We start from the raw sequence: 55,836 nt of genomic DNA, 5'->3' as shown, positions 1-55,836 counted from the left end.
CTTTTTTCTTGGAAAGAGTGGGAGTATCGCTTCAGCGGGCGGTCAAAAGCACCGCCCCACAGAGCCGTTACGGAACGACGGCCGGGACCTAAAGAGAGGACTATCATGCGTATTGCACTGCGTATCGCGCTCGCCGCATCGGCCGCGCTGCTGACGCTCGGCGTAGCCCAGGCCCAGGAAAAGACCCTGCGGATCGGCACCGAAGGCGCCTACCCCCCGTTCAACAATCTCACCTCCGACGGCAAGCTCGTCGGCTTCGACATCGACATCGCCCAGGCGCTTTGCGACCAGATGAAGGTCAAGTGCACCTTCGTCGCCCAGGATTGGGACGGCATCATCCCCGCGCTTCAGGCCGGCAAGTTCGACGCCATCGTCGCGTCGATGTCGATCACCCCGGAGCGCAAGGAAAAGGTCGACTTCACCCACAAATACTACAACACGCCTTCGGCTCTCGCCGTGCCGAAAGACTCGACGCTGAAGGGCGTGACCAAGGAAGATCTCGCCGGCAAGACCATCGGTGTCGCCACCACGACCACGCATTTCAACTATGCCTCGAAAACCTACACCGACAGCACCGTGAAGGGCTATCCGAGCAGCCCCGAGGAGCAGGCGGATCTTGCCAATGGCCGTCTCGACGCGATCGAGGACGATATCGTCGTGCTGCAGCAGTGGCTGGACTCGCCCGATGGCGCCTGTTGCAAGATTCTCGGCCAGCCCTCGCCGCAACCGGTCGAGATCTTCGGACCGGGCGCCGGCATTGCCGTGCGCAAGGGCGAGACCGACCTGGTCAACAAGCTCAATGAGGCCATCGACGCCATCCGCGCCAACGGAAAATACAAGGAAATCAACGACAAGTACTTCAAGTTCGACGTCTACGGCGCCGAGTCCTGATAGACTGGATCAAGACGGCGGGGAATTTCCCCGCCGTCTTTCTATTCGTCCTGGAAATGCCGTGGAGATAAGACCCGTCAATGCCAGCCCAAAGCATATGGACACTTCTCAGTTGGGGACCCGATGGCTGGAGTGACGATATTGCCTATGGCGCGGTAGTAACGGTTCTCTTGGCGCTGGCGACGCTTCCCATTGGTTTGACAATTGGGTTTTTCATTGCGCTGGGCAAGCAATCCGAAGAGCCTTCGCTGCGTCTCGCCGCCAACATCTACACCACGGTCTTTCGCGGCTTGCCGGAGCTGGTGACGCTTTTCCTGTTCTTCTTCGGCATGCCGATCCTGCTGCAGCATCTTGTCAGGTATTTCCGACCAGACGCCACCATCGACGTCAACAGCTTCGTCGCCGGCATGATCGTGCTTGCCCTGATCTTCTCATCCTATGCCAGCGAGGTTTTCCTGTCGGCCTTCCGCGCCATTCCGAAAGGCCAGTATGAGGGTGGCTATGCCATCGGTCTTTCCTACGGACTCACCATGCGCAAGGTGATCGTGCCGCAACTGTTGCGGATCGCGTTTCCCGGACTGGAAAACTGCTGGCTCAGCCTGCTCAAGGACACGTCGCTCGTGTCCGTCGTTGGCCTCGCGGAGACGTTGCGCAATGCCTATACCGCCGCGCGCGTCACCAAGCACGCATTCCTTTTCTATGGTGTGGCGGCACTGGTTTTTCTTGCTCTGGCCGTAGTGTCGTCCTTTGCAAGCAGCGCGATTCTGCGCTCGCTTGGCCGACGCGAGGCGCAGCGATGAGCGCCACGGCCACCATGGTTGAACGGCCCCCGCCGCGGGCACGCGGCTGGCCGCGCAAGCGTGTCGCCGGCTATGCGCTGGTCTGCTTGTGGATTTTGTTCGGCGTCGGCATCGTCAGCTATCTCTTCTTTGCGTGGAATGCCGACTTCTTCGCCAAATATGCGCCAGCCTATTTGAGAGGCCTTGGCGTTACCCTGGCGCTGGTTTCCATATCGATGGTGCTGGGCGCGATGCTGTCGGTGCCTGTCGCCTATGGGCGCATGTCCAGGAACCGGATCCTGTCCGGCCTCGCCTATTGCTACGTCTATTTCTTCCGCGGCACGCCGCTGCTGGTCCAAACCTATCTTGTTTACTACGGATTGGGTTCGTTCCGCGTCGAACTCCAGTCGGTTGGCCTCTGGGATTTTTTCAAGGACGCCTTCAATTGCGGCGTGTTTGCCTTTGCGCTCAACACCGCCGCCTATCAGGCCGAGATTCTGCGCGGCGCAATCGAGAGCGTGCCCAGAGGGCAATGGGAAGGAGCAGCCTCGCTTGGCCTGCACAAACTGCAAACGCTGCGCAAGATCGTCTTGCCGCAGGCCTTGATTGTCGCCTTGCGACCCTATGGCAATGAACTGATCCTGATGGTCAAGGCGTCCGCCATCGTCGCCATCATCACGGTTTATGATCTGATGGGCAATGCAAAGCTCGCCTTCGCCAACAGCTTCGACATTCAAGCCTATATCTGGGTCGCCATCGTCTATCTGGTGATGGTCGAGATCTTGCGCCATGGCGTTGAATGGATCGAGCGTCGGATCACCATTCACCTGAAACGCTGAGCCGTTCTCGGCTTCGGCTGCACCAGTCGATCGTGGTCCGCGCGTCTTGACGAATTGAACGCAGTGTCTAGAACGGTTCATCGTTTCGCGGTAACGGCGGACCGCTCTATCTCTTTGTTTTGACGCAATTCCTGTGGGAAACCGCTTCACATTTTTCCAGGAATTGCTCTAGAGCTTTCGCAGCAAATTCCATTTTCAGTCTGAAGGACAAGCTTATGGCATCCGTGGCATTTCTCGGTCTTGGCGTGATGGGTTATCCGATGGCCGGGCACCTCAGGAACAAGGGTGGCCACGACGTCACTGTCTACAACCGTACCAAGGCCAAGGCCGAGCAATGGGTTGGCCAGCATGGCGGCAGCCTTGCGGTTACGCCGGCGGAGGCAGCCAAGGACAAGGACTTTGTCTTTTCGTGCGTCGGCAATGACGACGATCTGCGCTCGGTTACGACAGGCCCGGATGGTGCCTTCAAATCGATGAAGAAAGGTTCGGTCTTCATCGACAACACCACGGCCTCGGCCGAGGTCGCGCGCGAATTGGCGCAGGCCGCGCAAGCCGGCGGCTTCTCGTTTCTCGACGCGCCGGTCTCCGGTGGCCAGGCCGGCGCCGAGAATGGCGTGCTGACCGTCATGGTGGGCGGCGACCAGGCCGCGTTCGACAGGGCCAGGCCGGTCATCGACGCCTATGCCCGCATGGTCGGGCTGATGGGCTCGGCGGGCGCCGGCCAACTGACCAAGATGATCAACCAGATCTGCATCGCCGGGCTGGTGCAGGGCCTGTCGGAAGGCATCCATTTCGGCAAGAAGGCCGGGCTCGATATCGAGAAGGTGATCGAGGTGATTTCCAAGGGCGCGGCCGGATCCTGGCAGATGGAAAACCGGCACAAGACCATGAATGCGGGAAAATATGATTTCGGTTTTGCCGTCGACTGGATGCGCAAGGATCTCGGCATTTGCCTGGAGGAGGCTGATCGCAACGGCGCCAGGCTGCCGGTGACCGCGCTTGTCGACCAGTTCTACAAGGACGTGCAGGCCATGGGCGGCAAGCGCTGGGACACGTCCTCGCTGCTGGCGCGGCTGGAGAAGTAGGGATTTGCGATGGCCGAGCTTTCGCCCCAGTCCAGTGCCGACGAAATCGTCGCGCATCTGCGCTTGGTCGGCTCGGAGGAAAATCGCCTCGGCATGCTGCGCTACGGTATCAGGATCGAACGCGCGCTTGGAATTCCGCATGGCGTCCAGCGGCAGATTGCTCGGAAGATCAAACGCAACCATGAGCGCGCTTTTGAGCTGTGGGAGTCAGGCATTATGGAGGCGCAGTTCATCGCTTCCGTCACGGCAGACCCGAACCGGTTTTCTGCCGCGAACGCAAGGCAATGGGCGTCGAGTTTCGATTCCTGGGATATCGTCGACGGTGTCTCTGACCTCTTCGTCGACACCGACGCCTGGAGGGAACTGATCGACGAGTTCGCGGCCGATGAACGGGAATTTGTTCGACGCACGGCTTTTGCCATGATGGCCTGGTCTGTCGTCCACCGGAAGAAAGAGCCGGAGGCGACCTTTCTTACCTTCCTGCCGATCATCGAGGCGCATGCCACCGACGACCGCAATTTCGTGAAGAAAGCCGTCAACTGGGCGCTTCGTTCGATCGGCAAGCGATCGATGGCCATGCACGGCGCTGCCCTTGCTGTCGCCGAAAGGCTCGCGTGGTCGACCGACAAGACGGCACGCTGGAACGGCAGGAATGCCGTGAAGGAACTGACCGATGCCAAAACGCTCGCGCGGATCGCCGCCAGAAACGTTTGAACTCGCCAACATCCGCTTCACCGAGGTGACGCGGGCGACCCGTGGCAGCTTCGAGACTTTGTTCGAGCGGCCGGGCGCGCCAAAATACTGCTGGTGCATGGCCTGGCGGCAGTCCGGCCGCGAGCACGTCCAGGGCGACGGGAAGAAGCGGCAGATGATGGCGCTCATCGATGCGAGCACCCCGGTCGGCATCGTCGCCAAGCTCGACGGCAAGACGATCGGCTGGTGCTCGGTCGCGCCACGCGGGACCTATCGCAAGCTTTCAAAGCAGCAGGATGACGGCGAGAGCGGCGTTTGGTCGATCGTCTGCTTCTATGTGCCGAGGGTCTTGCGCGGCGGTGGCTTTGCTTCGGCGTTGCTCGATGCCGCCATTGATCATGCCTTCGCCAAGGGCGCCCGTGTCATTGAGGCCTATCCAGTGGCCGAGGCGTCGCCGAGCTACCGTTTCATGGGTTTTCGCGACATGTTTGCGTCGCGTGGCTTCCGCGAGACCGGCATGGCCAGTTCTCGCCGACATGTCATGCGGCTCGAGCATTGACGTCATTGGGCACGGCGTCTTTACTCGCCCGCAAAGGAAGCGGCATGAGCATCCATTTCAAATCAATCCTGACGCTCGCGGCCGCGCTGTCTCTCTGCGCCGCCGGCGCCTCGGCCGAGACCATTCACATCTTCTGGAAGGATCTGCGCCCGGCGAGCCAGGCGGTTGCCGAAGACGCCGGCCTGCCGATGATCGCGGCAAAATTGCCCGACCATGGCGAGACGCTGTCGCTTGGCCTGCAGGACAAGACGATACAATTAGCCGGCTATGCATTGCCGGTCGATCGCGACGGTGACCTTGTCTATCAGTTCCTGCTGGTGCCGTGGACGGGCGCTTGCAGCCACATGCCGACGCCACCGCCCAACCAGATAGTGCTTGTCACGCCAGCCCACCCCTACACGATGTCGCAAGCCTACCAGGCGGTAGCCGTCACCGGCGCCCTGAGGCCGGACATGGAAAAAAGCCAGCTGTTCATTCTGGATGGCGTCAGCATCATCCAGTCCGGCTATAGCGTGCGCAAGGCGGAGGTTGTCGGCGTGGACACCGTGCCGGACGCCATTGCCCTACCGGTGACCTCGCCCTGGAGTTTCCTCAACAAGAAGAAGAACTAACGGGTTGGCGCTCACGCGGCATTGGCACCCGATTCCTTGTCCAGCACCATGTAGTCGAGCGGGATTTCGGTCGTGTACTTGATCTGCTCCATGGCGAAGGACGACGACACGTCACGGATCTCGATCTTGGCGATCAGCCGCTTGTAGAAGGCGTCGTAGGCGGCGATGTCGGGCACCACGACGCGCAAGAGATAATCGACGTCGCCGCTCATGCGGTAGAACTCGACCACCTCGGGAAATTCCTGGATGACCTCGGAAAACCGCCGCAGCCACTCATGGCTGTGTGAGTTGGTGCGGATCGAGACGAAGACGGTGACCCGCACATTGACCTTTTCATGGTCGAGAATGGCGACGCGCCGTTTGATGACGCCCTCCTCCTCGAGCTTCTGGATCCGGCGCCAGCACGGCGTGGTCGACAGGCCGACTTTCTTGGCGACATCGGCGACCGCGAGCGTCGCGTCCTCCTGCAGGAGGCGTAGAATTTTTCGGTCAAGGCGGTCCATCGGAGGCTCCTGAGGGAATAGTTTATCTATATTCCCTCTTATTCGAGGCTTTCACAAGAAAGAAATTCTGCCAATCGCCAATAAAGCGAGTGATTTCTTGCTGAGTGCCTAGCCAATGCGATAGCGGATTTCCGACCGAAGGAAAGGCAGCAAATCCATTTCAAACCATGGATTCTGCTTCAGCCAGCCGGTGTTGCGCCATGACGGGTGCGGCAGCGGCAGCACTTTCGCACCGACCGAATTCTCCCAGATGGCACGCCAGTCCATCACCGTTTCCGTCAGCGAGGGTCGGCGCGCGGCGCCCATGTGCCAGGACTGCGCATAGATGCCGATCGTCAGCACGAGGTCTATTCGCGGCATCAGCGCCATCAAGGGCGTGCGCCATGCCGGTGCGCATTCGCGCCTTGGCGGCAAGTCGCCGCCCTTGGCATCCTGACCGGGAAAGCAGAAGCCCATCGGCACGATGGCGAATTTCTCGGTGTCGTAGAATTCGTCGCGGGTCACATCAAGCCAGTTGCGCAGGCGGTCGCCGGAGGCATCGGTGAACGGCATGCCTGACAGGTGCACCTTGGTTCCCGGCGCCTGGCTCGCGATCAAGATGCGCGCGCTGGACGACGGCCGCAGGACCGGCCTTGGCTCATGGGGCAGCGGTTTGCCGACGGGATTTTCGACGCAGATACGGCAGGCCCGGACCGTCGCGGCAAAGCTATCCAGTTCCACACTCAAGCGGCGGCACTCGTCCGGCTGGAGATCGCCTGATGCCAGCGCAACACATTGGTGCATTCCTCCGGCACCTTGATGCGGGCCGGCTTCATGAAGTCGATCGCGATCAGGCCGGTTATATCGGCAATCGAATAGCTGTCGCCGGCGGCGAACTCGCGGCTCGCCAACTCGCGGTCGAGTATCTTCAGGAACTCGACCGCCTTCGGCTTGTTGGCCTCGCCCCATTCCGGGATCTGTGGGATTTCCCATTCCTTCATGGCTGGATGGATATGGCGAAAGGCCTGCGCGACGCTGCTCAGCAGATTGAGCTCCATCCGCCTCTGCCACATCTCGACCTGCGCCTTGCCGAGCGCGCCGCGTCCGAACAGGGCCGGCTCGGGCTGCAACTCCTCGAAATAGCGGCAGATTGCGACGGATTCCGTGATGATGGTGCCATCGTCAAGTTCCAGCACCGGCAGGCGTTGTAAAGGGTTGCGCGAACTCACCGTTTGGCTCTTGTGCTCCAGCGCGCCCATGTCGACGGACACGATTGGAACCGCGATCCCCTTCTCGGCAAGGAAAACGCGAACCCGCCGCGGGTTGGGCGCCCGGCCACCGTCGAACAGCTTCATTCGATCCTCCTTCCCTTCCGCCAGATGCGTTTCACCAGAAGCGAAAAATCTCCCGCACGGCATCACCGATCGACGCCAGCGTGCCGTGTTTTCGTTCCACGACTTCGCCGTGATGGCTGTCGCGCCAGTCCTGCGGCCGATCGAACGTGCCCGCCCAGATACCGACCTTTGCCGTGCGAGCAATCGCTTCCTCGCTTTCGAAATCGCCATAGGCAACCGCCCAGCCAGCCTCGACCTGGGCGCGGTTGAGATCCGTGTCACCCGCCTTGCAGTCGCCAAGCAGCCGCCCATAACGATCCCGCTGCCAGCCGCTGCAAGTGACCGGCCTGCCGGCGATCAGGCGCACCAGCGACTGGCGCGCGAGCGTGCCGCAGGCATAGTCGGCGCCGTTCCTGCGGCAGGTCTGGGTGTATTCAGGCGCGTCGATGCCGCGCATGCGGATGCGCTCGGCGCCGAGCGTGATCGAATCGCCGTCATTGATGACGGCCGCGCCTTTTGTCTGGCGCGTCTCGACCCGGTCGAGGCGCGCCGCCAGCAGGATCAGCAACCCCAGAATGATGATGGCCAGCCCGTAGTCCATGAGCTTGCGCCACAGGCTTCTCGGTCGCGGCGCCGCGTACCGCCTGCGCGATCTTGGCGACCAGGAACGGCTCATATGGCAAACGGTTGGTTAATCATTCGAACGTAGCTTAACACCTTGGAACCGCTGCACGCATAAATTGAAGTTTTTGATGCCCTTGCAACGCTCGAACACAGCGGACAAGTTCATTGTGGACCGCAGGAAACCTCATCGCAACAGCGATGTGGCGCGCGCGGTGCGCAAGACGCGCGACCGTCTTTCGCAGCAGGCGGGCAATCCCGATTTCGACCGTGAACTGCTGAATCTCCACGCCCGCGCCATGACAAGCGGTGCCGTGGCCATCCCGCTGCTGGTCCTGGCGATCGCCGCGGCCGGCCGGCTCGCCGGCGTCGGCAACGAGATCGGGCTCTGGGCGCTGTTCACGCTCACCTGCTATACCATCGTCGCCTTCATGGCCCGGCGCATTGAGCGCACGGAAGCTTCCGAGCTCAACCCCTTGCAAACGCGACGCGAATTCCTGGTCGGCCACTTCCTTTGCGGCCTCGGCTGGGCCTGGTTCGTCCTGCTCGGCTGCGCCGCCTGCGAGGTCGACCGGTTCCAGGTGGTCAAGGCGGTGGTGATGCTGCTTGCCATGGCCGGGACGGCTCTCATGGCCTCGTCGCTCAGCGGAGCACTGCTGGCGACCTTTGCCGTGCCTGTCGCGCTCTATGCCTATGTCGGCACCAAATTGTGGATGCCGGTAGAGGTGATCATGACCGGGCTGCTTGTCGTGTCACTGCCTTTCTTCGCCTATGTCGCCCGTCAACTCAACCGCTCCTCCCTGATGCTGTTGTCGTTCCGCTCCGAAAAAGATGCACTGATCGCCGAACTCGAGACGGCCAAATCGATGTCGGACGAGGCGCGGCGGCGGGCCGAGGATGCCAATCTGGCGAAGTCGCGCTTCCTTGCCTCGATGAGCCATGAATTGCGCACGCCGCTCAACGCCATTCTCGGCTTTTCCGAGGTGATGGCGAACGAAGTGCTGGGGCCGATGAGCAACCCCACCTATCGCGACTACGCCCATGACGTGCACGATTCCGGCCAGCATCTGCTCGACCTGATCAACGAGATCCTCGACCTGTCGCGCATCGAGGCCGGCCGCTACCAACTCAACGAAGAGCCGGTGATGTTGCTGAACATCGTCGAGGATTGCTGCCATATGATGGAGTTGAGGGCGCGCAACAAGGACATCCGCGTCATCCAGGATTTCGAACAGACATTGCCGCGTCTGTTCGCCGATGAGCGCGCCGTGCGCCAGATCGCGCTCAACCTCTTGTCCAACGCCATAAAATTCACCGCCACCGGCGGCGAAATCCGCGTCCGCGTCGGCTGGACGGCTGGCGGCGGGCAATACATTTCGATCAAGGACAATGGCCCCGGCATTCCCGAGGATGAGATTCCGATCGTGCTTTCAGCCTTCGGCCAGGGCTCGATCGCCATCAAGAGCGCCGAGCAAGGCACCGGGCTTGGCCTGCCGATCGTGCAAGGGCTGCTTGCCATGCATGGCGGCGAATTCGAGCTCCATTCCAAGCTGCGCGAAGGCACCGAGGCGATTGCCATCTTCCCGCTGAGCCGGGTGATGGAAGAGCTGCCGGCACTGCCGACCGCGGCAGTGGCGGCGCGACGCCGGTAGGAGCCACCTCGTCAACGCCGCGTACGTCTCGCGGCTTAGCCCCGAACAGCTGCCGCCATGCCCGAACTGGTCAGCGCCGCCGCCTTGACCAGGCCCGCTCCAAGCGCTGCTCCTGCCCCTTCGCCGTGGCTTATGCCCAGGTCGAGCAGTGGGCGGAAGCCAAGCAACTCGGCGGCTCTTGCATGCGCGGGCTCGGGCGACAGGCTGGCGAGAAGACAATGCTCTAGCGCTGCGGGGTTCGCGGCATAAAGCACCGCCGCGGCGGCCGTTGCCGCAAATCCGTCGATCAGCACGGGAATCTTCTGCATCCGCGCGGCGAGGATGGCGCCGGCTATCGCCGCGAACTCGCGGCCGCCGACCCGGCGCAACACCTCCAGCGGGTCCTCTAGATGGTCGCTGTGAAACGCCAGCGCCGCATCGACCACCTCCGCCTTGCGCGCCTGCATGGCCGCGTCCGCGCCGGATCCCGGGCCGACCCAATCGACACCCCTGCCCCCGAACAGTGCCGCAAACAACGCCGCGGCGACAGTGGAATTGCCGACGCCAAGATCGCCGAGGCAAAGCAGGTCGGTGCCGCCGGCGATCGCTTCCATGCCGAAGGCCATGGTCGCCGCGCAACCGCGCTCATCAAGCGCGGCATCATCTGTGATGTCGCCTGTGGGGATGTGCAAGGCAAGATCGAACACCTTCAGTCCGAGATCGTTGGCGATGCAGATCTGGTTGATCGCCGCACCACCGGCCGCGCAGAGCTCGACCGCATTGGCTGTCGCCGCCACCGGGCGTGGCGAAATGCCATGTCTGACCACGCCATGATTGCCGGCAAAGACGGCCATCAGCGGCCTTGTCACGGCGGGCGGAGCCCTACCGCTCCAGGCAGCAAGCCTCGCGGCGATCTCCTCGATGCGGCCGAGCGAATGCGCTGGCTTGTCCGCCTTGGCGAACAGCGCGTGCACGCGCGCTTGCGCCTTGAGGTCGGCTGCTGGCAAATTGTCGAGCAGGTTGCGAAAATCGTCAAAAGGTAGCGCGCTGGTCATGTCGTGAGCAATCATTCATTCCTAGAGTTGGTGAGCGGCATAGCCGCGTTGGGTGATCGGCACAACCTCCCCCAAACATCCGCCTTGATTGCCGCAAAGATGGCCTGAGAAGACGCGATCGCGAGGGCTTGCATTGGCTTTGCCGTTGCACCATGTGGAGATGGAAGAGCGGAATCCGAACGGGTCGCTCGTGAGAAAGTCATGACGGCCATCGAATCTCCCTGCATCCTTGTCTGTTCGATCGACATGAAAACCGGCTTCTGCTTCGGTTGCGGCCGCACGCGCGAGGAAATCGGCGCCTGGATGGGGATGACGCCCGAAACGCGCCGCAATGTGATGGCCGAACTGCCGGCCCGGCTGGAAACGGTCGAGCGCCGGCCGCGCCGGGAAACGCGCCGCACCCGCATGGCGCGCGAACGCGACGCACTTTAGCGAGGCACGGATGAGCAGCAGGCTGTTCTGGATTATGATGGCGGTGATTGGCGTGGGCGCGGTCCTGCTCATGCTCAACGATTCCGCTGGCAGCACGCTTGGCGTGGAAAATTACGATTTCGGCCGGCTGATCTGGCTTGGCGCCTTCGGCGCGCTGATCGGCGCCGGCCTGCTGCGGTCAGGTCGCCCGCTGGGCGCGATGGCCCGCAACCTTGGCGCCTGGGCGGCAATCGTGCTCGCCCTGATCACCGGCTACCAGTATCGCTACGAACTGCAGGACGTCGCCAGCCGGGTGACGGCGGGCCTCGTTCCCGGCAGTCCGCTGGCGCTTGGCATCGAAGACGGCCACGCCACCGTGACCCTCGACAAGGCCGACAATGGCCATTTCGAAGCGCGCATCCTGGTCAACGGCAATCCGGTGCGCGCCGTTGTCGACACCGGCGCGACCAGCACGGTGCTGACATCGGAAGACGCGCAAGCCGCCGGCTTCAACCCGGCGGCGCTCAACTACACGATACCGGTTTCGACAGCCAACGGCATGGCGCGCGCCGCGGCGGTCAAAACCGACGCGGTGGCGATCGGCGGCATCGTGCGCAAGGACATGTCGGTGATGGTCGCGGCCCCCGGCATGCTGAGCCAAAGCCTGCTCGGCATGAACTTCATCGGCTCGCTGTCAGGCTTCGACGTGCGCGGCGACCGGATGATCCTCAGGGACTGAGGTTAACCCAACCCGTCAGGCGGCTTCGGCGGCTGCCCCACCAAAACCGACTGCCGCGAAAGCCGTCTTCAGCACGTCAGGCCCGGCGCCGGGCCGGTTTGCGTCGGTCGACAGGATCTGGCGGTAGCGGCGCGCGCCGGGCAGGCCGTGGAACAGCCCGACCATATGCCGGGTGACATGACCGAGCCGCCCGCCCTGTTCGATGTGGCGCGCGGCATAACCGGCCATCGCGTCGATAAGCGCTGCGAAGTCGAACGCCTCGGGCTTTGTGCCGTAGAAGCCGGCGTCGACGCCGGCCAGAATGCCTGGCGTGTGGTAGGCGGCGCGTCCAAGCATGGCGCCGTCAACCTGATCGAGATGCGCCCGCGCCTCTTCAAGCGACTGAATGCCGCCATTAATGCCTATGAACTTGCTCGGTTTTCCAGCCTTCAGCCGATAAACCCTGTCAAAGTCGAGCGGCGGAATGTCGCGGTTTTCCTTGGGGCTCAGCCCTTCCAGCCATGCCTTGCGCGCATGCACCCACAAGGCGTCGGCGCCGGCATCGAAAACCGCGTCGGCCAGCGTATCGAGCGCTGGCTCGGGATCCTGTTCGTCGACGCCGATGCGGCATTTGACGGTGACGGGAATCGTCACCGCCGCTTTCATCGCCGCGACACACTCGGCGACAAGGTTGGGCACCTTCATCAGGCAGGCACCGAACGTCCCCGACTGGACGCGGTCGGATGGGCAGCCGACATTGAGATTGATTTCGTCATAGCCGAAGGCCTCACCAATGCGCGCCGCCTCGGCAAGTTTCGCCGGATCGGAGCCGCCGAGCTGCAAAGCGACCGGATGTTCCACCGCATCGAAGCCAAGCAACCGATCGCGCGCGCCATGGATGACCGCGTCCGCCACCACCATTTCGGTGTAAAGCAGCGCACGCTTCGTTAGCTGGCGGTGGAAGAACCGGCAATGCCGGTCTGTCCAGTCCATCATTGGGGCCACGGCCACTCTATTATTTTGATTTTTCAGCATTTTTCTTTAATATCAAATCGTTAGTATCTGCCGAGTGCACGCGAATTTACGCCAGAATACGACCCTTTTCGCCACGTTTCGATCTCTCAGCGCACACAGAGCGCACACGAAAAAATGGCCACCTTCACACACGAAGCTCTCATCCGGTTCCTGGCGCGTCCAAGTCCGTCGCAAAGTCGCTACGTCAGCGAGACCTTCCTGCGCCGAGACGACGCCTCGCGCTGGGTCACCGAAACCGAGCGCCAAGTCGATCGCGGTGAGACGCCGACCAAGCCCCGTATAGCGCGCCTGAAAACATTCAGCGAACTCATCGACCTCCATATCGACGACATGTGCGATGTAGGCAAGTCCCCTCGCCGCTCCAAGACCGCGGCCCCCGCTATGCTCCAAAGACATCTCGGCAAATGCAGCATCGTGACTCTCGATCGCGAACGGCTCATTCGATTCGGTGTGACCGGGCCGCCTCGGCCTCGTCGAAAGAGATCGCGGCGGGTACTGGACAAGATAAAAGCCCGTTCTCGGCCGAGCGGCTCTGGGCGCGCTGGGCGGAAATAGCACATGACAACGGAAGCATTTTGCAAGGCGCGCGAGAAATTACGAAAGTCGCAATTCGGGCTGGAACGCGACCCAGAAAGTTCGAAAAGCTTCCAGGAACCCCAGTCGATGGCCGACTGTAGAACCGGCTGACGTCCGTTTTGGGGCCTGAAGGGGACTGTCCGTTTTTGGAGTGGCCGGGACTGGAAGCGGACGGATGCCTCCAGCACTCCATCAACATCTTCAAGCCATGGCGATTGCGCAAGCCACGCGGCGGATCGTCAATGGTAGTAGATACCGCCGTCGACGTTGAGCGACTGGCCGGTGACGAAAGCCGACAGGTCCGAGGCGAAGAACAGCACCGGCCCGACGACGTCCTCCGGCGCGCCGAGGCGCTTCAGCGCCGCGACATCTTCCCAATGGTGGATCGCCGCTTCGCTGCCGAGATTGTTCTTGCCCATCTCGGTCAGGATGATGCCGGGGCAGATGGCGTTGACGGTAACGCCGTCCATGCCGACTTCCTGCGCCAGCACGCGGGTCAGCGTGATCACCACCGATTTCGTCGCCGCGTAATGGCCTTGCGTCGGCACCCCCTGGCGGCCGGCGATCGAGGCTATGTTGATCACCCTGCCCGATTTCCTGGCGCGCATATGCGGCAGCACGGCCTGGCACATCATCAGCACGCCCTTGGCGTTGACATCGAAATGCGCGTCCCAATTGGCTTCGTCCAAATCCTGGAGCAGGCTTGGCTTCAAGATGCCGGCATTGTTGACCAGTACGTCGATGCTACCAGCCTCCGCAAGCAGCGCCTGCGCCGTCGCTTCGATCTCGCGCTTCTTGCTGACATCCATTGTGTAGACATAGGCCTTGCTGCCCGCCGCCTCGATCTCGGCCTTGGTGACGGCAAGCTCCGCGGCCTGTGACGGCAGGTCGGTGACGGCGACGTCGAAGCCCGCCTCGGCCAGCCCCTTGGCGAGCGCCCTGCCGATACCGCGGCTGGCGCCGGTGACGAGAGCCGTCTTGCCCTTGGCCTCAGGAAGAATGGTCATGCTGCTTGCACCTTTGATGTCCTGACCGGGAGCGAATTCATCGCCACGATCGTGTCGTCGAATGAAACGAGTTTGCCGTCGGAGCCGAGCCCCATCGCCACCTTGGCGGCGACGGCAGTTGCGAAGCGGGCAGACTGTTTGAGGTCCCAGCCCTTGACGATGCCGACGATGATGCCGGCGGTGAAGGAGTCACCGCAGCCCGTGGTGTCGAAGACCTCGACGTCGAAGGCCGGCAGGTGGAAATCCTCGCCATGCTGCGGCGAGACATGCACGCCATCGGCGCCGAGTGTCAGGATGCAGTTCTTCACGCCCCTCGACTTGAAGAAGGCGGCAACGCGAGCCGGATCCCGGTCGTGCGCCATCTCGCCCGCCTCGTCGATGCTCGGCACGAAATAGTCGATATAGGGCAGGCACGGCTCAACCAGCTTCCAGGTTTCCGGCGTCGCCTGGATCAGATCGAAGGTCGTGATGCGGCCAAGTTCCTTGGCGCGCTTCAACAGCTTGACCGTCGGCACGCCGTCAAAACGCTTCAACAGCCCGGTGCCGCCGACATGGACGACCGTGGCGTCAAGGGCGGCGTCGAGATCGGCGTCCGCGACCTCGAAAACGGCAGCCGTCCCCGGCACATGCAATGCCGGACGCTCGCCATTTGGCCGTACCGGCAGAATGGTGGAGGAGGTCTGGACGCTGCCGTCGCGGCGCACCAGGCCGCACTCCAGGCCATATTTCTTCAGCTTGGCCAGGAACCAATCGCCCATGTCGTCGGTGCCGAGCGTGGTGACGGCCCGCGTCTTCAACCCGAGGATGGCGCAGTCCATGCCGGTCGCGCCGGCCGTGCCTGCGACAGTCATGCGGATCTCCTCGATATAGTCGGCGCGGCCGCCCTCGGGGATGCGCGACACCGGCCGCCCCAGGATATCCAGGACGTAGAAGCCGATCGAGCTGACGTCGAATTGTGGCATGGTTGGCTGACCTTTCGAACTCAATGGGTGGTCGAACTCAATGGGTGGCGCGGCGAAGGCCGAAGCTCACGGCCAGCACCAGGAAGACCAACACGCCGATGCCGACCTGCTGCCAGTAGAAGTTCCAGCCAACGAGCAGCAGCCCGTTCTTGACGATGGCAAGCAGTAGGACACCGAGCAGCGTGCCGATCACCGAAGGCTTGCGCTCGCGGCTCAGCGTCGTGCCGATGAAGGTGGCGCCGATGGCATCGAGCAGGAAGGCGTTGCCGGACAGCGGCACGTAGGACTTGACCGTTGCCGACAGCAGGATGCCGGTGACGCCCGCCAGCAGCGCGCACAGCACATGCACCATCGACAACTCGCGCGGCACGCGGATGCCGGAATACCAGGCGACGCCCGGCTGCGCGCCCATCGCCTGCACATAGCGACCGAAGACAGAGCGGTGCAGCAGGACGTGGACCGCGATGGCCGAGACGACCAGCACGATCACCGGCGTCGGCACGCCGAACAAAGCGGTGCGGGCAATGGCGTTGAACTGGTCGCTGGCATAGCCGCTGGTGAGGTAGATTGGCTGGCCGCCGCTGGTGGCGAGCTGTTGTGTGCTCTGGCCGATGAACAGCACGCCAAGCGTTGCCAGGAACGGGCTGATGTTGAGCCTGGTGATGAGGATGGCGTTGAGGATACCGACGACCAGGGCAGCACCCAGGCCGCCACCGACGCCGACCACGCCGCTGTAACCGGCAGCCAAGAGCATCACGAAGACCATGCTGGCCATGTCAACGGACACGCCGACGGAAAGATCGATGCCGCCGGACGAGATGACGATGGTGAGCCCGAGCGCCACGATCGCCAGCATGACGACATTGTTGACCAGCACGTTGAAGAGGTTCGCCGGCGTCAGGAAGGTCGGGCTCGCCACAGCGAAGAAGATGACGATCGCCGCGAAGGCGATGAGCACGCTGTATTTGGCAAGGAAGGCGCGCAGGCTCATCTTGGGACTGTCATTTGCCGAGACGCTCATCGTGAACCCTCCGAGCCGCGGGCAAAGGATGTGATGGCCACCACCAGCAGGATCAGCGCGCCCTGCACGCCGTTGACCCAGTAGCTGGAGACGTTGAGCAACTGGAAGCCGTTGGCGAGCAGGCCGATGAACAGCACGCTGAGCAGCGTGCCGCCCATGGTCGGAACGAAGCGGCGGGAAAAGACGGTGCCGAGTAACGCCGCCGCCAGCACCGACAAAAGCAGTTCGCCGGAACCGGGCGTGCTGGCCGAGAGCCGCGAAACGGTGAGGACGCTTGCCACCGCCGCGCAGAAGCCGCTCAGCACATAGGTGAAGGACACGTAGAAGGGCACGCTGAGACCGGCCGCGCGCGCTGCTTCCGGATGGCCACCAACCGCGTAAAGCCTGAGCCCGAACGAGGTGTAGTGAAAGATGGCGATGACGAGGGCGGAGAACAGGATCAGCGCCCAGGCCAGCGCCGAGATGCCAAGAAAGGCCCCGGAAACCAGGAAGCCGAGCAGCGGGGAGGATGCGCCGACGACCGTGTTCTGGGTGAGCGTGAGTTCCATGCCGGCGGCTACGTTGAGCACGGCAAGTGTCGCCAGCAGCGGCAGGATGCCGAGACCGACCACGGCAAGGGCGTTCAGCGCGCCAACCGCCATGCCGACGGCGATGGCCGCCAGCGCCGAAAGGACGTCGCCATAGCCCATCGACAGCAGCGTGGCGTAGACGGCGGCGCACAGCCCCATATTGGCGGCGATCGACAGGTCGATGCCGCCTTCGGTGACATCGGAGCCGCCGCCGATGATGACGGAAGTCATGCCATAGGCGAGCACACCCAGGATCGCCGACTGCTCGACGACGTTGATCAGGTTGAAGGTCGATGTGAAGCCCGGCGCAAAGACGACGAAATAGGCCATGATCGCGGCGAAGGCGGCAATCGCGCCGAGCCGCACGACGAGGGTGGCGAAGCGCCGTCCGGCACTTTTGCCCGTGGCGCTGGTTTGGTCGGACACGTCGGCTTGGGCGTGGACAGTTGTCGCGCTCATGCTGCCACCCCGTCAGCGTTGGAGCGCGCGCCCGATGACGCCGCGAGCAACGCATCGCTGTTCATCGCCGCACCGGAGAAGGTACCGGCCAGCCGGCCGCGATAGACGACCAGCACCCGGTCGCAGACGCCGACCAGTTCGAGCAGGTCCGACGACAGAAGCAGGATCGCCGCCCCCTCGCCCGCCAGCCGGTTCAATAGATTGTAGATCTCGACCTTGGCGCCGACATCGACGGCCACCGTGGGCTCGTCCAGCACATAGACCCGCGACCGGCAGCTCAACCATTTGGCGATCGCCACCTTCTGCTGGTTGCCGCCAGAGAGTTCGCGCACCAGCGCGTCGCGATGCGGCGTCTTGATCGACAATTCCTTGATCAGTCCGTCGACCGCCTGGTTCTCACTGTTGCGGCTGACCAGTCCGCTTCTGGAATAACGGCGCAGGCTCGCCAGCGAAATGTTCTCGCGCACCGACAGGCCGAGCGCCACGCCGTGCGCGCGACGATCCTCCGGCAGCATGGCGATGCCGTCACGCACGGCCTTGACCGGCGTCGACAGCGACAGCTGCTTGCCCTCGACCTTGACCTGGCCGCCATCGGCGGTCTTGAGGCCGAACAGACACTGCACGATTTCCTTGGCGCCCGAGCCGAGCAGGCCCGTGAGGCCGACGATCTCGCCGGCGCGAACGTTGAAGCCGATGTTTTCGAAGCTGCCGCCGAGCCGCAGATTGGCGACTTCGAGCACCGGCGCGCCCAGCGTGACCGAACGCTTGGGAAACATCTCGCCGACATCGCGGGCGATCATCATCGATATGATCTCGTCGATCGATGTCTCACGCGGATCGACCGTACCGACATCGGTGCCGTTGCGCATCACGGTGACGCGGTCACACAGCTTTTCGATTTCCTGCATGTAGTGGGAAATGAAGACCACGGCGATGCCGTCGTCGCGCAGTCGGCGCAGCACATCGAACAGGCTGTCGACCTCGCGTTTGACCAGCGCCGCGGTCGGCTCGTCAAGCACCAGCACGGACGCTTTCTGCGCCAGCGCCCGCGTGATCTGCACCACTTTCTGCTGTGCCGTGGTCAGGTCCTTGACCAGGGTTCCCGCCGGCAATTCCATGCCGAAGAAGCGCTTCAACAGATCGGCCGCCTTGCGCTCCATGGCGCGGCGGCTGACGAACGGGCCGAGACCGATTTCATGGCCGAGGAACACCGCCTCGCCGACAGTCGCGGTCGGCACCAGCAGCCTGTCCTGATGGATGAAATGCACGCCGAGCTTTTCCACCGCTGCCGGCGACAGCGAGGTCACGGTCTCGCCATTGATGACGATGGTGCCGCTGTCCGGTCGGATGATGCCGGCCAGCACCTTGATGATCGTCGACTTGCCGGCGCCGTTCTGGCCGACAAGGCCGAGGATCGAGCCGCGCGCGATCTCGAGGTTCGCGTTCTCCAGCGCCCGCACTGGACCGAACCGCTTCGATATGTCCGTCATCGATACAGCAATTTCACGCTTTGCTGTCTGCATGGCCGTCAATCCTGGTTGATGGTGGCGGGCGGCCATTTCCCTGGAGATGGCTGCCCGCCGTTTCGTTCCGCCTATTTAACGCCTGCTTTTTCGGCGGCGTCGAGGAACGGCTTTCCTTTTTCGGCGGCATTTTCCTTGTTGATCAGCACCGCCGGTACGAAGGTGAAGGGCGCAACCTTCTGGCCGGCAAGATATTTGGCGGCATTGTCAACCGATGTCTTGCCGATCTCATAGGGCTGCTGCGCGGCCACCGCGCCTGCCGACGACTTCGGATCCATCACCATCTTGATGACTTCCGGGCTGCCGTCGATGCCGTAGGTCTTGACCTCGTTGCGGCCGGCGGCCTCGACCGCCTGCGTGGCGCCGATCTGCGGTACGTCCCAGCAGGCCCACACCGCGCCGATCGAGCCCTTCTCGGGCGACTTGGTCAGCATATCGGTGACGTTGGAATAGGCGCTCTGCACGGTGTTCGGGATGACGTCGCGCAGTTCCGGCTCGACGATCTTCACATCGGGGAACGAGGTCAGCACATATTTCAGCTGGTCGTAGCGGATCTTGCAGACCGGCACGCTGTAGAAGCCGTTGAAGACCAGCACATTGCCCTTGCCGCCCATGTCGGCGACCATCTGCAGCGCGATCTCGGCGCCGATGTTGTAGTTGTTGGACGTGGTGTTGTTGATGGCGTGCGGCGTCGCGGTGTCGACCGTGAACAGCGGGATGCCGGCATCGCGGATCTTCTGCAGCCACGGGTTCAGCACTTCCAGATTGCCGAGCTGCTCGATGATGGCGTCGGGCTTCTGAGCGATGAGCGTCTGCAACTGCGCGATCTGCTGCTGGTCCTTGCGGCCGGCGTCGAGCGCGATCACTTCGCCGCCGAGCTCCTTCACGCGGTCCTGGATGCCGCGGAACGCCATCAGGTCCCAGTAGTGATCCGTTCCGATGGCGGAGACGCCGATGCGCTTGCCCTTGAGCGACAGTTCCTCGGCACTCGCGCCCGAGATGGCGGCCAGGCTGCAAGCCGCCGCCAACCCCAAAGCGAGCGCCTTGACGAGGCCTTTCATGGATCCGGTCATTTCATTTCCTCCCTTGTTGATCGCTCCGGGCCTTCCCGGAGGATTGCGCCAGATGGCCGCCGCTCAGGCAGCAGCCTCCTTGTCGCGCAGGCCGTAGCTGGCCATGCGCTTGATGACGTTTTCGATCTCCTCCTCGGACAGGATCGGCGGCTCGCCGATCTGCAGGGCGCCGTGATACTGCCGCGCCAGCGTTTCCACCTCCACCGCCAGCCACATCGCCTGGCTGAGGCTGGAACCGACCGCGATCATGCCGTGCTGTGCGAGCAGGCAGGCCTTGCGGTCGCGCAGCGCCTCCACCGCATGCGCCGAAAGCTCGGCCGTGCCGAAGGTGGCGTAAGGGGCGCAGCGAATGTCGCTGCCGCCGGCGACCGCCACCATGTAATGGATCGCCGGTATCTTCCTGCCCATGATGGCGATGGTCGTGCAAAAGGTTGGATGCGCATGGACGACCGCGTTGACCTCGGGCCGCGCCTTCATGATGTCGAGATGGAAACGCCATTCGCTCGACGGCGGCAGGCGCCCGTCGACCTCGCCGTCCCAGGCCATGAAGACGATGTCCTCGGGCACCAGCGTCTCGTAAGGCGTGCTGGTCGGCGAGATCAGCATGCCCTCGCCATGGCGTCGGCTGACATTGCCTGAGGTGCCCTGGTTGATGCCCAGCGCGTTCATCTTGAGGCAGGCATCGATGATTGCCTGGCGTGCCTCTAGGTCCGAAACGGTCATGCGATATTCCAATCCTTGCTCGGCCCTTCACCAGGCCGTGTAGCCGCCATCGATCGACAGGATCGCGCCAGTGACGTAGCTCGACGCAGGCGAGGCGAGAAACAGGATCGCCGAGGCGATCTCGTGCGGCTCGCCGAGCCGGCCCATCGGCGTCATGTCGATCCAGGTGTTGAAGAGTTCCGGGCGCTCGCGCATTTTCAGCGTCATCTCGGTGCCGACATAGCCCGGCGCCAGGGCGTTGACGCGAACGCCCGATTTCGCCCATTCGACGGCCAGCGCCTTGGTCATCATGTGCACGGCGCCCTTGCTCACCATGTAGGAGGGCGCGGTCTGCGGACGGTTGATGATCAGGCCCGACATCGAACCGAGATTGACGATCGAGCCCTTGTTGCGTGCGACCATCGAGCGGCCGAAGGCGCGCGAGACCCAGTAGACGCCGTTGACGTTGACGTCCATCACCAGGCGCCATTCTTCGTCCGATGTGTCGAGCGCGGCGTTGAGGCGGGCGATGCCGGCGCTGTTGACCAGTATGTCGACCTGGCCGAAATCGCTGACGATTCGAGCGGCCATTGCTTCGACGGCTTGCGGATCGGTGACGTCCAGCACGCGGCCGTCGACGCTGGCGACACCGGCCGCCATGAGTTCGTCGGCGGCGGCTTTCAGCCCTTGCGTATTCATGTCGAGAAGGACGATGCGCGCGCCGCAAGTACCAAGCGCCTTGGCGGCTTCCAAGCCGATGCCGCTGGCGCCGCCGGTGACGACGGCAACCTCGCCCGTCAGGTCGAATTGCGACCGGTAATCCACGCAAATCCTCCATCGGACCAAGGGCTTGCACGCGGGCAAAATCTTCCCCTCGCCGCCAAGGCGGCGTCGCAAGCCGATCGATCCTGATAATGCCTCCGGGGTCAGGCTCCTCCCGGCCCCACGACAAGGACGTTACAGAAGCTTCCCGGGTCCGTCAATCTGGTTATAACCAGAAAACGGATTCTTTTTCATGGACGTGATTCAGGTGCGATCGACACCGTTCACCGTCGCCGACGGCTGCTCGACCGCCATGTGGATGCGGGCGACGGAAGAGTTGTAGAAGGCCTCGTAATATTCGAGCGCCGCGCCATCCGCGTCATAGGCAATCGACTCGATCTCGATCAGCGGGGTGTTGGCGGCAACGCCCATCTGCTCGGCCTCTTCCTTGGTGGGCAAGGCCGCGCGCAGCCAGCGGTCGGCGCGCTTCACCGTCAGGCCGAACACCGCGCGGATGGTGCCGAAAATCGACTGGTTCTCCGACAGGATGTTTTCGAGACCGGGCACCCGGTGCCCCGGCAGGCTGATGCGCGTCATGGTGATCGGCGCGCCGTCGGTCATGTAGACGCGGCTGATGCGGACCACGCTGCCATTGGCGGGAATGCCGAAGACGCTGGATTCCTTCTCGTTCGGCGGGCAGCGGTAGATTTCGAGCGTGCGCGTCGAGACCTTGTGGCCTTTCGCCGTCAGGTCGTCGAACACGCCGAGATTGGCCGTCATGAAGTCGACATGCTCGCGCGGTGCGGCGACGAACATGCCCTTGCGCGGCATCTTGATGATGCGGCCCTCGCTGGATAGCGAGCCGATCGCGGCGCGCACGACCGGACGCGAGACGCCGAAGAAATCGCACAGGGCCTGCTCGGAAGGGATGCGCGAATTGGCCGCCAGCAGGCCGGTGTTGATGGCTTCCTCGACCTGGTTGCGCAATTGCACCCACAGCGGAGCCGCCTCGTCGCGGTTGAGCTCGACCTTGGAGCCGATCGAGCGGAACGCCTCGGCGGCTCCGGCATCTTCCTGGTCGTAGCGAGGACGCCCACGCATTCTGGTCGTTTGTTCCATTCGGTCCCGCCGCAAAATCATTTGCCGCGACTCAAGGAGCGGCAGCATCCTCCCTAACGGAGGCCGCCAGCCATATTCACGCTCTCCGGCAAGTTTCGCAACCACAGCATGGCCGCGGCCCCGAGAAGCGGCCCGGGAACGAGCAGCAGGAAGGCCCAGCGCCAGCCGCCGATGAGGTCGGCAAAGTGCGGTGTCAGCCAGATGGCGAGCACTGTCAGCGCGAAACCGGCGCCGAGTTGCACCGAGAGCGCCGTGCCGACAAAGCGGCGGTCGGCAAGCTCGGTGATGGCGGCGGAGAACTGCGCGGAATCGCCGATCACCGAAATGCCCCAGACAACGGCCACCAGCATGAACAGCCAGAGCGGCCCGGTGAACAGAAAGCCCATCAGCAGGGCGCAGCTTCCCGAGACGATCATCATGCCGGCTGTGGTCGCCGTTCGGCCGATGCGGTCCGAAAGATAGCCTCCGAGCAGGCATCCCAGGATGCCGGAGGCGACGACGAAGAAGGTCGACAGCGAAGCGGCGGCGGCTGTTCCGATCGCCTGCGCTTCGAAAGCGGCGCGCGTGTAGGCAAGCAGCCACGCCCACATGGCGTAGAGTTCCCACATATGGCCGAGATAGCCGAGATTGGCCAGCAGCAGCGGCTTTTCACGAAACACCTGGCCGATGCGCGCCGGCTCGAACACCGCCTTGCCGAAGGGATAGGGCCCTTCCTTGGCAAACAGCAGGAACAGCAGCGCGCCGATGGCCGTCGCCAGGCTGGCGGCGGCGACCACCGGCCGCCAGTCGAGCGCGCTTGAGGCGGCGCGGAAGAGATGCGGCAGCGCCGAGCCGATGGTCAGCGCGCCGATGACCGCGCCGAGCGCCAGTCCCCTGTCGCGCGTGAACCAGGTCGCGACAAGCTTCAGGGCCGGGGGATAGACGCCGGCGAGTGCCGCGCCGGTAACGATGCGCGCGGCGATGGCGCCGCCCGGATCGGGGTGGAACAGCAGGCTGGCGTTGGCGAGCGCGGCAACCATTGCCGCCGCCGCCATGAGACGACCGAGCCGCACCAGGTCGGGAAGGTTGACCAGGCTCGCCGCCAGCGCGCCGATCACGAAGCCGACCTGAACGCCATTGGTCAACCAGGCCTCGGCGCCAGGGCCGAGCGCAAGCTCCTGCTTCAGCTCGGGCAGGATGGCGGTCGCCGAAAACCAGGTGGTCAGCGACAGGACGACCGCCAGGCAAAGCAGCGACAGAACGCGCCAGCGTTCGCGGTCGGCCGCCACGCCAAGCCGGCTGTCGCCCACCGTGTTCATACGCCTTGCAGCGGCACGGTGAACACCGTCGCCGTGCCGGTGAGACAAAGCTCGCCCTGGCCGTTGCGCACGCTGGTCTCGATCTTGCAGATCGGCTTGTCGGGGCGGACCTCCTTGACCTCGACCCGTCCGGTGATCTCCTCGTCGACGCCAACCGCCTTGACGAACTTCCAGGCGACCTCGAGGAACACCGTGCCGGGTCCCGGCAGATCCTCGGCGACCAGCGCATTGAGGATGCCCGAGGTGACGCCGCCTTGGACGATCAGCTTGCCGAACACCGATTTCTCGGCCAGCGCGCGGTCATAGTGCAGCGGATTGCGGTCGCCGGTGATGTCGGTGAAGGCTTCGATGTCGCTGATGCGCGTGCGGCGCGTGCGTTCGGCAAAGGCGCCGACCTGCGGACGGCCCTTCACCACGCCTGCCCAGCCGTCTTTCGTCTCGGTGCTCATTTCGGCTTCTCCTCTGTTGCGGTTTCGACTGGTTTGAAGGCCGGCAGGACACGGCCGCCTATGGCTGTCGGCGCGAGCAAGAGCGCGTCCCCAACCCCAGGCGATCGCATGCCCGGCAAGATGAAACTCAGCATGGTCGGGCCCTCGGCCAGTTCGACCAGCCCAACCACATAAGGTGCCACCGGCAGCCAGCCGGGATGCCCCGGCTTGTGTACTAGGGAAAAGGATTTCAGCTGGCCCCTGCCCGACGCCTCCTTCCAGACGAGGCGCTTGCTCCAACAATGCGGGCACATCGGGCGCGGGTAGAACACCGCCTTGCCGCAGTCCTCGCAGTGCTGGATTTTCAGCCGCCCTTGCGCCGCCGCGTCCCAGAATGGCTGGGTCAGCGCGGTGATCGTCGGAGCGGGGGTTTTCAATGTGTTGAGATCGACGGACATCAGGCGGCTCCCAGCGCGAGCGCGGTCGCCTCGCTCATCGTCGCGCCGTTCCCGGTGACCAGTGCCAGCTCGGCCTTGTCGATCTGGCGCTCGCCCGCCTTGCCGCGCAATTGGCGCACCGCCTCGACGACATGCGTCATGCCGCCGGCAAGATCCGGCTGGCCGAAGCCGAGCTGACCGCCGTGGGTGTTGAGCGGCTTGTCGCCTTGGTGCGAAAGATTATGGTCGCGCAGCCACGCGCCGAACTGGCCGGGGGCGCAGAGGCCGGCATCCTCGATCGTCGTGGCGACCATGATCGTGTAGCAGTCGTAGAGCGAGAGAAGATTCATCTGATTGGCGTCGGTGCCGGACTGCGCGAAGGCCCGGGCCATGGCGCTCTTCAGCGGACCGGAGGTGAGACTGGGCGCCTGGCTGACCGCGCGATGCGTGACCTTCTCGCCGGCGCCGAGCAGATGCACGGGTCTTCCGGGCAGCGTGCGCGCACGTTCGGCCGAGGTGACGATCACCGCCTCGCCGCCGGCGACCGGCATGACGATCTCGTATAGATGCAATGGCGAGGCGACCATCGGCGACGCCAGCACGGCGTCCACATCCGCCGGCTTGCCGAAGAAGATGGCGTCGGGGTTGAGCTGCGCATTGGCGCGCGCCGCGGCGGCGATCAGCGCGAAATCCCTGGCGGTCGAGCCATGCTCTGCCATATGCGCCTGCATCAGCAGCGCATAGGAGATGTTGGCGCCCGAGGCGCCGAACGGCACGTCGAACTCGCGGATCGGATTGCGGTTGGGCGAGCGGGGTGCCGCCGCCTCGCGGTTGTTGGCGAGCACGCACAGCACTGTCTCGCACATGCCGGCCTCGATCGCCGCAGCCGCGCGCCAGACCATCCCTGCCCCCGAAGCGCCGCCCAGGTCGACGACATTGGCCATGGTCGGCGCCAGGCCGAGATATTCGGCGATCGTTGCCGGAACATGCTGCGGCGTCTCGCCGACCTGCGGCCCGACCAGCAGCCCATCGATCGCAGCCGGCTCCAGCCCGGCATCGAACACTGCCAGGCGCGAGACCTCGGCGATCATCTCCAGCGTCGTCACGCCGCTGGTCAGGCGCTGCGGTTTCAACTCGCCGATGCCGACGATCGCCCCCTTGGCCCGGCTCATGCCGCTCTGCTCCTGTCGAGCGCGCGGTATTCCTCGAGGCATGCGGGGTTGGCCAGCGAAGCCATATTCTTCACCGGCTTGCCTTCAAGCGTCGTTCGCGCCGCGCCTTCCACCCTCTTGCCGTTGAGCGTGTAGGGCACGGCCTTTACAGCATGGATGCGATGTGGCACGTGGCGCGGCGATGCTCCTTCCCGAATGGCGCGGCGGATCTGGGCGGCGAACTCAGGCGTCAGATCAAAGCCGTCATTCAGCTTGACGCAAAGCACGATCTCCTCGTCGCCTTCGACCGGCGCGCCGAACACCAGGCAATCCTCGATCTCGGCGAAGGTCTCGCAGGCGGCATAGATCTCGGCCGTGCCGATGCGCACGCCGCCGGGCTTCAGCGTCGTGTCCGATCGGCCATGGATGATCCCCGAGCCATGCGCGGTCATCTCCGCGACATCGCCATGCGTCCAGATTTCCGGGCGTGCCGCGAAATACGTGGCGTGGTAGCGCGTGTCGCCGTCCTTGCCCCAGAAGGTCAGCGGCATGGACGGGAACGGTTCGGTGCAGACCAGATCGCCTTGCCGGCCGATGACCGGCGCGTTGCGCTCGTCCATGACAGCCACCGCAAGGCCCAGCCCTTTCACAGTCAGTTCGCCACGGCGAACCGGATGGATCGGCGAACCGAGCAGGAAACAGCCGATGATCTCGGTGCCGCCCGAGATCGAGGCAAAGATCATGTCCTGCTTCACATGCGCGTAGACCCAGTCGAACTGGCCGGGCGAGACCGGCGCACCGGCCGAGAGCAAGGAGCGTAGCGAGGACAGGTCGTGCAGACGTCCCGGCGCGTAGCCTTCGGCGGCCAGCGTCGCCAGATATTTCGGGCTGGTGCCGAAATGCGTGACGCGTGCACGCTGCGCCATTGTCCACAGCGGACTGGGGTCGAGGCCCTCGGCGGTCTTCAGGATCGGCGCGCCGTCATAGAGCACCACGGTCGCGCCGCAGGCGAGGCCCGAGATCAGCCAGTGATACATCATCCAGGCCGTGTTGGTGTACCAGCTCATGACGTCGCCGGGGCGGACATCGCCATGCAGCAGATGCTCCTTCAGATGCTGGAGCAGCACGCCGCCGGTGCGGTGGACGATCGCCTTCGGCGCACCCGTGGTACCCGAGGTGTAGAGCACATAGGCCGGATGGTCGAAGGGCACGCGTTCAAAGGCGAGCGTACCGTCGCTGCCGAAATCGTCGAAGTCGAGACAGGCCGCCGTGCAGTCGGGCTTAGCGCCCGGCTCACCGGTCAACACCAGCGTGGTCACAGTCGGCATCGCGACGACGATCTCGGCCAACCGCTCGGAGATGTCGTGTTCCTTGCCCGCGTAATGATAGCGCGGCGCGGCAAAGAGCACCTTGACGCCGATCTGGCCGAGGCGGTCGACGATCGCCGCGGCGCCGAAATCCGGAGAGCAGGACGACCAGACAGCGCCGATCGACAGCGTCGCCAGCAGCGCCACGAGACCTTCGACACGGTTGGGCAGGATGCCGCCGACGCTGTCGCCCCTCGCCACGCCGGCCGCGCGCAGGCCTTGCGCCGTCCTGGCGACGCGCCGGCGCAACTCGCCAAGGGTGAAGGTGCGGAAATGGCCGCTCTCGTCGGTCTCGATGATCGCGGCCCGATCACCGTCGCCCCGCAGCAGGTTTTCCGCGAGATTGAGTGATGCGTCGGGGAAGAATCGGCTCTGCGTCATCGGCGCCTGACCGTCGCGCAGGAAAGAGATCGCGCCGGGATCGCCGATCACGCGGCCAAAGTCCCACACCGCCCGCCAGAACGCGCCGGGGTCGCTGACCGACCAGCGATGCAGCGTTTCGTAGTCGCGCGGGTCGAAGCCGTTGGCCCGGCAAAAGCGCGCAAGATTGGACGATTCGAACGCGGCCGGCGCCGGCGCCCAAAGCACGGATGACATGAATTTCCTCCCGGAATGCAGGCCGGCACGAAGCCGTCATCTTGTCTGCATGTTGTTTTCAGATTATTGGTTATAACCAGAATGTCAAGCGGCGAACACAGCCCGACTGCCGTACAGATGGAGGACAGGAAATTGCAGGATGCGGTGTATATCGTGGCGGCCAAACGCACGCCGATCGGCAAGCTCAACGGCGCGCTCGCCAGCCTTTCGGCGGCGGAATTGGGCGGGCAGCTCATTCAGGCGATGCTGGCCGGAACCGGGCTTGCGCCAGGAGCCGTCAGCGAAGTGATCATGGGCCAGGTGCTGACCGGCGGCGCCGGGCAGAACCCGGCAAGACAGGCATCGCTCAAGGCCGGCCTGCCGGTTAACGTCCCCGCCATGACGGTCAACAAGGTGTGTGGCGCCGGCCAGAAGTCGATCCATCTCGCCGCGCAGGCAATTCGCTGCGGCGACGCCGATTGCGTGATTGCCGGCGGACAGGATTCGATGACATCGGCGCCGCACTTCATTCCAGGCGTTCGCGGCGGCGTGCGCATGGGCGACCGGGTCGTCAAGGATTCGATGGTAACCGACGGGCTGTGGGACGCCTTCCATCAGGTCCATATGGGCGTCACGGTCGAGTCGCTGGCGCGGCGCTACCAGATCACGCGCGATGAGCAGGACCGCTTCGCGCTGCGTTCACAGGAGAAAGCCGACGCCGCCATCCGTTCGGCAAGGTTCGACGATGAGATTGTGCCAGTCTCCGTAAAGACCAGGCAAGGCGATGTCGTCGTCGACCGCGACGAGCATCCAAACCCCTCGACCACCCTCGAAGGGCTTGGCCGGCTTAAGCCGGTCTTCGAGCTAGAGGGGACAATCACGGCCGGCAACTCCTCCGGCCTCAACGATGGTGCCGCCGCCGTGCTGGTGATGGCGGAGACACGGATGAACGAACTCGGGCTAAAGCCCCTCGCCCGCATCGCGTCCTATGCCTCGGCGGGTGTCGAGCCGATGGATATGGGGCTGGGCCCCGTCGCGGCGTCACGCCTTGCGCTGCAGAAGGCCGGCTGGCGGACGTCCGACCTCGACGTCATGGAGATCAACGAAGCCTTCGCCGCGCAGGCGATCGCGGTCAATCGCGAGATGGGCTGGAACGAGGAGATCATCAACATCAGTGGCGGCGCCATCGCTCTCGGCCATCCGCTGGCCGGATCCGGCTGCCGCATCGTGGTGACGCTGCTCCACGAGATGACGAGGTGCAACGCCCGCAAAGGCCTGGCCTCACTCTGCATCGGCGGCGGCCAGGGCGTGGCGATCTGCCTCGAACGATGAGGCTGAACCTCTGCGCAGTTTTTGCCTGAGAAGAACTGGGCATGGTCTGGCCTCGCCGCCTACTAATCTCATGAGCCGACGAACGGCAGCCACCCCCGTCTTCCCGATGGGGACTTAACCGGCGAAGTTGGACGGCGGCAAAGCGACGGTTTGTGGCTCTGGGTGATCGACCGTTATTCCGTCGCTTGAGCATACAGATAAACCGCCGCTATGGGCTCGGCCCATGACGTTCAGCAATGACGTCCAGCAGTCCGACGCGTCTATCGCCGCAGCGCGTATACGCTTGCCATGGTTTCGCCGGCGACAGGCAACGCCATGTCATCGTCTAGAAGCCGCGTGATCCGGGCAAAGCCCGTGAATGCCTTCCTCGCCTCTTCAGCCGACATTTGCCCCGACAGGGCGGCCGAGCAGCAATTCAGCGCGCACTGATACACAGGTCCACGTCGTCCCGTTGGCCACTTACGCAAGAAAACCATCGCCTCGGCGACACTATCCACTTCTTCTACAGGGTGCCCCTGCCCGCGCGAGATCCGCACGGGCGAAAAGAAATGCAGGTAGTCCATCGTTTCCTCCCGGTCGATCGCGATGCGCCCGATCGAACCAAATGTAACGCGCCGCCTCGCCGTCGGTTCCACGCAAAAAACGGAATCTTTAAAAATCTTTTGGCCGAATGCGATCGCCGATACGAGGATGACGGCTCGGCTACACCGTCGGGAAGTGGCAGGCAACTTTCCGGCCGGGCCGATACTCCCTCAGCTCCGGCCGCTCCGTGCGGCAGCGCTCGGCCGCGATCGGGCATCGAGGGTGGAAACGGCAGCCGGATGGCGGCTTGAGCGGGCTCGGCACATCGCCGGTGAGGATAATGCGCTTGCGCGTCCCACTCGGCGTTGTCTCGACCACGGGGACGGCCGAGATCAGCGCCTGGCTGTAAGGGTGGGCCGGGGCCGCGAACACCTCCTCCGCCGGCCCTTCCTCGACGATCGAGCCGAGATACATCACGGCAATGCGGGTCGACACCTGGCGCACCACCGAGAGATCGTGGGCGATGAAGATGTAGGTTAGGTTGAGCTTCTCCTGCAGGTCGGCGAGCAGGTTCACGATCTGCGCCTGCACCGACACGTCGAGCGCGGAGACCGGCTCGTCCAGCACGACAAGATCGGGGTTCAACGCGATGGCCCGCGCGATACCGACGCGCTGGCGCTGCCCGCCCGAGAATTCGTGCGGATACCGCATGACATGATCCGGCAACAGCCCGACGAGTTCGAACAGTTCCGCGACGCGCGCGGTGATCTCGCGTGACGAAAGCTTGCCATGGATGCGCAAAGGCTCGGCCACCAGGTCTCCGACACGCCGGCGTGGATTGAGCGAGGCAGACGGATCCTGGAAGACCATTTGCAGGCGGCGCCGCAGCGGCCTCAGTTCTGACAGCGATTTTGTGGTGATGTCGTCGCCTTCGAAGAGAAGCTTGCCGTCCGTAATGTCGTAGAGCCTCACCAGGCAGCGCGCCAGAGTGGACTTGCCGCACCCGGACTCGCCGACCAGCCCGACCGTCTCGCCGCGCCGCACGCTCAGCGAAACATTGTCGACCGCATGCACGGTTCGCCTGCCTTCGGCGGAAAAGCGGGAGCCGATCGAAAAACGCTTTCCCAGCGAACGCGTCTCGAGAATCGGGCGATCCTTGTCGGTCATGGGTCCGCTCATGCCTGTGCCACCCGAAAGCATGCCGCGGCGTGGGTACCCGCCCCAAGGTCGGGCTTGCCGGTCACGCAGGGCTCGTAATGCACAGGGCAACGCGGGCCGAACGCACAGCCCTGCGGCAATCGAAGCAGCGATGGCGGCGAGCCGGGGATGGCCGGCAGGCGGCGCGGCTTGTCGCCGGTCAGCGGCGGGATCGAACCGAGCAGCGCCCGCGTATAGGGGTGTCGCGGGTCGGAAAACAGCTCCATCCGACTGCCGCGTTCAACCACGCGGCCCGCATACATGACCATCACCCGGTCGGCAAGTTCGGAGACCACGCCCATGTCGTGCGTGATGAAGACGACCGCTGATTTGTGGGTTGCGCGCAGCTTGCGCACCAGGTCGAGAATGCCGGCCTGCACCGTGACGTCGAGCGCCGTGGTCGGCTCGTCCGCCACCAGCAGTGCCGGATTGCAGGACAAGGCCATTGCAATCACCGCCCGCTGCCGCATGCCGCCCGAAAGCTGATGCGGGTAGCGCGACATCGCCTCGTGCGGGTTGGGAAAATTCACCTCGGCCAGCAGTTCTTCCACGCGCTCCATCGCCTTGGCCTTGCTGATGGTGCGATGCGCGCGGATCTGTTCGGCGATCTGCCAGCCAATCGTGTAGACAGGCGTCAGCGCCGTCATTGGATCCTGGAAGATCATCGCGATCTCATTGCCGCGCAGGCGTCTCAGTTCGCGCGCGGGCAGCCCCACCAACTCGCGTCCCTTGTAGCGGATCGAGCCTTCGATGGTGGCATTGGGATCGGTGATGAGGCCCATCACGGCCAGCAGCGATACCGTCTTGCCGGACCCGGACTCGCCGACGACACCGAGGATCTCGCTTTCCGCGAGGTCAAAGGAAACGCCATCGATCGCCCGCACCAGGCCGTCATTGGTGCGGAAGGATACTTTGAGGTCGCGCACCGACAGTATCATGATGTCCTCAGGCGCGGATCGAGAAGGATGTAGACGAAATCGACGACCGCGTTGGCGATCACCACGAACATGGAAGCATACATCACCGTTGCCATGATCATCGGCAGATCGAGGTTCTGCAGCGCGTCATAGGTGAGCTTGCCGATACCGTGCAGCCCGAACACCACCTCGGTCAGCAACGCCGAACCTCCCACCAGTGCGCCGAAGTCGAGACCGAACAAGGTGACGAAGGCAATGAGCGACGTGCGCAAGGCATGGCGCAACAGGATACGGGTCTCCGACAGCCCCTTGGCCCGGGCCGTGCGGATATAGTCTTCCTGCAGGGATTCGATGATCGCCGCACGCAGCACGCGTCCATAGATGCCGATGTAGAGGATGGCCAGCGTGATCCATGGAATGATCAGCGTCAGGAACCAGCCCTTCGGATCGTCGGAGAAATTCTTGTAGCCGAGCGGCGGCACCCAGGAGAACGCCCAACTGTCATGGTAGCGGCTCTGGGTGATCAGGTTCATCACCTCGCCCAGCCAGTAGACCGGCATGGAGATGCCGAGCAGCCCCAGCGCCATCAGAAGCTTGTCCAGCCAGCTGTCGCGGGTGGCGGCGGCGACGATGCCGATGATGATGGAGACAACCACCCACAGGACCGCAGCCCCGAACACCAGCGAGAGTGTGACCGGAATGGAATCCATGACCGCCGGCACCACCTTCCAGCCACGGTTGACGAACGAGGTCAGGTCGCCGGTGACGAAGATCTTCTCCATCATTTTCACATATTGCACGTAGAGTGGCCGGTCGAAGCCAAAACTGTGGCGCACCGCCTCCAGCACTTCGGGCGACGCATTGCGGCCGGCGATGCGCGCGGCCGGGTCGGCGCCCGGCGTCGCGAAAAAGATCAGGAAGACAATGACCGAGATGCCGAACATGACGAACAGCATCTGACCGAAACGGCGCAGGATGGCGTAGATCATCAGTCGCGCCCCAGCCGAACCTTGGAGCGCGGATCGAGCGCGTCGCGCAGCCCGTCGCCGAAGACATTGAGCGCCATGACCGAAACCGCGATCGCCAGGCCCGGAACCAGCGCCACCAGCGGCCTGGTGTAAAGCAGCGCCTGTCCGTCCTGGATGATGGTGCCCCAGCTCGCAGCCGGCGGCTGCACGCCGATCGACAGGAAGGAGAGCGCCGATTCCGTCAACATGTTCAACGCCATCATCAGCGGCACGAAAACGATGAGCGTGGTTGTAATGTTGGGCAGGATATCGCGCCACAGGATGCGCCATCCCGGCACGCCCAGATTGATCGCGGCGAGCACGAACTCGCTGTGCCGCAGCGACAGGACCTGACCGCGTATCGGTCGAGCCACATAGGGCACGTAGACGATGCCGATGATGATGACCGGCAGCCACAGGCTGCCGGACTCGATATCTATCGGCCCGATCCTGATCCCTTGCGCGATGGTGACGATGGAAAGCGAAATCGCCAGCAGGTAGATCGGAAACGCCCACAGGACATCCAGCAAGCGCGACAGCACCGTGTCGGTGACGCCGCCGAAATAGCCGGCTACCAATCCCGCCGCCGTGCCGATGATCAGCGTGAAGATGGTGGCCGCCCCGGAGATCAGCAGCGAGCTCAGCCCGCCATAGAGCATCCGGGCCATGACATCGCGCCCTTGACTGTCGGCGCCGAGGAAATAATTGCCGAGCCGCCAGGTCGGACCGAGGGGCGTGTAGCCGAGCCCGAGCCCCTCGGTCGATTGTTCCATTACCGGGACGTCGGTGCCGTCGATCTGGATGACGGCGTCGAGCGTCGAGGCGAATGGGTCCACGCCTGCCCATTGCGCATAGAGAGGCGCACTGAGGCAGGCAAGGACGATGAGGAGGAACACGGCCAGGGACGCCATCGCGGCCCTGTCCCTTGCCAGCTTCGCGAACGCGACGGCCCAGGGCCCTCGCGTCTTGCGCGGCACGGCGACAGCTTGGTTCGACACGAACGTGTCCCTCCGCAGTTCGTTACTGCACCCAGGACTGGGTGATCATCCAGTTGAACTGCCGGTTGAACTTGAAATTGCCGACCCGTTTGCTGACGAAGTCAAGCCGCTTCGGCGTGAAGAGGCCGACGGCCGGTGCCTTGTCGGTGACTTGCTTGTCGATTTCGGCCCACAATTTGTCGGCGGCTTTCTGGTCCGTCACGCCAAGGTCCAGCGCCTTTTGCATCTTGGCATCGATGTCCTTGTCGCAGAAGCCGGCGATGTTGATCGAGGCATCCGAACCTTCACGGAAGGAGGCGCAGCTGAACAGGATGTTCAGGAAGTCCGAAGCCGCCGGATAGTCCTTGTACCATTGGGTGACGGACATCTGCACTTTGTTGTTGGTGTTCTGGATGTAGGTGAACTGGATATTGGACGAGATCGGCTTGACGTCGGCCACATAGCCGATGGTCGTCAGCACGCTCTGCAGATAGACGCCGATCGACCGGGAAATGGCGGTATCCTCGACGATGATGGTCACCTTCTGGCCCTTGGTTCCCGATTCCTCGACGAGCTGCTTGGCCTTGTCGAGATCAGGCGCCGACCATTTGGCGCCGGGGTCCTTGGTGAAGGGGCAATAGTCTTCATGGCCGGGGAAGTCCGGCGGCAGGACCTGGCAGACCGGCGAGGCCAGCACCTTGCCGCCGAAAAGCTTGACCAGTGTGTTGCGGTCGATCGCATAGGCAACGGCCTGGCGCGCCTTTTCATTGTCGAATGGAGCGAGGCGGTTGTTAAGCGGGGCATACCACCAGGCTGAAAGCGGCGAGATGTGCAACTGGTCCATGGATTTGCTGCCAAGTTCGCCCAGGCGGTCGCTCGGCAATGCGTCGAACATCCAGTCCGCTTCGCCGTTCTGGATCGCGGTGACGGCCGCTTCCTCGGACAGGCCGAAATCATATTGGACAACGTCCGGATAGCCGTCCGGCTGCGCTTCCTCGCTCCACTGCTTGAAATTGGGATTGCGCGAAACCGTCATGCCTTTGTTGGGGTCGAAGGCGGAGATCATGTATGGACCGGTGCTGGGGATGGGTTTGGAGCCCATGTCTTCGGCTGGCGTGTCCGCCGGCAGGACCACGGCATGCGGCAGGGCAAGCTTGTAGAGGATTTCGGCGTCGGGCTTGGTGAGGTTGACGGTGATGGTGCCGGCCGCTTCATCGCCGACAACGCCGCCTTCCAGCGTGCAGCCCTTGGTATCGGCCAGGCATTTGTCGGCGCCGACGATGCCGGCATAGAACGTGCCGGAGGTCGGCCCTGAAACCTTGAAGATGCGCTGGAACGAGGCGACGACATCCTTCACGCCAAGATCCTGGCCGCTGGAAAACTTGATGCCCTTGCGTAACCTGAAGGTGAAGGTCTTGCCGTCATTGGTAACCTCGGGCAGTGCCTCGGCCAGGTCGGGAACGATGGTGAAGCCGTCCATGCCCTCGGCCTTGCGGAAGGCCACGAGCCCGTCATAGATCGGCTGGTACACCTGCCAGCCCTGGTCGGTGTAATTGATGTGCGGGTCGAGCGTTCCCGCCGCGGAGCGGGCCAGAAGGCGGATGGTGCCGCCTCGGTGCTCCTTGAGATATTCAGCCTGTGCCGGGGCCAACCAGGTGCCGGCCAGCAATGCGGCTGCTGATGCCGCCAGGAGCAGTTTCTTCATGTCTTGATTCCCCTTTTCTCAGTTGTCGTTGTGGTCCAGGAAGTCTCCCACCGCCCGCATGCACGCATCCTGTTCTTCGACATGCGGCATGTGGCTGGAGTGCTCGAATATCTCCCAGCGCGATCCTCGGATGCCGTCCTTGAAGGGCTGCACGGTCGCGGGCGTGGCCTCGTCGTGACGTCCGGAGATGATCAGCGTGGGAACATCGATGGCCGGCAGGCGGTCGATGATGCTCCAATTCTTCAGGGTTCCGATGACGTGGAACTCGTTCGGCCCATTCATCAAATTATAGACGGTGGGATTGCGCACAACCTGGGCGAAGGTCTCCGTCACCTCTGGCGGAAACGGCACGACCCGGCAGACATGCCGCTCGTAGAAAGCCATCGTCGCCGCCTGGTAGGCCGGATCGTCCGTCGTGCCGGCCTGCTCGTGCCGGGTCAGTGTCTCCTGCACGTCCTCGGGCAGATCGGCGCGCAACCGGTTGGCCTCTTCGACCCACAGCTTCATCGAAGCCGGCGAGTTGGCGATGGTCAGCGACTTCAGACCTTTCGGCCGCGTGACCGCATATTCGGCGCCCAGCATGCCACCCCAGCTCTGGCCAAGCACATGGAAGCCCGCGCGAATGCCAAGACGGTCGACCAGGTTTTCAAGCTCGTCGATGAAAAGCCGAGGTGTCCAGAAGTCGGCGCCTTTCTCGGGCAGCAATGTGGAATTGCCGCAGCCCAACTGGTCATAGTGGATGACGGCGCGATCTCTTCGGGCAAGAAGCTTGTAGGCATCGACATAGTTGTGGGCGGCGCCTGGTCCACCATGCAGGATCACCACCGGGGCCTTGGCGGCGTCGATGTCGCCGGAGATCCGATACCAGGTTTCGTAGTTGCGGAAGGCGGCCCGCCCTTCCCTGCCAATGATCCCAGACGACATTCCGTTTCCCATCACGTTCGAACGCATCTCGCTCCTGTCCCTGACGGCAGGCGCCTAGTTTACCTTGCGGCCGGCCTGCACCCACTCTTCCAGCATCTGCACGCCGAAGGCGGTGGCACCTTGCCTGCCCAAGGGCCGATCGGTGTCGGTCAATTCCTTGCTGGCGATGTCGAGATGCACCCACGGGCGGTCTTCCGTGAAATGGCGCAGGAAAGCAGCCGCATAGGGAGCATCGCCATCCTCCATGTCCTTGGCATGGTGGCGGAGGTCGGCGAATGGCGATTGCAGTCCCTCGTCATAGGCACGGTCGAGAGGCAGCCGCCAGAACCGCTCGCCGACGGTTTCGCCGGCCGCGATCATCTGCGCGGCGATGGCATCGTCGGTGCTGAACAGGCCGGCGAATATCGATCCCAGGCCGCGCGTCACCGAATAGGTCAGCGTCGCCAGATCGACGATCACCGACGGATTGAAGCGTGTTGCCGCGTAGTGGAGACAATCGGCCAGAAGCAGGCGCCCTTCGGCGTCGGTGTCGAACACTTCCACGGTCTGTCCCGAGGCTGTCGTGATGATGTCGCGCGGTTTGAGAGCGGTGCCGGACGGCATGTTCTCGGCAATACCGAGGACGCCGACGGCGTGTACCGGGCTGCCTTGCCGGGCGAGCGCGATCAGCAGGCCGACCACCGCCGCCGCCCCGCCCATATCGGCCTTCATGTCGAACATCTGCTCGCCGCGCTTGATGCAGAGGCCTCCGGAATCGAAACAGACGCCCTTGCCGACGAATGCCAGCGGTTGCGAGGGAGCACCCTTGCCGCGATAACGCAGCACGGCCACCCGTGGCGGCCGCGCCGAGCCGGAGCCGACCGCCAGCAGCGCGTTCATGCCGAGCTCTTTCAGTTGCGCGGCATCGAGTATTTCGATGTCGATGCCGGCCTCGCGCAGTGGCTCCAGATGATCGTGGAAATTGTCGGGGTGGAGATGGTTCGGCGGCAGGTTGACCAGCGTGCGCGCGTATTCGACGCCATCGGCGATTGCATTGACCCGGGCCAGCGCCGGGGTCAGCTCCGCGCTGCTTGCTCCGACCAGTTGCACCCGCAGGGTTCGATCCGCTCCCGCCCCCTGGCGCCGGTTGCGCATGTCGAAACGATAGCGCCGCAGCCGCATGCCAAGCGCGACGCGCGCCAGGATCTCGGCTCCGGGCAAGCCGACATCGGCAATAGGGTCGAGGACAAGCGTGGCCGCGCATTCGCCCTTGCTTTCCAAATGAGCGGCAAGCAGACCGCCGGCGCGCGCCAATGACAGGGCGCTCACGGCTTCCGCCTTGCCCAGGGCGAGGACGATTACGCGCCGGACCGATACGGCCTGGGGGGCGATGAGATCGATGCAGGTCCCGGATTCGGCCAATGCGGCCGGGTCGGAGCAGGCGCGGGACAGAACCCCGCCCATTTCAGCATCCAGCGCCGCTGCCCGGGGGCCAAAGCCTGTCTGGGCGGTTTGCAAGATCACGACGACAGAGGCTTCCGCGGAAATCTCGTCCACCGTTTCGAAGACCGGCACTGGCGATTGAGGCATATGCGGTGGTTCTCCCATTTGCTGATGTGCGCAATGCTTCCACCGCGGCGGTGGAACCGATCAGGCCGGCCTCCGCCATTGGTGGAACGGTGCCGGAGGCCCCAAATAATTGTTTTTGGACGGCGACTTAGTCGCTCTTGTCCTTGGGTATCCCCGAACAGGCCAGGCGATCAAACGCCAATTTTGCCCAAGTCGATTGACAAAAACTCAACTGACAATTCATGATTGGCCCATGGCCTTACCGTCACTCAATGGCATGCGCGCTTTCGAGGCCGCCGCACGTCTCGGCAGCATCAAGGATGCGGCCGAAGAACTGCACCTGACGCCCTCGGCCATAAGCCGCCACATCCGTGCGCTTGAAAGGAATCTCGGCCAGGATCTGTTCGAGCGCGGATTTCGCCAGATAACGCCGACCATCAGGGGCTCTTATTATGCGCGCAGCCTCTCCGAGGCATTCGAGGCCATCTGGCGCGCCACCGACGATGTCAGCCTCACCGATGGTCCGGGTCACGGCAGGACCCAACGTGTCCGGGTGTTGTGCGTGCCGGTCGTTCTGAACCTTTGGCTGGCGGACCGCTTGCCGAACTTTCGCCGGCTGCACCCGACGGTGGAGCTGGAGATCTCGACATCAGGCAAGCCCGCCAACTTCGATTTGGCCATTGTCGACGAGTTCGTCTACAAGGCCGGCCCGGCTCTGACGTTGCTCATTCCGGTGGTACTGACGCCTGTCTGCGCGCCCTCATTGCTCGATGGGCCTGTGCCGCTGCGATCGCCCGCTGACCTGGTCAATCACCACCTGATCCATGAATGCGAGACCATGCGATGGAAGCGGTGGCTGGAGCAGGAAGGTGTTTCGGATACGACGCCCAAATCCAGCACGACGCTGGATGATTGCACGCTGATCATGCGCGAGGCGATCAATGGCGCCGGAATAGCGCTTGCCGACACGATGATGGCACAGGACTTTCTTGAGCAAGGCAAGCTTGTCGCCCCGTTTCGTGCCCGCCACACCTACCCGGCAGGCATCTATCTGCACCGGCCTCGCAGCATCGGCAACAAGCCAGGCACCAGCCTGTTTCAGGATTGGCTATTGTCCGAAGTCGAGGACCACAAGCGGGTAATGGCCATCACCTAGGCCGAACCGTCGTTGCCGAATCCGAATCACCGGACCGCCCTGTTCAACAACGGCCCACCAATGCGATCCGTCGATAATCGCGGTTCATATTGAATATCTTTAAGGTCAAAGCCGGCAAATGGATTGCTTGTCGGTTCCCCAGCGTCAGGCGTAACCTCTTAGCTCCACGCGTGAGGGCGCGTGCTGCAAGAAGGGGATATTGCAATGACGATACAAGGCGCATCGCCTGGCCTGTACAATGAGGACCTCGCTCCCGCCAAAGTTCGAAACTGGGGAGCGTTTTCGATCTTCAACGTCTGGACGTCGGACGTCCATAGCCTGTGGGGCTATTATCTCGCCGCCAGCCTGTTTCTGTTCTGCGGCGGCTTCGTCAATTTCATCATAGCCATCGGCATCGGGTCTCTGATCATCTACGCGCTGATGAACATGGTCGGCTATGCCGGCGTGAAGACCGGCGTGCCCTACCCCGTGCTTGCTCGCGCCTCCTTCGGGGTGTGGGGAGCCAACATACCGGCGCTGGTGCGCGCCATCGTCGCCTGCTTCTGGTACGGCGCGCAAACGGCGGCCGCATCCGGCGCGATCGTGGCCTTGCTGACCCGCATGCAATGGTTCGACGAATTCAACAAGACTTCGCATCTTCTCGGCCATTCCACGCTGGAAGTGATCTGCTTCGTCATCATCTGGGCGCTGCAGTTGCTGATCATCCAGAAAGGCATGGAAACGGTACGCCGCTTCCAGGATTGGGCCGGGCCCGCGGTCTGGGTGATGATGCTGCTCCTTGCCATCTATCTCTGCGTCAAGTCAGGGACCTTCGCCTTCACCAGCGATATTCCAATGGATGTGCTGCGCGAAAAGACCGCCGATGCCGGCATTCCGGGCGACCCCGGATCGTGGACGGCACTCTTCGGGGTTGCCGCGATCTGGGTGACCTATTTCTCGGCGCTTTATCTCAATTTCTGCGACTTCGCCCGCTACGCGCCGGATAAGGCCGCGCTGCGCAAGGGCAACATCTGGGGCCTGCCGGTCAACCTGATCCTGTTCTCGCTGGTCGCTGGCGTCACCACCATTGCCGCCTACGACGTCTATCACGAAGTACTGCTGCATCCCGACCAGATCTCGGCCAAGTTCGACAGCTGGTTCCTGGCGGCCCTTGCCGCGCTGACCTTCGCGGTGGCGACGCTCGGCATCAACGTCGTCGCCAACTTCGTCTCGCCGGCCTTCGACTTCTCCAACGTCTTCCCGCGCCAGATCGACTTCAAGAAGGGCGGCTACATCGCGGCGCTGATCGCGCTCGTGCTCTATCCCTTCGCACCGTGGGAAGGCGGCGCGGCGCATTTTGTCGGCGTCATCGGCGCGACGATGGGACCGATCTTCGGAGTCATGATGGTCGACTACTATCTGATCCGCAAAGGCGAGGTCGACGTCGAGGCGCTTTATCGCGAGGATGGCGAGTTCCGTTTCCAGGGCGGCTGGCATGTCAATGCCTTCATCGCCGCCGGCATTGGTGCCGTCTTCTCGTCGATCCTGCCGAACTTCACCAACTGGCTGCCTGCCTGGTGGGGCGTCTACGGCTGGTTCTTCGGTGTCGCCATCGCCGGCGTCATCTACTACGTGCTGCGCACCGCCGCCGTGGGTGCGGGCGCCAGGACGGCGAAGGCCTGAACAAGGGAATAACACAGTAGGGCAGTAAGCGAGCAGGGAATAGGTCCCTACTGCCCTACTGCCCTACTGCCCTACCATGTCGGCCAGCTTGCGCACTGTGTTCCAGTTGCGCGTGGTGCCGGTGCCGAGACGCTTGTGGTTCATCGCCGCGAGCAGCCGTGAACTCGGCCTCTCGCGCGAAAAGACGACCCAGATGTCGCCGCCGACTGAAAATACCTTTTCATCCTCGGCGGCATAGGCCTGGAGTGCGGCGACAGCATCGGCGGGCGCAGGGTTGCGCATCACCCTTACGGCCACCTGGTCGCCTGCCGCGGCTGAGTCCGCCGGGAATGGATTGCCGGCAGCAAGTTTCAGCCATCCCTCGCCGGCGCGCACGATAATGTCGACATGGCGGCCGAAGGTTTTTTCGAAGGCCGTTTCCAGCCGCTGTTCCAACTTGCCGATATCGGTCGCCCGCGCGTCGAAAACCAGATTGCCCGTCGCTGCCAGCGTGCGGGCATTCCTCAGGCCAAGGCCTTCCGCCATTGCCTTGAGGTCGGCCATGACGACCCGGCGCCCCTCGCCCAGAATGATGCTGTAGAGGAGCGCGACATAGGTCTGCATGAGATGAGGCCGCTTGGAGGACGCCTAGACCAGGCGCGACTGTTCCACCGCTGCCTCGATGAAGCTGGCGAACAGCGGATGCGGATCGAGCGGCCGGCTCTTCAGCTCGGGGTGATACTGCACACCGATGAACCAGGGATGATCTGGATATTCCACCGTTTCCGGCAGCACGCCATCCGGCGACATGCCGGCAAACACCAGACCGCAATCCTCAAGCCGCTCCTTGTAGTCGATATTGACCTCGTAGCGGTGGCGATGGCGCTCGGAAATCTGCGTGTCGCCATAGATATCGGCGATCTTGGACCCCTTGGCGAGATCGGCCTGGTAGGCGCCGAGCCTCATGGTGCCGCCGAGGTCGCCGGTCTCGCGGCGTTTTTCCAGCATGTTGCCTTTCAGCCATTCCGTCATCAGGCCGACGACCGGTTCGTTGGTCGGGCCGAACTCGGTCGAGGACGCATGCTCGACGCCGGCCAGCGACCGCGCCGCCTCGATGCAAGCCATCTGCATGCCGAAGCAGATGCCGAAATACGGTACCTTGCGCTCGCGCGCGAACTTCGCCGCCAGGATCTTGCCTTCGGAGCCACGTTCGCCAAAGCCGCCGGGAACCAGGATGCCATGCACCTTTTCCAGCCACGGCGTCGGATCTTCCTTTTCGAAGATCTCCGATTCGATCCAGTCGAGCTTGACCTTGACGTGGTTGGCGAGCCCGCCATGCGACAGCGCCTCGATCAGCGATTTGTAGGCGTCCTTGAGGCCGGTATACTTGCCGACGATGGCAATGGTCACCTCGCCTTCCGGGCTGTGGATGCGGTCGGAGACCTTCTGCCAGGGCTCCATGCGCGGCTTCGGCGCAGGATCGATGCCAAAGGCGGCCAGCACTTCCGAATCAAGCCCTTCCTTGTGGTAGGCCATCGGCACGTCGTAGATGTGCGGCACGTCGAGCGCCTGGATGACCGCGCTTTCCCTGACATTGCAAAACAGCGACAGTTTCCTGCGCTCTTCCTTGGGAATGGCACGGTCGGCGCGCACCAGCAAAATGTCGGGCGCGATGCCGATGCCGCGCAATTCCTTGACCGAATGCTGGGTCGGCTTGGTTTTCAGCTCACCCGCCGTCGGAATGTAGGGCATCAAGGTCAGATGCACATAGACGGCATTGTTGCGCGGCAGATCGTTTCCGAGCTGGCGGATCGCCTCGAGGAACGGCATCGCCTCGATGTCGCCCACCGTGCCGCCGATCTCGCACAGCACGAAATCATAGTCGTCATTGCCGTTGAGGACGAAATTCTTGATCTCGTCGGTGACGTGCGGGATGACCTGGACGGTGGCGCCGAGATAGTCACCGCGCCGCTCACGCTCGATGATGTTCTTGTAGATCCGGCCGGTGGTGATGTTGTCCTGCTGATTGGCCGAGCGGCCGGTGAAGCGCTCGTAATGGCCAAGATCGAGGTCGGTCTCCGCACCATCGTCGGTGACGAACACCTCGCCATGCTGGTACGGCGACATCGTGCCGGGATCGACATTGAGGTAAGGGTCGAGTTTTTTGATGCGTGCGCGATAACCTCGCGCCTGCAGGAGAGCCCCTAGGGCCGCTGCGGCAATGCCTTTTCCAAGTGAGGAAACCACGCCGCCTGTGATGAATACATATCGCGCCATGGGAGTCATCGCTTAACGCGGCCGGATTGATTCCGCCAGAGAAAAAACCACCGCGAAGGCTTTTTCCCAAAAAGGCGCTTGGACCATGATCCCGAAAATTGGAATCCGGTTTTCTCGGACAAACGATTTCCATTTGTCCAGGGATCACGACCGAACAGGCTTGATCGTGAACGAGGCAAAACAAAAGGGCCGGCTGGGCCGGCCCTTCGGCATGATGGTGAAAACGTCAGATGATGACGACTTTGGTGCCGACCCTGACGCGGCTGTACAGATCCATGACGTGCTCGTTCATCATGCGGAAGCAGCCATTGGAGGCACTGGTGCCGATCGACTGCGGCGCGATGGTGCCGTGGATACGCAGATGCGTGTCCTTCTTGCCGTCATAGAGATAGATGGCGCGCGCGCCGAGCGGGTTCTGGCCACCGCCGGGCATGCCGTCCTTGTACTGCGCGTAATGCTTCGGTTCGCGCTTCTGCATGTCGAGCGTCGGGATCCAGCGCGGCCATTCCTGCTTGTCGCCAACGGCGACCGTGCCTTTGAACTGCAGTCCCTCACGGCCGACCGCGATCGCGTAGCGACGCGCTGTCGTCGATGATTCGACGAGATAAAGGCGCCGCGCCCTGGTGTCGATGACAATTGTGCCGGCATCGTAGCCGGTGAACTCCACGTCCTGCGGCACGAATTCCGGCTTCACCTTGAACGGCTTCTTGGCATCCTTCCTGGCAAGTGCGGCGTCAAGCGCGCGCGTCTCGGGCAGGTAGCTGATCGACGAGCCGGACGAGGTGCCGCCGAACAGGCCGGCGAACAGGCCACCGCTGCTCGGCCGCGTCTGGCCGACGACCTCGCTGCGCAGTTCGCCATTGTTGCCGGTCAAGGCGACGTTCATCGCCTCGGCCGGGAGCGGCTCGGCCGACTGGATTGGCGTAATCGGTTCAATCGGCTCGATCACCTTGGTGGTCTTCTTGGCAGGCTTGGCCTCGGCCACTTTGGTTGCCGGAGCAGTCTTGCCCTTCTGGGCCAGGAAGGCCTGCCGGTCCGCGTCGGCCCTGGCCTTGGCTGCTTCACGCATCGCCAGCTTCCTGGCCTCGAGCGCCTTGGCCTTGGCGTCTTCCTTGTCGGCAACGATCTTGGCCTCGATCTTCTTGATCTGGGCGAGATCGTCCGGTGTCGGGTTTTTCTTCTTCTTGAGAAGCTTCAGTTGCGCCGCATCGCTCTTGGCTGCGACGTTGATGGCGTCGGTTTTGTCGACCGACTGGTTGGCGGCCAAATTGGCCGGCACGCCGGCGGAAGCCGGGGAACTCAGGCCGAGTGCGGCGCAAAGTCCCAGGAAAATGAAGCTGCGAAGCTGCATGGCGAAGATCCGATCGTTCAATGCTTGTTGCCCACGGCGTCGCCCGGCGCCCCCCAAGGACACCGAAAATGCCGCGTGCAATCTATAGTCGAATAAGCGCGTATGCCTCAAGCGCGCGACCACGCTGCTGCCCGTCGAATCTTCGTGATCACGCAGCATTTGCCGCGACTGTGTTCAAACGATCACAGATCGCGGCTTGGACCAGGTGGAGCTTACTGGTTGGGGACTTGCGGTGTCGCCGGCGCGGTGTTGGTGGTGCCGTTGCTTGCTGGCGGCGTCGCGCCGCCAGCGGGCGCAGTCGCCGGGGCCGTTGCCGGAGGCTTCGCCGCTGCGTCATTGCCGGATGGCGGCGTCGGCGTGGCATTGCCGGCGGGCGCTGGGGTCGTCGTGCCGGGCAATTGATTGAGTACGCCCTTGCCAGCACCATCCGAAGTCGCGGGAACGCGGTCGAGAATGTCGATCGGCTTCTCACCGTAGCGGGCAATGATCGACAACGTCAGCGACGTAACGAAAAAAGCCGCAGCCAGGATCGCCGTCGCCCGCGTCAACGCATTGGCGGCGCCACGCGCCGTCATGAAGCCCGATCCGCCACCAATGCCAAGGCCGCCACCTTCGGAGCGTTGCAGCAGCACCACGCCGACCAGGGCGAGCACGACCATGAGATGGATGACGATCAGTACGGTTTGCATAGTTTATCCTGGCAAGGCCTTGCCCGGCCGCGGACACGACCGGTGAATTGGAGGCGGCTCAATACAATGCTTTCACGGCATTTCCAAGCCCGTGGCCGGAATATGGGAAGCAACGCGCCCTTTGCAACGAATTTGGACGGGACGAGCCCCGTCCAGCGTCATGGATCTCAGCCGGGAATGCTGCGATAGGCTTCAGCGATACCCAGGAAATCAGCTGCTTTCAGGCTGGCGCCGCCGACCAGGGCGCCGTCGACATTCCTGACACCCAGCAGTTCCACCGCATTGGACGGCTTGACCGAGCCGCCATAGAGGATGCGTATCCTGGCAGCGGCGGCGCCAAGCTTTTCCGACAGCTTTTCGCGGATATGCGCATGCGCTTCGGCCACATCGGCCGCGGTCGGCGTCAGGCCGGTGCCTATCGCCCATACCGGCTCATAGGCAACGACGGTGTTCGATGGCGTGGCACTCGGCGGCACCGAGCCGGCGACCTGGCGCGACAGCACGTCGAGCGTGGCGCCCGCTTCGCGCTGTTGCTGCGTCTCGCCGATGCAAACGATGGCCACCAATCCGGCGCGCCACGCCGCGGTTGCCTTGGCCTGGACCGTCGCATCGTCCTCGCCGCGTTGTTCGCGGCATTCGGAATGGCCGACAATGACATGGCTCGCGCCCGCGTCTTTCAGCATCTCCGCCGAGATGCAGCCGGTGTAGGCGCCGCTTTCCTTGGTGTGGCAGTCTTCACCGCCAGCATGGACGGGCGTGCGCGACAGAATCTCCGCTGCATGGGAAAGCAGCGTCGCGGGAACGCAGACCAGCGCCTCGGTCTCGGCGTCGAGCCCGCTCATGAACCCGTTGCCGATCATCCTGAGCTCGTTCAGCGAGGCGCTGGTGCCGTTCATTTTCCAGTTGCCGGCGACGAGCGGGCGAATTCCTGGCGTCATGGTCTGCTTCTCCGGGCGATATCAGGCTCTGGCCCTCACTACCAAAATCAGGCCACAAAGCAATCGACAGTGGACCGGAAGGGCGCTATTGCGCTTGTTTCAGACTCGGCGCCCGCGAAAAAGGCGCACAAATCGGAAGTAACGATGCTTGGTATATTGAGAAACGCGGCGGGTACCTGGGTCGCGAAAGGTCTACTGGTGTTGCTGGTGCTCAGCTTTTTGGTCTGGGGCATCTCCGGGCGGCTGATGGGCGGCTTTGCCGGCCACGATTCGGTGATAACTGCGGGTGGCACCAAGGTATCGATCAACGAATATCGCCTCGCCTATGACCGCCAGTTGGCCGTCATGTCGCAGCAATTCGGTCAGCGCCTCACCCATGAACAGGCAAAGGCGCTCGGCATCGACAACCAGGTGCTGGCGCAGCTCGTTTCCGGCGCCGTTCTCGACGAACAGGCACGCAAGCTGGGCCTCGGCCTGTCCAAGGACCGGCTGGCCGAGTTGACGCGCGAGGATCCGGCCTTCAAGGGGCCGAGCGGTGAGTTCGACAGGAGGACGTTCGAGTACCTGCTGCGCGAAGTCGGCATGCGGCCCGAGGATTATCTGAAGAACCGCGCCCAGGTTGCGGTGCGCCAGCAGATCGTCGAGGCGGTCTCGGACGGCCTCAAGGCGCCGGACGCATTCTTCAAGGCGGTGGCGCTCTACCGCGGCGAGGACCGCACCGTCGACTATCTGACATTGCCGAAGACGCTCGTCGAGCCGATCGAGGCACCGGGCGACAGCGTGCTTCAGGCCTATTTCGAAGCCAACAAGAAGGCCTACGCCGCACCCGAGTATCGCAAATTCTCTTATGTCCGCCTGGAGCCGGTGGACATCATGGACACGACCGCGGTCACCGACCAACAAGTCAGCGACGATTACAACAAGAACAAGGCGCGCTACACAACGCCTGAGATGCGTACCATCGAGCAGCTTGTGTTCAAGACGCCGGACGCGGCCAAGGCCGCGCTCGATTCGCTCAAGGCCGGCGCCACTTTCGAGAAGCTGGTGACCGCCGAAGGCAAGACTCCGGCAGACACGCTGCTTGGCACGCTCGCCAAGGACAAGATCGCCGACAAGGCGGTTGCCGATGCCGCGTTCACGCTCAATGCCAATGAAGTCAGCCAGGTCGTCCAGGGCGCCTTTGGTCCGGTGCTGCTGCGCGTTACCGAGATCAAGCCCGAGGTGGTGAAGCCGCTCGCCGAAGTCTCCGACCAGATCCGCAAGGACCTGGCGCTGGGCGAGGCAAGCCGCATCCTGCTGGATGTCCACGACAATTACGAAGACACCCGCGCCTCCGGCAGTTCCCTGGCCGAAGCGGCCGCCAAGCTGAAGCTGAAGGACGTCACCATCGACGCCATCGATCGCAACGGCCTCAGGCCGGACGGCTCGGTCGTCAAGGACCTGCCGGAATCGCCGGCGTTGATCAAGGCGGTCTTTGACGCCGAACCCAACACCGAAAACGAGGCGCTGACCACGGCCGACAACGGCTTCGTCTTCTATGAGGTCGGTTCGATCACGCCGGCTCGCGACCGCACTCTCGATGAGGTCCGCCAGAAGGTCGTCGCGGACTGGACGGCGGCGGAGACCACCAAGCGGCTCGCCGCCAAGGCGGCCGAACTCGAAAAGCGGCTCAAGGCTGGCGCCACGCTCGACGTCATCGCCAACGAGCTCAAGCTGGAGAAGCAGACCAAGCGCGGCCTGAAGCGCGAAGCCGACGATGCCGATTTCGGCAAGGAGGGCGCCGCCGTGATGTTCGGCGTCGGCGAAGGCGGCACCGGGTTGATCCCCTCGCCCACCGGTGACGGACAAATCCTGTTCAAGGTCGCCGAAGTGTTCGAACCCGCCGGGGCCGATGCCAGCTCGGTGCCGGAGGACGCACAGAAGTCCTTCACCTCCGGCATGTCGGACGATCTGCTCGACCAGTTGGTGGCGCAGTTGCAGACGCAGTATGACGTCCGCATCGACCAGGCCGCCGTTGCCCAAGCCTCGACAAGATGAGCGCGTTGAAAACCCATATCGCCAAGGTCGCGGGCGGCAACGCGCTTTCCTTCGAGGAGGCGCGCGAGGCCTTCGACATCATCATGTCGGGCGACGCGACCCCCGGGCAGATCGGCGGCTTCCTGATGGCGCTGCGCGTGCGCGGTGAAACGGTGAGTGAGATTTCGGGCGCTGTCGCCACCATGCGGGCCAAGATGCTCCGCGTCGAAGCGCCCGCCGGGGCCATCGACATCGTCGGCACCGGCGGCGACAATTCCCACAGCGTCAACATTTCGACGGCATCGGCGTTCGTCATCGCCGGCAGCGGCGTTCCTGTCGCCAAGCACGGCAATCGTGGCCTGTCCTCGCTGACCGGCGCCGCCGACGTCCTGATCGCCCTTGGACTCAAGATCGATATCTCACCGGAAACGATCGGCGGCTGCATCCGGGAGACCGGACTGGGCTTCATGTTCGCGCCCGCGCACCATCCGGCGATGAAGCATGTCGGCCCGACACGCGTCGAGCTCGGCACCCGCACCATCTTCAACCTGCTCGGGCCGCTCTCCAATCCGGCCGGCGTCGTTAGGCAGATGGTCGGGGTGTTCCTGCCGGAATGGATCCTGCCAATCGCTGAAACGTTGAAGGCGCTAGGTACCGAGCATGCCTGGGTCGTTCACGGCGACGGCTATGACGAAATCACCACCACAGGTGAGACGCAGGTGGCGGAACTGATCGGCGGCGAGATCCGCAGCTTCACGCTGACCCCGGAAGAATTTGGGCTGAAGCGCCATACCAAGGACGAGCTGCGCGGCGGCGACGCCGCCTACAATGCCAAGGCATTGCGCGATATGCTGGGCGGCGCTGCAGGCGCCTATCGCGACACCGTGCTGATGAATGCCGGCGCCGGACTGGTCATCGCGGGCAAGGCAACGACACTTGGCGACGGCATCGCGCTCGCCGCGCAAGCCATCGACAGCGGCCGGGCGCTGCAGGTCCTCGACCGTTTGGTCGAAGTTTCGAACGGGTGAACCGTGTCTGATATTCTGCGCAAGATCGAAGCCTACAAACGCGAGGAGATCGCCACCGCCAAGGCACGCGTGCCGCTGGCCGAGATCAAGGCGCGCGCAAGAGATGCAGACGCGCCGCGCGGCTTTCTCGCGGCCCTCGAGGCGAAGCGCGGATCAGGCGGCTTCGCCCTGATCGCCGAAATCAAGAAGGCAAGCCCTTCCAAAGGGCTGATCCGGGCCGATTTCGATCCACCGGCATTGGCCCGGGCTTACGAGAAAGGCGACGCCGCCTGTCTTTCGGTCCTGACCGACGCACCGTCCTTCCAGGGTGCGCCGGAGTTCCTCACCAAGGCACGGGCTGCCGTCGCCCTGCCCGCGCTGCGCAAGGATTTCCTGTTCGATCCCTATCAAGTGTACGAGGCCCGCGCCTGGGGCGCCGATGCCATCCTGATCATCATGGCCAGCGTCGACGATGCCTTGGCAAGCGAATTGGAAGCGACCGCATTCGAACTCGGCATGGATGCGCTGATCGAGGTGCATGACGAGGCCGAAACGCAGCGCGCGGTAAAACTGTCGTCGCGGTTGATCGGCATCAACAACCGCAATCTGAGAACATTCGAAACCAGTCTTGAGACTTCCGAGCGGCTGGCGACAATGGTGCCGGGCGACCGCCTGCTGGTCAGCGAGAGCGGGATCTTTACCCATGACGATTGCCTCAGGATGCAGAAGAGCGGCATCGGCACCTTCCTTGTTGGCGAGAGCCTGATGCGGCAACAGGATGTCACCGCGGCGACGCACCTGCTTTTGACGGGCAAGGCCGCGGTAGAGGCCGCCTGACGATGACATCGGCCCTCACCCATCTCGGCGCGCGGGGCGAGGCCAACATGGTCGATGTCGGCGACAAGGACGAGACGACGCGCACCGCGATCGCTGAAGGGTTCGTCTCGATGCGAGCCGAGACGCTGGCAACCATCCTCGCCGGCAATGCCAAGAAAGGCGATGTGCTCGGTACCGCGCGCATCGCCGGCATCATGGCGGCGAAGAAGACGCATGAGTTGATCCCGCTCTGCCATCCGCTGCTCCTGACCAAGGTTTCCGTCGATATCGAGCCCGACCATGCGCTGCCCGGCCTGAAAGTCACCGCATTGGCGCGTGTCACCGGCAAGACAGGCGTCGAGATGGAAGCACTGACCGCCGCTTCCGTGGCCTGCCTGACCATTTACGACATGGCCAAGGCGGTGGACCGCGCCATGGTCATCTCCGGCATTCGGCTAGTCGAGAAGACCGGCGGCAAGTCCGGCGACTACAAGGCCGACGCCTGATGGCGCTGGTCCCGGTCGCGGAGGCGCTCGAACGCCTTCTTGATGGTGCCGCGCCGCTGGCCGGCGAAAGCGTTCCTCTCATCGAGGCGGTCGATCGCGTGCTGGCCGAACCGGTCGTGGCGCTTCGCACCCAGCCGCCCTTCAATGCCTCGGCCATGGATGGTTATGCCGCGCGCGCGGCCGATGTGGCGTCGGTGCCATCGAAACTCTCGGTGATCGGCATGGCGCCGGCCGGCCGTGGCTTTGACGGCACCGTCGGCGAACACCAGGCAGTGCGCATCTTCACCGGCGCCCCGCTGCCTGACGGCGCCGACACCATCGTCATCCAGGAAAACGTCCGGGATCTTGGCGGTGGCAACATCGAAGTGATCGAGCCCACCGCCGAATGGCGCAACATCCGCCGCGTCGGGCTCGACTTTTCCCAAGGCGACGTCTTGCTGGAAAAAGGCCGGGTGCTGGATCCGGCGGCTCTTTCGCTGACGGCATCGGCCAATCATCCGCGGGTGAACGTGGTCAAACGGCCACTGGTCGCCATCATCGCCACCGGCGACGAGTTGTTGCCGCCCGGCAGCGAACTCGGGCCGGACCAGATCATCTCATCCAACGCCTATGGTGTCGCAGCTGCCGCGCAATTGGTCGGCGCCCGCGCGCTCGATCTCGGCATTGCCGCCGACCGTAAGGAGGCCATTGCCGCGCTGGTCAGGAAGGCGGTCGCGGCCGGTGCGGATGTCATCGTCACGCTTGGCGGCGCGTCGGTCGGCGACCACGATTTGATCCATGACGTGCTGACCGGCGAAGGCATGACGCTCGGCTTCTGGAAAATAGCCATGCGCCCCGGCAAACCGCTGATGTTCGGGCGCCTAGGCGACGTCAGGTGCATCGGGCTGCCCGGCAATCCCGTGGCAAGCCTGGTCTGCTCGCAATTGTTCCTGAAACCGCTTCTGGCAAGGCTCGGCGGCCGCAACCATCGGCAGGACATTCGTCAGGCACGGCTGGGCGTCGGGATGCCGGCCAATGACCTGCGCCAGGATTATGTGCGGGCGGTGGTCAAGGAGGAGGATGGCGAACTGGTGGCGACGCCGTTCGGCATCCAGGATTCCTCGATGCTGAGGATGCTCTCCGACGCCAACGGTTTGATCGTGCGGGCTCCTTTTGCTTCCGCGTCCGCTGCGGGAGACTCCTGCAGCGTGCTTATGTTACGCTGAAGAACCGTCTCATAAATCGCTGATAATATGTAAAAATGATCTCGGCTATTCCGAGATCAAGGTTCGCGTCAGCCCATGCGCCGGATCGGCTAGGCCATCGAGGACGTCGTAATGATGCCGGTCGGGCTCAACCACGGTGTTGGTAACGGCGCCAAGCCCGGTCCAGATGTTGGCCAGCAGCGCAGTCTGGCGCAGGAACTCGGACCGTTCCCCGCCGCCGGCCCAGCAGGTGATGCGAACGCCATCCATGGGGCGCAGCAACGCCGGGCTTTCGGCTTGCGCTTCGGCTTCGTCGATCGCCAGGGCCTCGTTCATGGCGGTGCGCATGAGCGGGCGCAGGTCATGGAGGCCCGAAATCGAAACGACATGGCGTATGCGCTTTGCCACATCGGCGGTCAGAGGCGTTGATATAGTCACCATGCGGCTGGCGAGATGTCCGCCGGCCGAATGCCCGGTCAGCATCAGCGGTCCGTCCACCATTGCCGCCGCCGTGCCGATCGCCGCGCCGATCTCACGTACGATGCCGGCGATGCGTATGTCCGGGCATTGCGTGTAGGACGGCATCGCCACGGCGAAACCGCTGCTGACCGGGCCCTTGGCCAGGTGCGACCAGGTGCTCTTGTCGGACTCCATCCAGTAGCCGCCATGGATGAACACGACGAGCCCCTTGGGCGAAGCCTCTGGAAGGAAAAGATCGAACCGATTGCGCGGTCGCTCACCATAGGCGATGTCGATGCGTGCCCGGCCTTGCGCCGACATAGCTTCGCGAAAGGCTTGCGCGGGTTCCGTCCACGCGGCCGGCCAGCGATCGCTGCGGGCAATATTCGCGCCGTTGGCGTAGGCGTTGTCCCAATCTTCGACGCGATGTCCAAGCATCCGCACCCTCCCCCAAGCGCTTCGGTTTTCGCGCTAGCAATGGCCACCCCAATGCCATGCGTCAATGCTCCAGCGCAAAACATTTTAGGCTTGAAACAAATTTCGACTGGTGCGATCCTGTCTCACGAACAGCCGACAATGGGAGGTCTGCTGTGCTGTCCAAACCTGCGGATGTTCACCCCTCCCGGTGGCGTCGCCGAACAGGTGTAGCTGGCTGCACGAAGCCTCTCGCGAAAAGACGGGAACTTCAGATCCACCACCTCGGACAGGTGCTTCGCGCACTGGCCAGGCAGCAGACAGGATGGCGGCGACATGCTTGGGCCTTCAGCGCATATCGACACGTTCACGCGCGATCACCTGCCGCCGCCGGATCAGTGGCCGGACTTCCTGCTCGATGGCTTCGACTATCCCGACCGCCTCAACGCCGGCGTCGAGTTGACCGACAGGCTGGTCGAGAAAGGTCTCGGCGACCACACCGCGTTGATCGGCAATGGCCGTCGCCGCACCTACAAGGAACTGTCCGATTGGACGAACCGGCTGGCCCATGCGCTGGTCGAGAATTATGGCGTCAAACCGGGCAACCGGGTGCTCATCCGCTCCGCCAACAACCCCGCAATGGTCGCCTGCTGGTTGGCCGCCACCAAGGTCGGCGCCGTCGTCGTCAACACCATGCCGATGCTGCGCGCCGGCGAACTCACCAAGATCGTCGACAAGGCGGAGATCACCACCGCGCTCTGCGACACCAGGCTGATGGACGAGATGACCGCCTGCGCCAAGGACAGTGCGTTCCTCAAGCAGGTGATCGGCTTCGATGGCACCGCCAATCATGATGCCGAGCTCGATCGCGCCGCCCTTGACAAGCCGGTCACCTTCACTGCCGTCGAAACCGGCCGCGACGACGTCGCCCTGCTCGGCTTCACCTCGGGCACGACGGGCGTGCCGAAGGCAACGATGCATTTCCACCGCGACCTCCTGATCATCGCCGACGCCTATGCGCGCGAAATCCTCCAGGTCACGCCGGACGACATCTTTGTCGGCTCGCCGCCACTCGCCTTCACCTTCGGCCTTGGCGGCCTCGCCATCTTCCCCTTGCGCTTCGGCGCGGCGGCGACACTGCTGGAACAGGCGACGCCGCCCAACATGATCCACATCATCGAGACCTACAAGGCGACCATCTCCTTCACCGCGCCGACCGCCTATCGCGCCATGCTGAAGGCCATGGATGAGGGCGCCGACCTGTCATCGCTGCGCGTCGCCGTTTCGGCCGGCGAGACCTTGCCGGCTCCTGTCTTCGAGGAATGGACGAGGAAGACCGGCAAGCCGATCCTTGACGGCATCGGCGCCACCGAAATGCTGCACATCTTCATCTCCAACCGTTTCGACGACATGAAGCCCGCGTCCACTGGCAAGCCGGTAGTCGGCTACGAAGCACGCATCGTCGACGATGCGATGCGCGAGGTGCCGCGCGGCGAGACCGGACGGCTGGCGGTGCGCGGGCCGACCGGCTGCCGCTACATGGCCGATGACAGGCAGAAGGACTATGTGCGCGACGGCTGGAACCTCACCGGCGACACGTTTACCCAGGACGAGGACGGCTTCTTCCACTTCGCCGCGCGCTCCGACGACATGATCGTCAGCGCCGGCTACAACATCGCCGGCCCCGAGGTCGAGGCGGCGCTGCTGTCGCATCCCGATGTCGCCGAATGCGCCGTGATTGGCGCCGAGGATGGCGAGCGCGGCCAGATCGTCGAGGCGCATGTCGTGCTGGTGCAAGGCGTGGCAGCAGATGCATTGACCGTCAAGCGCCTGCAGGACCACGTCAAGGCGACGATCGCACCTTACAAATATCCACGATCGGTCAAGTTCATCGCCGCGCTGCCCAAGACCCAGACCGGCAAGATCCAGCGCTTCCGGCTGCGCACGGAGAAAATCCATTGAGCGAGCCATACGATCCGGCGTCCGAAGGCGCGCAGATGTCGTTCAAGGAACGCATGTCCTACAGCGACTATCTGCACTTGGAAAAAGTGCTGGAGGCACAGACGCCGCTGTCGTCGGCGCATGACGAGATGCTGTTCATCATCCAGCACCAGACCTCGGAACTGTGGATGAAACTCGCTTTGCACGAGATCGCCGCCGCCATCCGCTCCATCCGCGCTGATCGGCTCGAGCCGAGCTTCAAGATGCTGTCGCGCGTCGCGCGCATTTTCGAGCAGCTGAACAACGCCTGGGACGTGCTGCGGACCATGACGCCAAGCGAATACACCGAGTTCCGCGACGCGCTCGGCCAATCCTCCGGCTTCCAGTCCTGGCAGTATCGCGCCATCGAGTTCATGGCCGGCAACCGCAACCTCGCAATGCTTGGCCCACACAAGCACCGGCCGGACCTGAGCGGCAAGTTGGAAGCGATCCTGGCCGAGCCGTCGCTCTACGACGAAGCGCTGCTCCTGTTGGCGCGCAACGGGTTCGACATCGGCGCCGATGCCAAGCGCACGGACTGGCGTGAAACACGGACCGAGAATGAAGAGGTCCTGGTCGCCTGGCAGACCGTCTACCGCGATCCGCAGCGCTACTGGATGTTCTACGAACTGGCTGAAAAGCTGGTCGATTTCGAGGATTATTTCCGCCGCTGGCGTTTCAACCACGTCACCACGGTCGAACGCATCATCGGCCTGAAGCGCGGCACCGGCGGCACCTCAGGCGCTTCCTACCTCAAGAAGATGCTCGAGGTCGTGCTGTTTCCCGAACTGTGGACCGTCCGCACCCGGCTCTGAGATCTCAAGTCACCGCCGTCTTGACCGCGAAACGCGCTTCCTGCCAGGCGCCGGTGCGCAGTATGTCCTCCAGCACCTCGACCGCCTGCCACACGTCCCTGTAGCCGACATAAAGCGGCGTGAAGCCGAAGCGGATGGTCGACGGCGCGCGAAAATCGCCGATCACGCCGCGCTCGATCAGGGCCCGCATCACCTGGTAGCCATGCGGATGGAGGAACGACACCTGGCTGCCGCGCGCATTCCCGTCGCGTGGGCTTTCCAGTTCGAGCCCATAGGCGCCGCATCTGGCTTCGACGAGCTGGATGAACAGCTCAGTCAAGGCAATGCTCTTCTTGCGCACCGCCGCCATGTCGACCTGGTCCCAGATATCCAGCGCGCCCTTCAGCGCCCGCATCGACAGCACCGGCTGCGTGCCGCACAGGAACCGGCGGATGCCGCTGCCGGCGGCAAAACCTTGCTCGAAGGCGAACGGCCGAGCATGGCCCCACCAGCCGCTAAGCGGCTGATGGACATGGTCGTGATGGCGTGTCGCGGCATAGATGAAGGCCGGCGCGCCGGGGCCGCCATTCAGATACTTGTAGGTGCAGCCGATGGCGAAATCGGCATTGGCGGCATCGAGCTCGACCGGCAAGGCGCCGGCGGTGTGGCAAAGATCCCAGACGATCAGCGCGCCGGCCTCATGGG

General features: G+C 63.5%; 55 protein-coding genes (1 of these 55 only partly in view). 20 read left to right on the top strand and 35 right to left on the bottom strand.

The genetic code is table 11. The features are described from left to right. The first annotated feature begins 105 nt into the window (after positions 1–105). The 7 genes from EB815_RS22410 to EB815_RS22380 all read left to right on the top strand — a co-directional run bounded on the left by EB815_RS22410 (position 106) and on the right by EB815_RS22380 (position 5,457). Positions 106–891, top strand: coding sequence for an ABC transporter substrate-binding protein (locus tag EB815_RS22410; protein ID WP_056577195.1), 786 nt, complete (start codon positions 106–108; stop codon positions 889–891). An 80-nt stretch (positions 892–971) separates the two neighbouring features. Further along, the gene (locus EB815_RS22405; RefSeq protein ID WP_056577192.1) at positions 972–1,691 is read left to right on the top strand and encodes an ABC transporter permease; all 720 of its coding nucleotides are present in this window, start codon (positions 972–974) and stop codon (positions 1,689–1,691) included. Next, a complete protein-coding gene (locus tag EB815_RS22400) occupies positions 1,688–2,509 on the top strand; it encodes an ABC transporter permease (RefSeq protein ID WP_056577189.1) in 822 nt (273 codons plus the stop codon). The genes EB815_RS22405 and EB815_RS22400 overlap by 4 nt, the downstream gene beginning before the upstream one ends. A 215-nt stretch (positions 2,510–2,724) precedes the next feature. Next, the gene (locus EB815_RS22395) at positions 2,725–3,594 is read left to right on the top strand and encodes an NAD(P)-dependent oxidoreductase (protein ID WP_065005082.1); all 870 of its coding nucleotides are present in this window, start codon (positions 2,725–2,727) and stop codon (positions 3,592–3,594) included. Between the two features lie 9 nt (positions 3,595–3,603). Beyond that, entirely contained in the window at positions 3,604–4,308 is a 705-nt protein-coding gene (locus EB815_RS22390) for a DNA alkylation repair protein (protein ID WP_065005083.1), read from the top strand. Further along, positions 4,268–4,846: a GNAT family N-acetyltransferase gene (locus EB815_RS22385; RefSeq protein ID WP_081294738.1), complete on the top strand. Its 579-nt coding sequence runs from the start codon at positions 4,268–4,270 to the stop codon at positions 4,844–4,846. Before EB815_RS22390 ends, EB815_RS22385 begins: the two co-directional genes overlap by 41 nt. Positions 4,847–4,890: 44 nt before the next feature. After that, positions 4,891–5,457, top strand: coding sequence for a DUF3299 domain-containing protein (locus EB815_RS22380; protein WP_056577176.1), 567 nt, complete (start codon positions 4,891–4,893; stop codon positions 5,455–5,457). An 11-nt stretch (positions 5,458–5,468) separates the two neighbouring features. Here the strand turns inward: EB815_RS22380 and EB815_RS22375 are convergent, their stop codons facing one another. The 4 genes from EB815_RS22375 to EB815_RS22360 all read right to left on the bottom strand — a co-directional run bounded on the left by EB815_RS22375 (position 5,469) and on the right by EB815_RS22360 (position 7,949). Next, positions 5,469–5,960 (bottom strand): Lrp/AsnC family transcriptional regulator, encoded by a 492-nt coding sequence (locus EB815_RS22375; RefSeq protein ID WP_006205209.1) that lies wholly within the window; start codon positions 5,958–5,960, stop codon positions 5,469–5,471. A 108-nt stretch (positions 5,961–6,068) separates the two neighbouring features. Next, positions 6,069–6,743 (bottom strand): uracil-DNA glycosylase family protein, encoded by a 675-nt coding sequence (locus tag EB815_RS22370; RefSeq protein WP_056577173.1) that lies wholly within the window; start codon positions 6,741–6,743, stop codon positions 6,069–6,071. Then, positions 6,683–7,294: a glutathione S-transferase gene (locus EB815_RS22365; RefSeq protein WP_056577170.1), complete on the bottom strand. Its 612-nt coding sequence runs from the start codon at positions 7,292–7,294 to the stop codon at positions 6,683–6,685. Before EB815_RS22365 ends, EB815_RS22370 begins: the two co-directional genes overlap by 61 nt. A gap of 31 nt (positions 7,295–7,325) precedes the next feature. Beyond that, positions 7,326–7,949, bottom strand: coding sequence for a thermonuclease family protein (locus EB815_RS22360; RefSeq protein WP_056577167.1), 624 nt, complete (start codon positions 7,947–7,949; stop codon positions 7,326–7,328). A gap of 76 nt (positions 7,950–8,025) precedes the next feature. On the opposite strand from EB815_RS22360, the gene EB815_RS22355 reads away from it, so the two are divergent. Then, positions 8,026–9,546 (top strand): sensor histidine kinase, encoded by a 1,521-nt coding sequence (locus tag EB815_RS22355; RefSeq protein WP_065005084.1) that lies wholly within the window; start codon positions 8,026–8,028, stop codon positions 9,544–9,546. Positions 9,547–9,581: 35 nt separating this feature from the next. Here the strand turns inward: EB815_RS22355 and EB815_RS22350 are convergent, their stop codons facing one another. Continuing rightward, positions 9,582–10,580 carry a nicotinate-nucleotide--dimethylbenzimidazole phosphoribosyltransferase gene (locus EB815_RS22350; RefSeq protein ID WP_065005136.1) on the bottom strand — a complete coding sequence of 333 codons (999 nt, stop codon included), beginning with the start codon at positions 10,578–10,580 and terminating at the stop codon, positions 9,582–9,584. A 201-nt stretch (positions 10,581–10,781) separates the two neighbouring features. Between EB815_RS22350 and EB815_RS22345 the strand changes: the two genes are divergently transcribed. Both EB815_RS22345 and EB815_RS22340 read left to right on the top strand, forming a co-directional pair. After that, on the top strand, positions 10,782–11,012 hold the full coding sequence (locus tag EB815_RS22345; RefSeq protein WP_010909481.1) for a DUF1289 domain-containing protein: 231 nt from the start codon (positions 10,782–10,784) through the stop codon (positions 11,010–11,012). Positions 11,013–11,022: 10 nt separating this feature from the next. Further along, on the top strand, positions 11,023–11,730 hold the full coding sequence (locus EB815_RS22340; protein WP_056577157.1) for a TIGR02281 family clan AA aspartic protease: 708 nt from the start codon (positions 11,023–11,025) through the stop codon (positions 11,728–11,730). 15 nt (positions 11,731–11,745) lie between these two features. Here EB815_RS22340 and dusA read toward each other — a convergent pair whose 3' ends face one another. The 15 genes from dusA to EB815_RS22265 form a co-directional block, all read right to left on the bottom strand. After that, positions 11,746–12,744: a tRNA dihydrouridine(20/20a) synthase DusA gene (dusA, locus tag EB815_RS22335; RefSeq protein WP_065005085.1), complete on the bottom strand. Its 999-nt coding sequence runs from the start codon at positions 12,742–12,744 to the stop codon at positions 11,746–11,748. A gap of 815 nt (positions 12,745–13,559) precedes the next feature. Further along, positions 13,560–14,327 (bottom strand): SDR family NAD(P)-dependent oxidoreductase, encoded by a 768-nt coding sequence (locus tag EB815_RS22330; RefSeq protein ID WP_056577148.1) that lies wholly within the window; start codon positions 14,325–14,327, stop codon positions 13,560–13,562. Beyond that, complete coding sequence (locus EB815_RS22325) at positions 14,324–15,289, bottom strand: carbohydrate kinase family protein (RefSeq protein WP_056577143.1); 966 nt, start codon at positions 15,287–15,289, stop codon at positions 14,324–14,326. Before EB815_RS22325 ends, EB815_RS22330 begins: the two co-directional genes overlap by 4 nt. Before the next feature lie 37 nt (positions 15,290–15,326). Further along, the gene (locus EB815_RS22320) at positions 15,327–16,310 is read right to left on the bottom strand and encodes an ABC transporter permease (RefSeq protein ID WP_056577139.1); all 984 of its coding nucleotides are present in this window, start codon (positions 16,308–16,310) and stop codon (positions 15,327–15,329) included. Beyond that, positions 16,307–17,338: an ABC transporter permease gene (locus EB815_RS22315; RefSeq protein ID WP_056577136.1), complete on the bottom strand. Its 1,032-nt coding sequence runs from the start codon at positions 17,336–17,338 to the stop codon at positions 16,307–16,309. The genes EB815_RS22320 and EB815_RS22315 overlap by 4 nt, the downstream gene beginning before the upstream one ends. Beyond that, positions 17,335–18,861 carry a sugar ABC transporter ATP-binding protein gene (locus EB815_RS22310; protein ID WP_171883311.1) on the bottom strand — a complete coding sequence of 509 codons (1,527 nt, stop codon included), beginning with the start codon at positions 18,859–18,861 and terminating at the stop codon, positions 17,335–17,337. The genes EB815_RS22315 and EB815_RS22310 overlap by 4 nt, the downstream gene beginning before the upstream one ends. A 71-nt stretch (positions 18,862–18,932) precedes the next feature. Continuing rightward, on the bottom strand, positions 18,933–19,934 hold the full coding sequence (locus tag EB815_RS22305; RefSeq protein ID WP_056577130.1) for a sugar ABC transporter substrate-binding protein: 1,002 nt from the start codon (positions 19,932–19,934) through the stop codon (positions 18,933–18,935). Between the two features lie 63 nt (positions 19,935–19,997). Further along, positions 19,998–20,657, bottom strand: coding sequence for an L-fuculose-phosphate aldolase (locus EB815_RS22300; RefSeq protein WP_056577127.1), 660 nt, complete (start codon positions 20,655–20,657; stop codon positions 19,998–20,000). 27 nt (positions 20,658–20,684) lie between these two features. After that, a complete protein-coding gene (locus EB815_RS22295; protein WP_056577123.1) occupies positions 20,685–21,461 on the bottom strand; it encodes an SDR family NAD(P)-dependent oxidoreductase in 777 nt (258 codons plus the stop codon). Positions 21,462–21,662: 201 nt separating this feature from the next. Continuing rightward, positions 21,663–22,499 (bottom strand): GntR family transcriptional regulator, encoded by an 837-nt coding sequence (locus EB815_RS22290; RefSeq protein ID WP_056577120.1) that lies wholly within the window; start codon positions 22,497–22,499, stop codon positions 21,663–21,665. Between the two features lie 71 nt (positions 22,500–22,570). Continuing rightward, a complete protein-coding gene (locus tag EB815_RS22285; protein ID WP_056577117.1) occupies positions 22,571–23,815 on the bottom strand; it encodes an MFS transporter in 1,245 nt (414 codons plus the stop codon). After that, positions 23,812–24,264 (bottom strand): MaoC family dehydratase, encoded by a 453-nt coding sequence (locus EB815_RS22280; RefSeq protein ID WP_056577114.1) that lies wholly within the window; start codon positions 24,262–24,264, stop codon positions 23,812–23,814. The genes EB815_RS22285 and EB815_RS22280 overlap by 4 nt, the downstream gene beginning before the upstream one ends. Further along, positions 24,261–24,701 carry a Zn-ribbon domain-containing OB-fold protein gene (locus tag EB815_RS22275; RefSeq protein ID WP_056577111.1) on the bottom strand — a complete coding sequence of 147 codons (441 nt, stop codon included), beginning with the start codon at positions 24,699–24,701 and terminating at the stop codon, positions 24,261–24,263. Before EB815_RS22275 ends, EB815_RS22280 begins: the two co-directional genes overlap by 4 nt. Next, complete coding sequence (locus EB815_RS22270; protein WP_065005086.1) at positions 24,701–25,852, bottom strand: thiolase family protein; 1,152 nt, start codon at positions 25,850–25,852, stop codon at positions 24,701–24,703. Before EB815_RS22270 ends, EB815_RS22275 begins: the two co-directional genes overlap by 1 nt. Continuing rightward, on the bottom strand, positions 25,849–27,795 hold the full coding sequence (locus tag EB815_RS22265; RefSeq protein ID WP_056577105.1) for an acetoacetate--CoA ligase: 1,947 nt from the start codon (positions 27,793–27,795) through the stop codon (positions 25,849–25,851). Before EB815_RS22265 ends, EB815_RS22270 begins: the two co-directional genes overlap by 4 nt. A 132-nt stretch (positions 27,796–27,927) precedes the next feature. On the opposite strand from EB815_RS22265, the gene EB815_RS22260 reads away from it, so the two are divergent. Continuing rightward, the gene (locus tag EB815_RS22260) at positions 27,928–29,106 is read left to right on the top strand and encodes an acetyl-CoA C-acetyltransferase (RefSeq protein ID WP_171883310.1); all 1,179 of its coding nucleotides are present in this window, start codon (positions 27,928–27,930) and stop codon (positions 29,104–29,106) included. 260 nt (positions 29,107–29,366) lie between these two features. On the opposite strand, the gene EB815_RS22255 is transcribed toward EB815_RS22260, so the two are convergent. The 8 genes from EB815_RS22255 to EB815_RS22220 form a co-directional block, all read right to left on the bottom strand. After that, positions 29,367–29,669, bottom strand: a complete 303-nt coding sequence (locus EB815_RS22255) for a DUF982 domain-containing protein (RefSeq protein WP_056577453.1) — start codon at positions 29,667–29,669, stop codon at positions 29,367–29,369. A gap of 139 nt (positions 29,670–29,808) precedes the next feature. After that, the gene (locus EB815_RS22250) at positions 29,809–30,795 is read right to left on the bottom strand and encodes an ABC transporter ATP-binding protein (RefSeq protein ID WP_056577102.1); all 987 of its coding nucleotides are present in this window, start codon (positions 30,793–30,795) and stop codon (positions 29,809–29,811) included. An 8-nt stretch (positions 30,796–30,803) separates the two neighbouring features. Further along, positions 30,804–31,763 carry an ABC transporter ATP-binding protein gene (locus tag EB815_RS22245; RefSeq protein ID WP_056577099.1) on the bottom strand — a complete coding sequence of 320 codons (960 nt, stop codon included), beginning with the start codon at positions 31,761–31,763 and terminating at the stop codon, positions 30,804–30,806. Continuing rightward, positions 31,760–32,731: an ABC transporter permease gene (locus EB815_RS22240; protein ID WP_056577097.1), complete on the bottom strand. Its 972-nt coding sequence runs from the start codon at positions 32,729–32,731 to the stop codon at positions 31,760–31,762. The genes EB815_RS22245 and EB815_RS22240 overlap by 4 nt, the downstream gene beginning before the upstream one ends. After that, on the bottom strand, positions 32,731–33,747 hold the full coding sequence (locus tag EB815_RS22235; protein ID WP_056577094.1) for an ABC transporter permease: 1,017 nt from the start codon (positions 33,745–33,747) through the stop codon (positions 32,731–32,733). Before EB815_RS22235 ends, EB815_RS22240 begins: the two co-directional genes overlap by 1 nt. Positions 33,748–33,769: 22 nt before the next feature. Then, positions 33,770–35,431 carry an ABC transporter substrate-binding protein gene (locus EB815_RS22230; protein WP_056577091.1) on the bottom strand — a complete coding sequence of 554 codons (1,662 nt, stop codon included), beginning with the start codon at positions 35,429–35,431 and terminating at the stop codon, positions 33,770–33,772. An 18-nt stretch (positions 35,432–35,449) separates the two neighbouring features. Further along, entirely contained in the window at positions 35,450–36,355 is a 906-nt protein-coding gene (locus EB815_RS22225; RefSeq protein ID WP_056577088.1) for a proline iminopeptidase-family hydrolase, read from the bottom strand. Positions 36,356–36,409: 54 nt separating this feature from the next. Next, the gene (locus EB815_RS22220) at positions 36,410–37,924 is read right to left on the bottom strand and encodes a leucyl aminopeptidase (protein WP_056577085.1); all 1,515 of its coding nucleotides are present in this window, start codon (positions 37,922–37,924) and stop codon (positions 36,410–36,412) included. A gap of 109 nt (positions 37,925–38,033) precedes the next feature. Here EB815_RS22220 and EB815_RS22215 point away from each other — a divergent pair, with 109 nt between their 5' ends. Together EB815_RS22215 and EB815_RS22210 are read left to right on the top strand one after the other, a co-directional pair. After that, positions 38,034–39,059, top strand: a complete 1,026-nt coding sequence (locus EB815_RS22215) for a LysR substrate-binding domain-containing protein (RefSeq protein ID WP_244494141.1) — start codon at positions 38,034–38,036, stop codon at positions 39,057–39,059. 204 nt (positions 39,060–39,263) lie between these two features. After that, a complete protein-coding gene (locus tag EB815_RS22210; protein WP_056577080.1) occupies positions 39,264–40,721 on the top strand; it encodes an NCS1 family nucleobase:cation symporter-1 in 1,458 nt (485 codons plus the stop codon). A gap of 63 nt (positions 40,722–40,784) precedes the next feature. Here the strand turns inward: EB815_RS22210 and EB815_RS22205 are convergent, their stop codons facing one another. From EB815_RS22205 to tpiA, 5 genes are all read right to left on the bottom strand, one after another. Next, positions 40,785–41,324, bottom strand: coding sequence for a DUF1697 domain-containing protein (locus tag EB815_RS22205; RefSeq protein WP_056577077.1), 540 nt, complete (start codon positions 41,322–41,324; stop codon positions 40,785–40,787). Positions 41,325–41,348: 24 nt separating this feature from the next. Further along, positions 41,349–42,986 (bottom strand): CTP synthase, encoded by a 1,638-nt coding sequence (locus EB815_RS22200; protein WP_081294741.1) that lies wholly within the window; start codon positions 42,984–42,986, stop codon positions 41,349–41,351. Positions 42,987–43,203: 217 nt separating this feature from the next. Beyond that, the gene (locus EB815_RS22195) at positions 43,204–44,328 is read right to left on the bottom strand and encodes a L,D-transpeptidase (RefSeq protein WP_065005088.1); all 1,125 of its coding nucleotides are present in this window, start codon (positions 44,326–44,328) and stop codon (positions 43,204–43,206) included. A gap of 212 nt (positions 44,329–44,540) precedes the next feature. Continuing rightward, positions 44,541–45,017 carry a preprotein translocase subunit SecG gene (gene secG / locus EB815_RS22190; protein WP_056577071.1) on the bottom strand — a complete coding sequence of 159 codons (477 nt, stop codon included), beginning with the start codon at positions 45,015–45,017 and terminating at the stop codon, positions 44,541–44,543. 167 nt (positions 45,018–45,184) lie between these two features. Further along, the gene (tpiA, locus tag EB815_RS22185) at positions 45,185–45,955 is read right to left on the bottom strand and encodes a triose-phosphate isomerase (RefSeq protein WP_056577068.1); all 771 of its coding nucleotides are present in this window, start codon (positions 45,953–45,955) and stop codon (positions 45,185–45,187) included. A 144-nt stretch (positions 45,956–46,099) separates the two neighbouring features. Here tpiA and EB815_RS22180 point away from each other — a divergent pair, with 144 nt between their 5' ends. From EB815_RS22180 to EB815_RS22160, 5 genes are read left to right on the top strand one after another with little or no spacing between them, the layout of a single operon-like run. Beyond that, on the top strand, positions 46,100–47,992 hold the full coding sequence (locus EB815_RS22180) for a SurA N-terminal domain-containing protein (protein ID WP_056577065.1): 1,893 nt from the start codon (positions 46,100–46,102) through the stop codon (positions 47,990–47,992). Next, a complete protein-coding gene (gene trpD, locus EB815_RS22175; RefSeq protein WP_056577061.1) occupies positions 47,989–48,999 on the top strand; it encodes an anthranilate phosphoribosyltransferase in 1,011 nt (336 codons plus the stop codon). The genes EB815_RS22180 and trpD overlap by 4 nt, the downstream gene beginning before the upstream one ends. A 3-nt stretch (positions 49,000–49,002) precedes the next feature. Then, positions 49,003–49,815, top strand: coding sequence for an indole-3-glycerol phosphate synthase TrpC (gene trpC, locus EB815_RS22170; protein ID WP_056577057.1), 813 nt, complete (start codon positions 49,003–49,005; stop codon positions 49,813–49,815). A 2-nt stretch (positions 49,816–49,817) separates the two neighbouring features. Further along, entirely contained in the window at positions 49,818–50,300 is a 483-nt protein-coding gene (moaC, locus tag EB815_RS22165; RefSeq protein ID WP_056577055.1) for a cyclic pyranopterin monophosphate synthase MoaC, read from the top strand. Next, entirely contained in the window at positions 50,300–51,505 is a 1,206-nt protein-coding gene (locus EB815_RS22160; protein WP_056577052.1) for a molybdopterin molybdotransferase MoeA, read from the top strand. The genes moaC and EB815_RS22160 overlap by 1 nt, the downstream gene beginning before the upstream one ends. 45 nt (positions 51,506–51,550) lie before the next feature. Here EB815_RS22160 and EB815_RS22155 read toward each other — a convergent pair whose 3' ends face one another. Further along, positions 51,551–52,381, bottom strand: a complete 831-nt coding sequence (locus EB815_RS22155) for an alpha/beta hydrolase (protein ID WP_056577049.1) — start codon at positions 52,379–52,381, stop codon at positions 51,551–51,553. Positions 52,382–52,693: 312 nt separating this feature from the next. Between EB815_RS22155 and EB815_RS22150 the strand changes: the two genes are divergently transcribed. Then, positions 52,694–54,319, top strand: coding sequence for an AMP-binding protein (locus EB815_RS22150; RefSeq protein WP_056577046.1), 1,626 nt, complete (start codon positions 52,694–52,696; stop codon positions 54,317–54,319). Further along, complete coding sequence (gene kynA, locus EB815_RS22145; protein ID WP_081294742.1) at positions 54,316–55,152, top strand: tryptophan 2,3-dioxygenase; 837 nt, start codon at positions 54,316–54,318, stop codon at positions 55,150–55,152. Before EB815_RS22150 ends, kynA begins: the two co-directional genes overlap by 4 nt. A gap of 4 nt (positions 55,153–55,156) precedes the next feature. Here the strand turns inward: kynA and kynU are convergent, their stop codons facing one another. After that, positions 55,157–55,836, bottom strand: the 3' portion of a protein-coding gene (gene kynU / locus EB815_RS22140; RefSeq protein WP_056577043.1) for a kynureninase. Its footprint extends 568 nt past the window's final position; 680 of the gene's 1,248 nt are visible here — the last part of the coding sequence; the start codon falls outside the window, past its right edge; it ends in the stop codon at positions 55,157–55,159.

The organism is Mesorhizobium loti (genome assembly GCF_013170705.1).
Classification (GTDB): domain Bacteria; phylum Pseudomonadota; class Alphaproteobacteria; order Rhizobiales; family Rhizobiaceae; genus Mesorhizobium; species Mesorhizobium loti_D.
Note: the sequence above shows the minus strand (reverse complement) of the source record. Positions and strands in the feature narration are given on the sequence as shown.

What these genes read in the sequence shown, in the direction of transcription:
- EB815_RS22410 (WP_056577195.1), top strand. Translation starts at nt 106, where the DNA reads ATGCGTATTGCACTGCGTATCGCGCTCGCCGCATCGGCCGCGCTGCTG.
- EB815_RS22405 (WP_056577192.1), top strand. Translation starts at nt 972, where the DNA reads ATGCCAGCCCAAAGCATATGGACACTTCTCAGTTGGGGACCCGATGGC.
- EB815_RS22400 (WP_056577189.1), top strand. Translation starts at nt 1,688, where the DNA reads ATGAGCGCCACGGCCACCATGGTTGAACGGCCCCCGCCGCGGGCACGC.
- EB815_RS22395 (WP_065005082.1), top strand. Translation starts at nt 2,725, where the DNA reads ATGGCATCCGTGGCATTTCTCGGTCTTGGCGTGATGGGTTATCCGATG.
- EB815_RS22390 (WP_065005083.1), top strand. Translation starts at nt 3,604, where the DNA reads ATGGCCGAGCTTTCGCCCCAGTCCAGTGCCGACGAAATCGTCGCGCAT.
- EB815_RS22385 (WP_081294738.1), top strand. Translation starts at nt 4,268, where the DNA reads ATGCCAAAACGCTCGCGCGGATCGCCGCCAGAAACGTTTGAACTCGCC.
- EB815_RS22380 (WP_056577176.1), top strand. Translation starts at nt 4,891, where the DNA reads ATGAGCATCCATTTCAAATCAATCCTGACGCTCGCGGCCGCGCTGTCT.
- EB815_RS22375 (WP_006205209.1), bottom strand. Translation starts at nt 5,960, where the DNA reads ATGGACCGCCTTGACCGAAAAATTCTACGCCTCCTGCAGGAGGACGCG.
- EB815_RS22370 (WP_056577173.1), bottom strand. Translation starts at nt 6,743, where the DNA reads ATGCACCAATGTGTTGCGCTGGCATCAGGCGATCTCCAGCCGGACGAG.
- EB815_RS22365 (WP_056577170.1), bottom strand. Translation starts at nt 7,294, where the DNA reads ATGAAGCTGTTCGACGGTGGCCGGGCGCCCAACCCGCGGCGGGTTCGC.
- EB815_RS22360 (WP_056577167.1), bottom strand. Translation starts at nt 7,949, where the DNA reads ATGAGCCGTTCCTGGTCGCCAAGATCGCGCAGGCGGTACGCGGCGCCG.
- EB815_RS22355 (WP_065005084.1), top strand. Translation starts at nt 8,026, where the DNA reads ATGCCCTTGCAACGCTCGAACACAGCGGACAAGTTCATTGTGGACCGC.
- EB815_RS22350 (WP_065005136.1), bottom strand. Translation starts at nt 10,580, where the DNA reads ATGACCAGCGCGCTACCTTTTGACGATTTTCGCAACCTGCTCGACAAT.
- EB815_RS22345 (WP_010909481.1), top strand. Translation starts at nt 10,782, where the DNA reads ATGACGGCCATCGAATCTCCCTGCATCCTTGTCTGTTCGATCGACATG.
- EB815_RS22340 (WP_056577157.1), top strand. Translation starts at nt 11,023, where the DNA reads ATGAGCAGCAGGCTGTTCTGGATTATGATGGCGGTGATTGGCGTGGGC.
- dusA (WP_065005085.1), bottom strand. Translation starts at nt 12,744, where the DNA reads ATGCTGAAAAATCAAAATAATAGAGTGGCCGTGGCCCCAATGATGGAC.
- EB815_RS22330 (WP_056577148.1), bottom strand. Translation starts at nt 14,327, where the DNA reads ATGACCATTCTTCCTGAGGCCAAGGGCAAGACGGCTCTCGTCACCGGC.
- EB815_RS22325 (WP_056577143.1), bottom strand. Translation starts at nt 15,289, where the DNA reads ATGCCACAATTCGACGTCAGCTCGATCGGCTTCTACGTCCTGGATATC.
- EB815_RS22320 (WP_056577139.1), bottom strand. Translation starts at nt 16,310, where the DNA reads ATGAGCGTCTCGGCAAATGACAGTCCCAAGATGAGCCTGCGCGCCTTC.
- EB815_RS22315 (WP_056577136.1), bottom strand. Translation starts at nt 17,338, where the DNA reads ATGAGCGCGACAACTGTCCACGCCCAAGCCGACGTGTCCGACCAAACC.
- EB815_RS22310 (WP_171883311.1), bottom strand. Translation starts at nt 18,861, where the DNA reads ATGCAGACAGCAAAGCGTGAAATTGCTGTATCGATGACGGACATATCG.
- EB815_RS22305 (WP_056577130.1), bottom strand. Translation starts at nt 19,934, where the DNA reads ATGACCGGATCCATGAAAGGCCTCGTCAAGGCGCTCGCTTTGGGGTTG.
- EB815_RS22300 (WP_056577127.1), bottom strand. Translation starts at nt 20,657, where the DNA reads ATGACCGTTTCGGACCTAGAGGCACGCCAGGCAATCATCGATGCCTGC.
- EB815_RS22290 (WP_056577120.1), bottom strand. Translation starts at nt 22,499, where the DNA reads ATGCGTGGGCGTCCTCGCTACGACCAGGAAGATGCCGGAGCCGCCGAG.
- EB815_RS22285 (WP_056577117.1), bottom strand. Translation starts at nt 23,815, where the DNA reads ATGAACACGGTGGGCGACAGCCGGCTTGGCGTGGCGGCCGACCGCGAA.
- EB815_RS22280 (WP_056577114.1), bottom strand. Translation starts at nt 24,264, where the DNA reads ATGAGCACCGAGACGAAAGACGGCTGGGCAGGCGTGGTGAAGGGCCGT.
- EB815_RS22275 (WP_056577111.1), bottom strand. Translation starts at nt 24,701, where the DNA reads ATGTCCGTCGATCTCAACACATTGAAAACCCCCGCTCCGACGATCACC.
- EB815_RS22270 (WP_065005086.1), bottom strand. Translation starts at nt 25,852, where the DNA reads ATGAGCCGGGCCAAGGGGGCGATCGTCGGCATCGGCGAGTTGAAACCG.
- EB815_RS22265 (WP_056577105.1), bottom strand. Translation starts at nt 27,795, where the DNA reads ATGTCATCCGTGCTTTGGGCGCCGGCGCCGGCCGCGTTCGAATCGTCC.
- EB815_RS22255 (WP_056577453.1), bottom strand. Translation starts at nt 29,669, where the DNA reads ATGGACTACCTGCATTTCTTTTCGCCCGTGCGGATCTCGCGCGGGCAG.
- EB815_RS22250 (WP_056577102.1), bottom strand. Translation starts at nt 30,795, where the DNA reads ATGACCGACAAGGATCGCCCGATTCTCGAGACGCGTTCGCTGGGAAAG.
- EB815_RS22245 (WP_056577099.1), bottom strand. Translation starts at nt 31,763, where the DNA reads ATGATACTGTCGGTGCGCGACCTCAAAGTATCCTTCCGCACCAATGAC.
- EB815_RS22240 (WP_056577097.1), bottom strand. Translation starts at nt 32,731, where the DNA reads ATGATCTACGCCATCCTGCGCCGTTTCGGTCAGATGCTGTTCGTCATG.
- EB815_RS22230 (WP_056577091.1), bottom strand. Translation starts at nt 35,431, where the DNA reads ATGAAGAAACTGCTCCTGGCGGCATCAGCAGCCGCATTGCTGGCCGGC.
- EB815_RS22225 (WP_056577088.1), bottom strand. Translation starts at nt 36,355, where the DNA reads ATGTCGTCTGGGATCATTGGCAGGGAAGGGCGGGCCGCCTTCCGCAAC.
- EB815_RS22220 (WP_056577085.1), bottom strand. Translation starts at nt 37,924, where the DNA reads ATGCCTCAATCGCCAGTGCCGGTCTTCGAAACGGTGGACGAGATTTCC.
- EB815_RS22210 (WP_056577080.1), top strand. Translation starts at nt 39,264, where the DNA reads ATGACGATACAAGGCGCATCGCCTGGCCTGTACAATGAGGACCTCGCT.
- EB815_RS22205 (WP_056577077.1), bottom strand. Translation starts at nt 41,324, where the DNA reads ATGCAGACCTATGTCGCGCTCCTCTACAGCATCATTCTGGGCGAGGGG.
- EB815_RS22200 (WP_081294741.1), bottom strand. Translation starts at nt 42,986, where the DNA reads ATGACTCCCATGGCGCGATATGTATTCATCACAGGCGGCGTGGTTTCC.
- EB815_RS22195 (WP_065005088.1), bottom strand. Translation starts at nt 44,328, where the DNA reads ATGCAGCTTCGCAGCTTCATTTTCCTGGGACTTTGCGCCGCACTCGGC.
- secG (WP_056577071.1), bottom strand. Translation starts at nt 45,017, where the DNA reads ATGCAAACCGTACTGATCGTCATCCATCTCATGGTCGTGCTCGCCCTG.
- tpiA (WP_056577068.1), bottom strand. Translation starts at nt 45,955, where the DNA reads ATGACGCCAGGAATTCGCCCGCTCGTCGCCGGCAACTGGAAAATGAAC.
- EB815_RS22180 (WP_056577065.1), top strand. Translation starts at nt 46,100, where the DNA reads ATGCTTGGTATATTGAGAAACGCGGCGGGTACCTGGGTCGCGAAAGGT.
- trpD (WP_056577061.1), top strand. Translation starts at nt 47,989, where the DNA reads ATGAGCGCGTTGAAAACCCATATCGCCAAGGTCGCGGGCGGCAACGCG.
- moaC (WP_056577055.1), top strand. Translation starts at nt 49,818, where the DNA reads ATGACATCGGCCCTCACCCATCTCGGCGCGCGGGGCGAGGCCAACATG.
- EB815_RS22160 (WP_056577052.1), top strand. Translation starts at nt 50,300, where the DNA reads ATGGCGCTGGTCCCGGTCGCGGAGGCGCTCGAACGCCTTCTTGATGGT.
- EB815_RS22155 (WP_056577049.1), bottom strand. Translation starts at nt 52,381, where the DNA reads ATGCTTGGACATCGCGTCGAAGATTGGGACAACGCCTACGCCAACGGC.
- EB815_RS22150 (WP_056577046.1), top strand. Translation starts at nt 52,694, where the DNA reads ATGCTTGGGCCTTCAGCGCATATCGACACGTTCACGCGCGATCACCTG.